Below are 57,671 nucleotides of genomic sequence, written 5' to 3' on the forward strand. Positions count from 1 at the left end.
CCGCGTGCACTTTCATCAAACGTCCACACTTATCGACTGTTAATTTTTAAAGAACTTTGTTCGGTACTGCTTGCTGATGGAGCGTTATGTTCATCAGCGAAGAGGCAAGATTATGAGGCGTTTCGAACATCTCGTCAACCACTTCTTTTTGCCCCGCTTCATTCTGCAACACGCTGTTTTGTGCACACCGTTTTGCGGGGAGGCGAACTATAGCAAAGGGTTCGACTGCTGACAAGGGCGACAGCGTAAAATGTCGCTTTTACCGATCCAAAAGTACGTCATGTCCATCCTGCTCACCACCCTCAACGCCCGCTACACCCACGCCTCGCTGGGATTGCGCTATCTATTAGCGAACATGGGAGAGCTGCAGGAGCAGACGCGCTTGCAGGAATTCGTCATCGGCGCCAAGACCACCGAGATCGTCGAGCGCATCCTGGCGCACGCGCCAAAGATCGTCGGTTTCGGTATCTATATATGGAACGTCGAGGAATCGACCAAAGTCATCGCCATGCTCAAGCGCGTGGCGCCGCATGTGATGGTGGTGCTGGGCGGGCCGGAAGTATCCTACGAGTCGAACGAACAGGAAATCGTCAAGCTGGCCGACTACCTGATCACCGGCTGGGGCGACGTCACCTTCCCCAAGCTATGCGGCGAGATCCTCAACGGCCCGAAGCCGCTGATGAAGGTGCACGCCGGCGTGCAGCCGCCGATGGCCGAAATCAAGCTGCCCTACTCCCTATATACAGACGACGACATCAAAAACCGCACGATCTATGTTGAAGCCTCGCGCGGCTGCCCGTTCAAGTGCGAATTCTGCCTGTCGGCGCTGGACAAGACGGCGTGGCCGTTCGCGCTGGAGAGCTTCCTCGCGGAGATGGAATCGCTGCATGCGCGCGGCGCGAGGCTGTTCAAGTTCGTCGACCGCACCTTCAACCTGAATATCAAGACCAGTTTGAAGATCATGCAGTTCTTTCTCGATAAGCTGGAGGCCAACCCGGACGATCCGGTCTACGCCCACTTCGAACTGGTGCCGGACCACCTGCCGGACGCCCTGAAAGAGGGCATCAGCAAGTTCCCGCCCGGCGCGCTGCAGTTCGAAATCGGCATCCAGAGCTTCAACCCGGCGGTGCAGGCCTTGGTCAGTCGCAAACAGGACAACCAGAAGGCCGCCGACAACATCCGCTGGCTGACCGACCACTCCAACGCCCACATGCACGTGGACCTGATCGCCGGTCTGCCCGGCGAGACGGTGGAGAGCTTCGCCGAAGGCTTCAACAAGCTGTGGGCGCTCGATCCGCACGAGATCCAGTTCGGCATCCTCAAGCGCCTGCGCGGCACGCCGATCATCCGCCACACGCAGGAATTCGGGCTGGTATTCGAGCCGTATGCGCCGTACACCATCCTGGCCAACCGCGACATCGACTTCCCGACCATGCAGCGGCTGGTGCGTTTCGCCCGCTACTGGGACCTGGTGGCCAATTCGGGACGCTTCGGCAATACGCTGCCGGTGCTGCTGGGGGATTCGGCGTTCGAACACTTCATGACCTTCTCGGACTGGCTGTACGCGAACACCGACGCCACCCACCGTATCGCGCTGGAGCGACTGGTGGCGATGGTGTCGCGCTATTTGCAGGAGCGCGGCATGGACAAGGCGGACGCCGACGCCCTGCTGGCCAGCGATTACGCCGGGTCCAAGCCTAAACCTGCCGAGACGCCGGCGCCCAAGCGCCAGGCCCGGAGACTGGCCGCTTGATACCGCCACCTCCGCCATTTGCCAGAGGGCGGCAGCGCACCGCCGCCGCGAACTCCTATGGCGGCCAGGGCCAAACTCCCTTAAACTGACGTAATGCCTACAGCCCAAGAGCCCACCCTCACCCTCAATCCTGGTGCCGCCAACGGCCCGTCGGTCGCGGCGGGCGGCACCTGGCAAGTGCACGCGCTGGCGCAGGGCAAGGCGATGGCCACCATCACCGGGCTGCTGAAATCCCTCAAGGCCGACAAAGTAAGCTGGGACCTGTCGGCGATCGACAGCATGGACCACATCGGCGCCCAGCTGTTCTGGAACGCCTGGGGCAAAACCCGCCCGCCGGACCTGCACCTGGCGCCGGGACAGGAGGAATTCTTCAACCGTCTCGAAACCACCGGCAAAATCGAACTGCCGCGCCCACGCCAGCAGCGCCTGACGTGGGTGATGAAGCTCGGCTTCGCGATGCTGCTGTTCTTCGAGCACATGGCCGGCTTCATCACGCTGATCGGCCAACTGACCCTGGACCTGTGGCGCTTCGTCCGCGCGCCGCAACGCGGTCCGTGGAAGGAAATCTCGGCCAACATCTTCCACGCCGGCTTCCAGGCGCTGGGCATCACGGCGCTGGTCGGGTTCCTGATCGGCGTGGTGCTGTCGTTCCTGTCGGCGCAGCAGCTGCGCGCCTTCGGCGGCGACATCTATCTGGTCAACCTGCTCGGCATGAGCATCATCCGCGAACTGGGGCCGCTGCTGGCCGCGATCCTGGTGGCCGGCCGCTCGGGCTCCTCGATCACCGCGCAATTGGGCGTGATGCGGGTGACCGAGGAACTCGACGCCATGCTGGTGATGGGGATTTCGCACGGCTTCCGCCTGGTGATGCCGAAGGTGCTGGCCCTTGCGATCTCGATGCCGCTGCTGGTGATCTGGACCGATTCGATGGCGCTGATCGGCGGCATGCTGTCGGCGCAGGTGGAACTTGGCCTGTCGCCGCAGTACTTCATCTCCAAGCTGCCGGACGCGGTGCCGCTGGCGAACTACATGATCGGCCTTGGCAAGGGCATGGTGTTCGGCGTGCTGATCGCGCTGGTGTCGTGCCACTTCGGCCTGCGCATCAAGCCGAATACGGAAAGCCTGGGACGCGGCACCACCACCTCGGTGGTCACGGCCATCACCGTGGTCATCCTGGCCGACGCGGTGTTCGCCATCCTGTTTAACGGCGTGGGGTTCTGATGGCCGATCTCGCACTCGTTCCCGACAACGCCTGCGGTCCGGGCACCGGCGAGCTGACGCTCGACGGCAGCGTGCCGATCGTCGACATCACCGGCCTGTGGACCAAGTACGGCCGCACCGTCGTGCACCAGGACTTGAACCTGGAAATCGAACAGGGCGAGATCATGTCCATCGTCGGCGGCTCCGGCACCGGCAAGACCACCCTGCTGCGCCAGATGCTGGGCCTCGAACGCCCCGCGCGCGGCTGCGTGCGCGTGTTCGGCGAAGACATCAGCGAAATCGGTCCGGCGCAGCTCCAGCAGTTGCGCAACCATTGGGGTATGCTGTTTCAGCAGGGCGCGCTGTATTCGGCGCTGACGGTGTTCGAGAACATCGCCCAGCCGATGCGCGAACTGCAGGTGCTGCCCGAAGACCTGGTGCGCGACGCCGTTCTGCTGAAAATGAATATGGTCGGCCTGGGACCGGAACACGCGATCAAGATGCCGTCCGACCTGTCCGGCGGCATGGTCAAGCGCGTGGCGCTGGCGCGCGCGCTGGCGCTGGAACCGAAATTGCTGTTCCTCGACGAGCCGACCGCCGGCCTCGATCCCGATCTGTCGGAAGCGTTTGTATCCCTGATCAAATCGCTGCACCGGGAGCTGGGGCTGACCGTCGTCATGGTCACGCACGATCTGGACACGCTGTTCGCGCTGTCGACGCGCATCGCCGTGCTGGCGGAAAAACACGTGATCGCCCTCGGCCCGCTGCAGGACGTGCTGAAGGTCGACCACCCGTTCATCAAGGAGTTCTTCCTGGGCGACCGGGGACGCCGCGCGCTGGAAGCGCTGGACGAAAAGGCGCTGGACGAAAAAACCAATAAGGATCACTGATGGAAAACAGATCACACGCACTCACCACCGGCTTTTTCACGATCACCCTGCTGATCGCGGCGATCCTGTTCGGCATCTGGTTCAACCGCGACCGCGTCGAACGGGCGCCGTACGTGATCGCCACCACGCAATCGGTACCGGGCCTGAACCCGCAGGCGCCGGTGCGCTACCGGGGCCTGGAAGTGGGCAAGGTCGGCGGCATCGCCTTCAATCCCAAGATGGCCGGCCAGATCCTCGTCACGCTCAACATCAACACCGACGCGCCGATCACCAAGACCACCTACGCCACCCTGGGCTACCAGGGCGTGACCGGCATCGCCTTCATCCAGCTCGACGACGAGCAAACCGGTTCGCCGCTGCTGGCCACCAGCAGCGAGGCGCCGGCCGTCATCCCGCTGCGCCAGGGCTTCCTCGACCAAGTGGAGAAACGCGGCAAGGAGATCCTGTCGCAGACCGAGGAAGTGACCAAGCGCCTCAACACCCTGCTCAGCCCCGAGAACCAGAAGATCATGCTGGCGGCGTTCGCCGACGTCAGCGAGACCGCCAACAAATACCGCGACCTGCCGGCCAAGCTGGAACCGACCATCGTCAAGCTGCCGGCGCTGGCCAACGAGGTGCAAAAGACGCTGGTTTCCGTCAATGCGCTGGCGACCGACGTCAATCGCCTGACCACTGGCTTGCAAGCGCCGGACGGCCCGATCGCGCGCGTCAGCGGCACCGTCGACCGCATCGGCCTGTCGGTCGAATCGGTGGCCGGCGGCCTGGAACTGGACACGCTGCCGCAAGTGAACTCGCTGGCCGACGACACCCGCTCGTCGATGCGCGCGCTGCGCAAGACCATGAACAAGATTAACGATCGTCCGCAAAGCCTGATCTTCGGCGCCCCCGGCACCCCGCCCGGCCCGGGGGAAGAAGGCTTTACCGCTCCGACAAAATAAGGATCAACGATGACCACGACCCTGCGCCGCCGCGCGCCCATCATCGCCGCCATCATCGCCGCCGTTATGCTGAGCGCCTGCGCCAGCAAAGGCCCGACCAACGCCCACTACGACTTCGGCCCGCTGCCGCCGCCAACCCAGGCGGCCGGCGCCAACGGCATCGGCGCCATCATCGTCGCCGACGCCACCGGCCCGGCGTCGCTCGATTCGGAGCGCATGCAATACCGCCTGCTGTACGCCGACGCGCGCCAGTCGCGCCCCTACGCCTACAACCAGTGGACCAGCACCCCGCTGCAGCTGATCACGCAGCGCATGAAGGCGCGCATCGCGCAGGCCGGCGTGAAGGTGTTGTCGACCACCGACTCCGCCGCCGCCATCAACCTGCTGCGCCTTGAGGTCGACGACTTCGCCCAGAACTTCGAGACGGCCACGCAAAGCAGCGGCAATATCAGCCTGCGCGCCTCGGTGTTCCGCAACCACCGCCTGGTGGACCAGAAGACCTTTGCCCGCAGCGCCCCGGCGCCGAGCGCGGACGCCGCCGGCGGCGCGCGCGCCCTGGCCGACGCCTCCGACGCGCTGGCCGCCGACGTGCTGGTGTGGCTGGCGGCGCTGCCGCCACAAGGACAATGACGCAACCGGCGGCATCGGCGCCGCCCGTTCCGGCGCCCGTCCGCAAAGGCTCACCGCTCTCGCGCGCGGCGCTGCTGGCCTATCTGCTGCTGATCATCTACGCCAGCTGGTTCCCGTTCTCCGGTTGGCAGAACCAGGGCCTGTCGCCGCTGATCTTCCTCGAAACCTCCAGCATGCCGCGCTACTGGACCAAGTTCGACGCCATCATCAACGTGGTCGGCTACGTGCCTTTGGGCGCGCTGATCGTCTACTCGCTGTACCCGCGCCTGCGCGGCATCTTCGCCTTCATCCTCGCCACCTTGTGCGGGCTGCTGGTGTCCGGCACGATGGAGGCGGTGCAAACCTACCTGCCCAGCCGCGTTTCGTCCAACCTGGACTTCTACACCAACGCCGCCGGCTGCGCGATCGGCGCCCTGGTCGGTGCGCTGACGGTTCGACGGCTGCTCGATGAAAGCCCGCTGCAGCGGCTGCGGCGCGCCTGGTTCGCGCCGCACGCCAGCCAGGGCCTGGTGCTGCTGGCGCTTTGGCCGCTGGCGCAGATCTATCCGCAAAGCTTCCTGTTCGGCCTGGGCCAGCTGCTGCCCATCCTGTCGGACTGGATGTCGCAGCTGCTCGACATGGACATCGACCTGGCCAGCTATGTGCGGCCGGACATGGTGCTGACGGTCGAACAATACTGGCTGTCGGAGACCATCATCACCGCCTGCGGCATGGTGGGCGCGGCGCTGACCTTGCTGTGCCTGCTGCGCAAGCCGGCGCCGCGCGCGCTGCTGGTGGCGGCCATGATAGCTTCGGCCATCGTCGTCAAGGCGCTGGCGACGGCGCTGCTGTTTTCGCCGGAGAACGCCTTCGCCTGGGTGACGCCGGGCGCCGAGGGCGGCTTCCTGATCGGCGCCATCATGCTCGCCGGCTTGATGTTCGCGCCGCACGTGGCGCAGCGGCGCCTGGGCGCGGTGACCTTGCTGTTAAGCCTGGTGATCATCAACACCACGCCCGCCAACCCGTATTTCGTGGCCACTTTGCAAACATGGGTGCAGGGCAAGTTCCTCAACTTCAATGGCGCGGCGCAATTCCTGTCGCTGCTGTGGCCGTTCTTCGCGGTCTGGTTCCTGTGGCTGCCCTCGCACAAGCTCAACAAGGAGCCCAAAGAGCCAAACACCGCGTCCGGCCAAGGGCGGGTATCATAGCGCCTCAAGCATTGGCCTCGCCGGCTGACAACTTTTTCCGAGAGAGATAGCCATGAGCGACACTCCGTATTTCAAACACCACGTCTTCTTCTGCATGAACAAGCGTGACGACGGCCGCAACAGCTGCGGCGACCACGGCGCGGAAACCGCCCAAAAGCACGCCAAGAAACGCTGCAAGCAACTCGACATCAACGGCCACGGCAAAGTCCGCATCAACCAGGCCGGCTGCCTGGACCGCTGCGAGGAAGGCCCGGTGCTGGTGGTCTATCCGGAAGGCGTCTGGTACACCTACGTCGACACCAGCGACATCGATGAAATCATCGACAGCCACTTGGTACAGGGCAAGATTGTTGACCGTCTTAAAATCTAAAGAGCTATGAACAAGAACGAAAAATTCACCCTGGCCGGTAACGCCGGCCTGATGGAAGGCCAGATCGACTATCCGAAGAACGACACGCCGGTCGGCGTCGCCCTCGTGGCCCATCCGCATCCGCTGTACGGCGGCACGATGGACAACAAGGTCGCCGTCACCTTGGCGCGCACCTTCGCCAGCCTCGGCTATGTGGTGGCGCGCATCAACTTCCGTGGCGTCGGCGCCTCCGAGGGCGTGCACGACCACGGCCACGGCGAGACCGACGACATGGCCATCCTGCACGCCTGGATGACGGAGAAATTTCCGGGCCAGCCGGTGGCGCTGGGCGGTTTCTCGTTCGGCACCTTCGTGCAGTCGAAGCTGGCGCAACGCCTGGTCGCCGCCGGCACGCCGGCCGAGCGCCTGGTGCTGGTCGGCAGCGCCGCCAAGAAATGGGACATGGCCGACATTCCGGCCGACACCATCCTGATCCACGGCGAAAACGACGACACCATCCCGCTGATCGACGTGCTCGACTGGCTGCGTCCGCAGGAGATCCCGGTGATCGTCATCCCGGGCGCCGACCACTTCTTCCATCGCAAGTTGCAACACATCAAAAGCTGGGTAACCCAGCTGTGGCGCCGTCCCGGCGATGTCGCCGGCACTGAAACGGACACCTCCGCAGCGGATTAACGCACTATAATCCCCGCTGTTTTTTTACGCACTTTTTTAACCTTACCACCGAACAACTAGCCCATGAAAAAATTGATCGCGGCACTGGCCACCAGTGTGATGTTGATGTCCGCCGCTGTGGCCCAAACCCTGCCGCCCCCTACCATCGCCGCCAAATCCTGGCTGTTGCTGGACGCCACCAGCGGCCAGGTGATCGCCTCGCAAGATCCCAATGCCCGCGTCGAGCCGGCCTCGCTGACCAAGATCATGACCGCCTACGTCGTCTTCGGCGCGCTGCGCGACAAGAAGGTCACCCTGAACCAGATGGTCAACGTCTCGACCAAGGCGTGGAAGGTCGACGCCAGCAGCTCGAAGATGTTCATCGACCCGGCCACGCCGGTCAGCATCGACGACCTGCTGCACGGTCTGATGATTCAATCCGGCAATGACGCCGCCGTCGCGCTGGCCGAAGCCGTCGCCGGCGACGAATCGGCCTTCGTCGTCATGATGAACAAGGAAGCCGAGCGCATGGGCTTGAAGTCGACCCGCTTCGCCAATCCGCACGGCCTGCCGAGCCCGGACAACTACTCGACGGCGCAAGATCTGTCGGTGCTGGCCAAGCGCGTGATACTGGACTTCCCGCAGTTCTACAAGATCGACTCGGTCAAGAGCTTCACCTACAACAAGATCACGCAGCCGAACCGCAACCGCCTGCTGTGGCTGGACCCGACCGTCGACGGCATGAAGACCGGCCACACCGAAGCGGCCGGCTATTGCATGATCGCCTCGGCGCGCCGTCCGAACGGCGCCAGCGAGCGCCGCCTGATCTCGGTGGTGCTGGGCACCAATTCCGACAACACCCGCACGCAGGAAAGCCAGAAGCTGCTGAACTGGGGCTTCCAGAACTTCGACACGGTCAAACTGTACTCCAAGGGCCAAGCCATCGCGACGCCGGAAATCTGGAAGGGCTCGCAGGGTTCGGTCAAGATCGGCTTCACCAGCGATGTGATGGTGACGGTGCCGAAGGGTGTCGCCGCCAAGATGAAGCCTGTGCTGGAGCGTAAGGACCCGCTGGTCGCGCCGTTGCCGCTCAATACCCGTGTCGGCTCGCTGAAGATGATGGTGGACGGTAAGCCGTTGCTGGAACTGCCGGTGGTGGCGCTGGAGAACGTGGAAGAAGCGTCGATCTTCGGCCGCGCCTGGGATTCGATCCGTCTCTGGATGAATTAAGTTAATCCACGTAGGGCGGATTAGGCGGAACGCCGTAATCCGCCAATGCATGCGCCGTCGAAACGCCCGCATTGGCGGATTACGCTACGCTAATCCGCCCTACGTGTCTCCCGTGTAGCGCATCGATTCCTGGGCCCAGTTGAAGGCGGCTCTGCCGCACGCCGCCACCCCATCCGCCTCCATCCCCAGCGTCCGCGCGATCTCCAGCGCCCGCTCGACCTTGTCCCGCTCCAGCAGCAGCACCATCATCAAGTACGGCCCGTAGACGCCCTCGCTGCCCAGCAGCACATCGCGGATGTCGTCCGACAGATGCATCTTGCCGACCAGATTGGCCATCGGCACGCCCAGCAACACATCAAACAGCGACAACAACCCCACCAGGAACAATTCGTCCCGTTTGGCCAACGGCAGCGGACTGCACGTCTCCAGGAAGCGCGCGCGTGTCAACGCCACTTCCAGCAAGGAGGCGTCGCGCTCCCGGTTGGCGCCGCCGCCAAGACGGAACATCGATACCGTCAGTCCGCGATACAGCTGATTGCGTCCCAGCACCATGAACGCCTGCTGCAGGCTGGTGACCTTGGTGGTTTGGCCGTTGCTCGGTGCATTGGCCCATTGCAGCACCTGGAACGTCATGCCGGGATCGCGCTTCGCCACCTCGATCATGGCGGGCAGTTCGGCGTCCGTGCGCAGCAGGTTCAGCAGCTCGATCGACGTCATACGGCTTTGATCGACCTTGGCGTCCGGATCGACCTGGTCGCTAGTGGTGAGGTAGTGGCCGAGGAAATAGTCACAGCCCCACGACAGGCACATGCGCTGCTCGTCCCACGACTCGACGCCGTCCACCGCCAGCATCATGTCCGGATAGCGCATGCGCAATTGCTTGGCCAGCGTCTGGAAGTCGGCCAACGCATGTTCATTCAAGTACAGCATCGCCAAGTCGCACAGCGCCAGCAACAGCACGTCGTCGGCGTCCAGGGACACGCCGCGCAAGGCGACCTTGCAGCCGGACTGGCGCAACGCCGCCATGCGCTCGGCGATCTGCGTCACGGTCAGCTCGCTCGACTTGCGGTCCAGCATAAATATGGTGTGCGGCGCGATCAGCGGCAGGTGGTATCGGGCTACCACGGCATCCATGCTGAGCTGCACCAGCGCCAGGCGGCTCTGCGCGAATTCCGGCAGGCGCGCGGCGGCCAACGTGTCGATCGCCAACGGCTCGGCCAATGGCAGGCCGCTGCCGCCCAAGGGAACGGAGAACCGGTAGCCGCAAAGGCGGTTGCGCGTATCGACGATCTCACTGCGCACGACGATGGCATCCGGATCGCCGGCGGGAGGCTTGACCGGTGCCGGCACCGGCGGTGGCGCCATGACGGGCATGCCGACGGCAGGTGTGGCAGGCTGCGCCCTCGGCCTCAGGAAAGACAAAAATCCCACGTCATACCCCTCTGCGGAAGCGTTTTTCTACAACGATCATACCGTGGAATTTATGGCGCACAACTTGGCATGGCGAAAAAACCCGGGTCTCCGCCACGCAATCTTTGTAACTGAAATACAGGCTTCTCGTATAATCTGCGCACTCCCGCCACCTGTGAAAGCATGCTCATGAGCTACGTCCCGCCGACCGACCTGTCCTGCCCTTCCATCGTCACCAGCAAGGGCGGTCCGACCTTGTCGCGCATCGTCGCCGGCATGTGGCGCATGAACGAATGGAAGCTGGCGCCCCAGCAACGTGTGGCGTTCATCGAGCAATGCCTGGACATGGGCGTGACCAGCTTCGACCACGCAGACATCTACGGCGGCTACGGCGTGGAAGCGGTGTTCGGCGAGGCACTGGCGCTGCAACCGTCGCTGCGCGCGCGCATGCAGCTGGTGAGCAAGTGCGGCATCAAGCTGATCAACGCAGCCCGTCCGGACCATACGATCCAGCACTATGACACCAGCGCCAGCCACATCATCGCGTCGGCGGAACACTCGCTGCGCCAGCTGGGCACCGATCACCTGGATCTGCTGCTGATCCACCGTCCCGATCCGCTGATGGATTTCGACGAGGTCGCCGACGCTTTCGGGCGTCTGCGCCAGGAGGGCAAGGTGCGGCATTTCGGCGTATCCAATTTCAGCCGCCACCAATTCGAGAGCCTGAACCGCCGCATCGCGCTGGCGACCAACCAGGTGGAGTTCTCGCCGCTGTGCGTGGCGCCGATGTTCGACGAGACCTTCGACGGGTTGCAGGATTTGGGCGTGGCGCCGATGATCTGGTCGCCGCTGGCCGGGGGGCGCCTGTTCAGCAAAGACGATGCGGCCGGCGTGCGGGTGAGCGCCGTGATCCAGAAGATCGCCGACGAGGTGCGCCGTCCGTTCGGCAGCGTGGTGTTCGCCTGGATTATGCAGTTGCCGAGCCGGCCGATTCCGCTGACCGGATCGGGGCGGATTCAGGCGGTGGCGGAGGCGGTGGAGGCGACGCAGTTCACGTTGAGCCGCAGCCAGTGGTTTGAGATCCTGCGCGCCGCGCGCGGGCATGAAGTGGCGTGAGCTGCGCCTGTTTCCACTAAACTTTGCTCAAATCTAAAACACGTAGGGCGGATTAGCGCAGCGTAATCCGCCAATGCATGCATCTCGACAGCTCACGCATTGGCGGATTACGGCGTTCCGCCTAATCCGCCCTACGTGAATCAGATTTTTCGGCGATCACAGGCCGTGGTAGCGCATCACGTACCGCGCTCAAATCTCGTCATACACGACCGGCGGCGCGATCCCTTTCCAGCCGCTCTTCCAAGCCAGGTTCAGCGCTAGCGTGAAGGCGATATACACCACGAAGAACAGCACGAAGTAAGCGGCCTGCAACCAGGCCAGCAATCCCAGATTCACCACCAACAGCGCCAGCGCGCCCCAGCTCTTCTTCTGCTTGGAACTCGGGAAGCGCACCGTCGACACCATCAGCGTGCCCACCACGAACAGCAGCAGCACGACCAGGATCGCGTGCCAGGTGGTGGCCGCGGGGTCCGGCCAGGCCACCACCACCGACGCCACGCAAGCGGCCCCCGCCGTGATCGGCATGCCGACGAAATAGCGCGGGTCGGTCCGGCCGACGCTGACATTGAAACGCGCCAGCCGCAGCGCCCCGCAAGCGACAAAGAAGAAGCTGGCGATGCCGCCGGCCCGCAGCAAGGTCGGATGGTCGACGCCCAGTTGCACAAACCCATAGCAATACAGCAGCAGCCCCGGCGCGCAGCCGAAGTTCATCACGTCGGCGATGGAGTCGAGCTGCATGCCGAACTCGGACGCGGTGTTGGTGGCGCGCGCGACAAAGCCGTCGAGCGCGTCGAACACGCCGGCCAGCACCAGCAGGATGGCCGCCAGCCGGTAGTCCTCGGCGGACCCGACAAGGGCGTTGTCGACCGAGATGACGATGCTGCCGAAGCCGCAGGCGATCGACATCAACGTCACCATGCTGGGCAACGCGAACTTGGCGCGCCGAACGCGCGCTTGATTGATAGGTTTCAAATGACGACTTCCAGGTTAAGCATGCCTCGCCAACGGGCGGCTGGCTGAACGGTTAGCTTACCATTTTACGCAAGCCGTCCCGTACGAAGCGGCCCGGCTAGCAGATTGCGTGCCGCGACCGCGCAATCTGGCTTAGAATCGCGGTAGCCAGTCCGGGCGAAAGGCCCATACGCACAGGAGTTTTCAACATGGCAAACCATAAGCACCGGCAACTTCCCTTCCCCCCGTTGCCGGCGGCAATGCTGCTGATCGCCGCGCTGCTGGCGGGCTGCGGCGGCGGAGGCGGCGGAAACAGCAACGAGACTGCGCCAACGACCTCGACCACCCCGAACACCCCGACGCCGCAGGAACCCGGCGCGCCCACGCTGACCGGCAACACCGCCCTGGACGGCTTCAACTGGCTCAATTACCGGCGCGCCCAGCTGGGTTTGTCGGTGCTGACGCGTAACAGCCAGGTCGATACGGCCGCGCTGGGGCATTCCAACTATCTGCGCCTGAACAACACCGTCAGCCACGATCAAACCGTGGGCGCGCCGGGATTCACCGGCGCCACCCTGACCAACCGCCTCAGCGCGGTCGGCTATGCGCTGACGGGCGGCTACGCAATCGGCGAAGTCATCTCCGCCACGACGGACACCTCCGGCTTCTACCAGGCGGAGGAACTGATCACCGCGATCTATCACCGCTTCGTGATGTTCGAACCCGTCTTCAAGGAAGTCGGCACCGGCGCCACCACCGTCCCCGGCGGCTACACCTATTTCACCGCCGACCTGACGGCGACCAACGGCCTGGGCGCCGGCATCGGCGCGGGCAGGCTGGTCAATTACCCGGTCAACAACCAGACCAACATCCCGATCAATTTCTTCAGCGATACCGAATCCCCCGATCCCGTGGCGAACCAGAACGAGGTGGGCTACCCGATCAGCGTCCACTCCGACAGCGGCCGGGGCGGCGCCGGCGTGGTGGTGCGCAGCTTCACCATCGCGCCGCGCGGCGGCGCGGCGCTGAATACGCTTCTGCTCAGCAGAGCAACCGATTCGCGCACCGCGCCCGAGGTGGCCGCGATCATCCCACTGGCGCCGCTTCGCCGGGGCACGGTCTACGACGTCAGCTTCGACGGCACGGTGAACGGCGTGGCGGCGCCGCGCACATGGTCGTTCACGACCCGGCAGTGACCCGCCGCGAGGGCGGCCCATGCGTTGTTGCGGCCGGTAAGGTCTGCTATGGTACGGCTTCGATATAGCTCCGTACGGCTTCCGACCAACCACCGATCCGCGATAACGCACCGCCCATGACATTTTCCAGCATGCCTGCCTCACCGGTTCACGCCGAGGGCCATATCCTGCAAGTGGAAACCGGCTTGCAGCAGTTAATGGGCGACCGCGCCCTCTATCTGCAGATCCTGCGCCGCTTCCGGCAACGCTATCAGGACAGCGCCAACCAGGCGCGCAACGAGTTGACGGCCGGCGACGCCACCGGCGCGCAACGCATCATCCATACCCTCAAGGGCGCAGCCGGCATGATCGGCGCCCAGCAGGTGTATCTATTGGCGGCCAATCTGGAACAAGCCTGCGCGGGACCGGCGGCACTGTGCATGGGGCCGCTGGCGCAGCTGGAGCATGCGCTGCGCTGCCTGATGGGCGCGATCGACGCCGAATTGCACGCGGCCGACGAGCAACCGCCGGCGGAGCCGACCGCCGCCGGCCAGCATCCACCGGAGACGCGCATGCTGGTGCAGCATCTGGCCAGGCTGCTGGAAGAAGGCGACGGCGCGGCGATCGATGTGCTGGAACACTCGGCGACGGTGCTCGCGGCAAGCTTGGGAGTGGCGGTGTTTCAGGAGGTGACCGAGGCGGCGCATCAGTTCGACTTCGAGGCGGCGCTGGCGGTGCTGCAGGCGGCGAAGGGCTAAGTCCTCAGCGCGTATATTCTTTCTCTTCGTCGAAGGCGTCGGCGCATTCCTTGTCGCAGAAACGTTTGACGTTGTCGAGCGGCTTCTCGCAGTACCAGCACGAGCCCTTGGGCGGCAGCATCTGCCGCGTGCGGGCCGGCGAGACGGGCGCCGCCATCGCCGGGGGCGCCGTGCCAGCGCCGTCGTCCGGTACGCTTTCTTGTGTCGGTTCCACGATCCCCTCCGTTCCAGGCAGTGCCCAAGTCAACGTTGCAAGGTTACTTCAGCGGAATATCTCAAGCATGAGAATTCTCAAGGCCGTGCCGGTTTCGAAGCATGTGTTGGAAACCGAACACTCATCTGCGACGAATCAATCATAGCAGGTTCGGAGAACCGGCCACAGCCGCCGGATCGGCAAAAAATGCGCCCAAACGACACTTCTCCAGCGCCGCGCATCGCGCTCCCCGAGGGCGCTCATAGGGGATAAATATTTTTTAATTGAAAAGTCGAAAATGATAGTAAGTCGCTGCGAAATTGTGGCTTCAGGGCATCCTCGGCGGCCCCACAGCGGGCCGGGCGGCTTATAATCATTGCACCATTATCATTCCCGCCTGGAAAGTTCGAATGCCTGAAACTGTTCATGCTTCCCCGCCTGCCACGGCGGGCCACACCCACTTGTCCACCCGCGCGCTGGCGCTCGCCGACCTCGGCCTGATCGTGCTCGACGCCGGGCAGCGCATCGTCCTGTGGAACCAGTGGATGGCCAGCCACTCGGGTCAATCTTCGCACCGGGTGCTCGGCAGCGACCTGTTCGACGTGTTTCCGGAGTTGCGCGGCCAGCGGCTGGAGCAGGCCGTGCACAGCGCGATGCAGAGCAAGACGCCGCAGCAGCTGTCGCCGGGGCTGAACCGCTCGCCCTTCCCCCTGTTCCCGACCGGCACCTGGGGCGGCGAGCGCATCGAGCAGGCAGTGTCGGTAACGCCGTTCACCGAAGGCAAGGAACGGTTTTGCCTGATCCAGGTGAGCGACATCAGCAGCACCGTCGGGCGCGAGCGGCAGTTGCGCGGCCAGGCCGAGGCGCTGCGCGCGCAATCGTACGTGGACGGCCTGACCGGCATCGCCAACCGGCGCCACTTCGACGTCGCGCTCGACCGCGAGCTGCGGCGCGCCCAGCGCAACGGCGGCCAGCTGTCGCTGCTGCTGATGGATATCGACTCGTTCAAGGCCTATAACGACCACTTCGGCCACCAGCAGGGCGACGCCTGCCTGACCCTGGTCGCGGAAGCGTTCGCCGCCATGCTGCAGCGGCCGGCCGATTTGGCCGCGCGCTACGGCGGCGAGGAATTCGGCGCCGTGCTGCCCGACACCGGACCGGAGCAGGCAGCGCAGGTTGCCGAGGCCATCCGCGCGCGCATCGCCGCACTGGAGGTCACGCACGCGCCCGCCGCGATGCGTCCGTATGTGACAATGAGCATCGGCGTGGCCAGCTTCGTCAAGGACCGGCTGTACACCGCCGAAACCATGCTGGCCGCCGCCGACAGCTGCCTGTACGCCGCCAAACACGCCGGACGCGATTGCGTCATCGTTCACAAACTGGAAGAAACCAACGCATGAAAATTCGCCCTGCCTTCACTTTCGCATCGATTCTGTCCGCCGCCGTTGCCACCACCCTGGTGGCCTTTACCTCCCCGGCCGCCTTCGCCGCGCCGACCGCCTGCACCGGCGCCGCGCCGTCCGGCGAACTGACCGCGCAGCGCATCGTCGCCGCCAATCCCACGCGGTCGGAGCCGGGGTTGTATGAAGGTCCGGTATGGATCAAGGACGCGCTGTATTTCTCGGACTTCACGTTCGGGCCGGGCTTCCCGTCGCGCATCCAGAAGCTCGACGCCGGCGGCAAGGTCACCACCCTGATCGCCGACAGCGGCAGCAACGGCCTGGCGGTCGACGCGCAGGGCAACATCCTGGCGGCCACGCACAAATACAAAAGCGTCTCGCGCTACACGATGGATGGCAAGCGCAGCGATGTGGTGGCCAAGTACAACGGCAACGTCTTCAACTCGCCGAACGACATGGCGCTGGCCGCCGATGGCACCTTGTACTTCAGCGACCCGGCCTTCCAGCGCGACGCCGCACCGGGCGGGCAGGACAAGACGCGCGTGTACCGCGTCGCGGTTGATGGCACGGTCACGGTGGTGGACGACACGCTCACCAATCCGAACGGCGTATCGCTGTCGCCGGCAGGGGACGTACTGTATGTGAACGGTATGGTTGGCGAAAAAGGCGTACTGCGCGCGTATCCTATCGCCGGCGGCAAGCCTGGCAAGGGACGCGACCTGGTCAATGGCCTGGGCGTCCCGGACGGCATGGCGGTCGACTGCCATGGCAACGTCTACGTCACCGAGCACACGGACCAGCGCATCCGCGTATTCACGCCGCAGGGCAAGCACATCGCCACGATCAAGGTGGATGCGAATGTCACCAATGCGGCGTTCGGCGGTTCGGATGGCAAGACCTTGTTCATCACCGGTGCCGGGTCGGTGTGGAAGATCGCGTTGAACGTCAGCGGCTTGCCGTACTAAGCGCGCGGGAAATCCGAACCGCAATGCGGGCCGGGATCTGAAACAGGAACCTGGCCCGCGATCCAAATCAAAATCCGCTCCTCAGCTCGAACTGAAATCCAGACAACGATCCGAACCGCATCTCTGCGGCCACAATCCCAACCAAAATCTAAAACACGTAGGTCGGATTAGCGCAGCGTAATCCGACAGGCTCCGTCGGCGGCCCAAGACTAAGCACGTATAGCAATGTCGGTCCCAAAGGAACTACCCGGGACACCCTAAAGCGTGCTTCGCATCCATTATGGAATTTTTCTGTCGCTTTAGCGTATCTGGTGCGTAAGCCGCACAAGCAAGCGCGGCGCAAAGCACAGGCAGTGGAAGTCCCTCGACGAAAGTCAAAATACCCGCATCCAAGTCGTCCGCAAATTTCCGTGCGTCATAATCATCCTCGATCTCGCGCAAGTCGAGCCAGGTATCAAGCGGCAACTGGCCTCCTGGCGTAATCACACCAAGAAAAAAACTAGGATACGGCGGATTGTGATTGCAGGGCGGAATCATCGGGCGGCCATGCGCACGGCTTGTAGAAGACGATAGACAACATCGCCGTCACTGCGGACCGCTAAAACCAATAAGAACTTTGGCAGTAACTCACCCGTGTCAGGGTCGGGATAGAACTGGGCATGGCGCCAAATTTCACCGACCGCTGGCATTGAAAATTACCTTTCGGCCGAAGCCCGACGTGCAATCCCCTTCGACTCGTTCGCATACTCAAGAATAGCTTCGCGATGTGGGTCGTCAGCTGAGATTGCAAGTTCGTACGGTATGACCGTTCTGGCGCCCGCCCCCTCATTCCAAACCCGATCCCATGCTCCATTTTGAGCATGAGTAACATCGATCATGGTGGGCGAACGAGTGGTTTTAAATCGTGCGGCAAGCTCTTCCATGATAGAAATTTGCCTAGGCGTGAAATCCTCATCGACAAAATCCACGCCCTCGCGTGGTTTGACCGTTTCGCGCGTGTAATCAATAACCTTTTCCGGCACGATATCGACGACGGCACTCAGATCCTCGCCCAACATTTCCCATTCCTGCATGAGATCTACGGGAACTGGTCCAAACTTCCATGCTTCGTACTCAAATCCCGTCACACTTTTGCCGGTTAGCTTGAAGTGCTCGAAGTCGAGCAGATACAGCAATTTAAAGAGTTTGATTTTGCTGCACGCTTCCGTATTCTTCGCAAAGAATAGGATGGCGTTCCTTATGCGGGATCTGGCAAGTTCGGGTTTCATCGCCCGATATTAGCATGGTTGGGAGGCGCCACATTGGCCGCGCCGCCGATTCGGAATTTACCGATCAAAGGCCGAGCCCGTGTAGCAATGGTGGACCTGACCCCGGAGTTTATTTGCCGATACAGAAGCGGCTGAAGATCACCCCCAGCAAATCATCCGAAGAGAACGCGCCCGTGATGCTCGACAGCTGCGCCTGCGCCAGACGCAACTCCTCCGCGAACAAATCCAGCGACTGATCGTTTTGCGCCGCGTGCTCCCCTGCACGCTCCAGATGCGCGCCGGCGTTCTTCAAAGCGATCAGGTGCCGCTCGCGCGCGAGGTACAGCGATTCGCCTGTCTGCTGCCAGCCGGCGATGCGCAGCAGTTCCTTGCGCAGCAGGTCGATGCCGATGTTCTCGTGCGCCGACAGATACACATGCGTCGCATCCGGCATCGCATCTACACTCGGCTTGTGGCCCGACAAATCGATCTTGTTCCAGATGCGCAGCACCGGCACGCCAGCCGGGAAGGCGGCGACGATGTTTTCATCCGCGCGCGACGGCCCGTGGTCGGCGTCCAGCAAATGCAGAATCACGTCCGCCTTGCCGACCTCGCCCCAGGTGCGCTCGATACCGATGCGCTCGACCACGTCCACCGTCTCGTCCGCATGGCGGATGCCGGCCGTGTCGATGATGTTGAGCGGTATGCCTTCGATCTGGATCATTTCGGTGACCTTGTCGCGCGTGGTGCCGGCGATCGGCGTGACGATGGCGACGTCGGAACCGGCCAGCGCGTTGAGCAGCGACGATTTGCCGACGTTCGGCTGGCCCACCAGCACCACGCTCAAGCCCTCGCGCAACAGCGCTCCCTGCGCCGCCTGCTTGAACACCTGGTCCAGCGCGCTGACGATGCCGGCCAGCTGTCCGCGCGCATCCGATTTCTCCAGGAAGTCGATCTCCTCCTCCGGGAAATCCAACGTCGCCTCGACCAGCATGCGCAACCCGGTCACGCCCTCGACCAATTTGTTGACCGTCTTGGAAAACACGCCCGACAGCGATTGCGACGCCGACTTGGCCGCCGCCTCCGTCGACGCGTCGATCAGATCGGCCACCGCCTCCGCCTGCGCCAGATCGAGCTTGTCGTTCAGATAGGCGCGGCGAGTGAATTCGCCCGGCTCGGCCAGACGCAGGCCCAGCTCGGCGCCCGCTTCCAGCACGCGCGCCAGCAGCAGTTGCAGCACGATCGGTCCGCCATGCCCCTGCAACTCCAGCACATCCTCCCCTGTGTACGAGTTCGGTCCCTTGAACCAGATCGCGATGCCCTGGTCGATGATGCCGCCGTCGGCCTGCGTGAACGGGATGTAGGTGGCGTTGCGCGGCTTCAACGCGGTGGCGCCGAACAGCGCGGCGATCAGCGGTTGCAAATTCTTGCCGGAGGCGCGCACGACGCCGATGCCGCCGCGTCCCGGTGCGGTGGCGATGGCGGCGATAGGGGAGGAGTCGATATTCATGGGCTAATTGTAGAGGATATAAAAAAAGCCCGCGATCAACACGGGCTTCCTGGCAACACTAAACGCTAAGGATTACGCCTTGGCGGGCTCCGGCGTCGCATACTTCTTGGTGATCACATACTGTTGACCGATCGACAGCACGTTGTTGACCACCCAGTACAGCACCAGGCCGGACGGGAAGAAGAAGAACATGACCGAGAACGCCAGCGGCATGAACAGCATGATCTTCGCTTGCATCGGGTCGGCCGGCGCCGGGTTCAGCTTGGTGGTGATGTACATCGAGATCGCGTACAGCACCGGCAGGATGAACCATGGGTCCGGCGCGGCCAGGTTGGTGATCCAGCCGATCCACGGCGCGCCGCGGATTTCCACCGACGCTTGCAGCACCCAGTACAGCGCGATGAAGACCGGCATCTGCACCAGGATCGGCAGACAGCCGCCCAGCGGATTGATCTTCTCGGTTTTGTACAATTCCATCGTGGCCTGGTTCATCTTGGCCGGGTCGCCCTTGTAGCGCTCGCGGATGGCTTGCATCTTCGGCGTGACCAGCTTGACCTTGGCCATGCTCTTGTAACCGGCGGCCGACAGCGGGAAGAACAGCAGCTTGATCAGGATCGTGAAGACGATGATGGTCCAGCCCCAGTTGCCCAGCACCTGGTGGATATGCACCATGACCCAGAAGATCGGCTTGGCGATCACGGTCAACATGCCGTAGTCCTTGACCAGTTCCAGGCCAGGGGTAACTTTTTCCAGCAGCTTTTCTTCCTGCGGGCCGGAATACAGCTTGGCGGTGTTCGACACGGTGGCGCCCGGCGCCAGGGTGCCCAGCGGCTGGATGGTGCCGATCGCGTACTGGTTGGTCGTCACTTTCTTGGTGAAGATCGTGCGCGGGGTCTTATCCTGCGGCACGAAGGCCGAGACGAAGAAGTGCTGCGAGATCGCGACCCAGCCATTGTCGGCCTTGGTCGGATGCTCCTGGATCAGGTCCTTGCCCGACTTGGCGGCGGACTCGGCGTCCTTCTCCAGCGTTTCGAACTTCAGCTTGTGATACTTGTCGGCCGCCGTGTACAAGGTCGGGCCGGTGTAGCTGCTGTTGAAGAACGAGTCGCCGGCCGGCTTGTTGCCGTCGTGGACCAGCTGCAGGTACAGCTCGGGCTTGACCGGCGCGGTGCCGACGTTGGTGACGTCGTGGCGCACGTCGATGACGTAGTCGCCGCGCTTGAAGGTGAAGGTCTTGGTCAGCCTGACGCCGCCCTGCTCCGATTCCAGCACCAGTTGCACTTGGTTGGCGCCGTCGAGCGTGCGCGGACCTGGCTTGGCGACGAAGCCGGTGGTGTGGTTCGGCAGGCCGGGCGCGCCGATCAGGCCGGTCTGGCCCAGATAGGTTTTGCCGGTGGCGCTGTCGATGTCGAACAGCACCTGGTTCTTGTGGGTGTCGACGCCGTCCTTGTAGTTGAGCAGCTCCAGGCGGCGGATGGTGCCGCCCAGGGTGTCGATGTCGACCTTGAACAGGTCGGTCGTTACGGTGATGCGCTCACTCTTGAACGGCGCGTCCGCGCCGGTCGCGGCGGTCGCGCCCGGCAATGCGGCGGCGCCGGCGGTCGCCTCGGCCGTGGCGGCGGTCGGCAGTTCCGATTTCTTCGCCTCGGGCGCCTTGGCGGTTTGGGCCGGGGCCGGGGCGAACATGGAAGGCTGGCCGGTCGAGACCATCCAGTTGTTCCATAGAACTACCAGCGACACGGCAAACACGATCCACAGGATGGTACGTTTATTGATATCCATTAGGGTATTTATCAGGAGTGGTTGCAACCGCAAGCGGTCGTTGAAGAGGAATTCTTGGCATCCGGCGCGTCCTTCGGAGGCACCGGATCGAAACCGCCGTCGTTGAACGGATGGCAGCGGCACACGCGTTTGGCGGCCAGCCAGCTGCCCTTGCCCGCCCCATGCACCTGCAACGCTTCCAGCGCGTAGTTCGAGCAGCTCGGATAGAAGCGGCAACGCGGCCCCAACAGCGGACTGATGGTCAGCTGGTAGGCGCGCAGCAGGAAGCGGAGCAACTTGGTCATGACGGCGTAAGTGGAGGCGTGGCGGCCGAAGGCAAGGCCGCCGGCGGCGCCGATGCCACTGCGGGCGAAGCCGCCAGCGCGGCCTGCCGGCCGGACAACTTGGCCTGCGCGGCGAACAGGCGCGCCAATTCCACCCGCAGCGTCCGTTTGAGCGTCGCAGTGGTGGCGGGACCGTCCTTGCTGTTGACCGGCTTGGCCAGGCGCACCACGCAATCGATGGCGGGCAGGCCGGTCACGCGGAACAGCTCGCGGGTGACGCGCTTGATCGTGTTGCGCGTGACGGCCCGGGGCGCGAAGCGCTTGGCCACCACGACGCCCAGCCGCGCATGCGGCAATTCGTTCAGACGGGTGTAGAGCACGAAGTGCGCGCTTTTTTGCGTGGGGCGCAAACGAAAAACGGATGAAAATTCATCCGTTTTAACGATACGCCGAACGCGCGCGAAGTCGTGGGAACCTTCGCCTGTCGAGCCGCTTGAAATACAGCTTTCCACGCGATCAGCTAACAAGCAGGTGGCTTATACAGCCAGACGCTTGCGGCCTTTTGCGCGACGTGCGTTGAGCACATCACGGCCACCACGGGTAGCCATACGAGCGCGGAAGCCGTGGGTGCGTTTACGACGCACGACGGAAGGTTGGTAAGTACGTTTCATGTTGGTCTCGCTAAAAGCAGAAAAAAATACAAAATCGGGCCAGCGCCCGTCAATTTTTGGTGCCAATGACACTTCGCGCACCCATGCCAACGCTACCGGCACAGCTGGGTCCATCTCATCGCCCGCTAATCCACGCTTACTCCATATTGACGTTCAAGTGAATAAACACGGAATACGGGCGGGGAACCCTGAATTATCAGCATTTCGGCCCTGCTTGTCAACAACAGATCCCGTTTGGCGGCGATTCCGGCCCCACCGAAAGTATGAAAATAAGCGGCGTGCCTGTGGATAACTTTAGCGAGCGAGAGTAGAATAGCGCGTTACGTGTGGCGAACCCGAGGCGCAACAGCCCCGGTCCACACCCTCATCAGCAGTAGAGAATAGATAAGATTCATGGAAAATTTCTGGCAGACCTGCTCCGCACAGTTGGAGTTGGAACTGACGCCGCAACAATTTAGCGCGTGGATAAAACCGCTCATCCCACTCGATTACGAGGCGGGCAAGTTGCGTGTGGCCGCACCGAACCGCTTCAAGCTGGACTGGGTCAAGTCGCAGTTCGCCAGCCGCATCACGGCGCTGGCCAGCCAGTACTGGGAAGCGCCGACCGAGGTGCAGTTCGTGCTCGACCCGCGCCTGTCGATGCCGCGCAAGCCGGCCGCCGTGGTGCCCGCGCCGGACTACAACGACGGCAACCCGAACAACCACCCGCGCAATTCCGATCCGGTGCCGTCGGTGCCCGAGCTGCCGGCCTCGGCCGCGCCGCGCCGCGAGCAAAGCCGCATCAACACCGATCTGACCTTCGACAGCTTCGTGACCGGTAAGGCCAACCAGCTGGCGCGCGCCGCCGCCATCCAGGTCGCCAACAACCCGGGCGTGTCGTACAACCCGCTGTTCTTCTACGGCGGCGTCGGCCTGGGTAAGACCCACTTGATCCACGCCATCGGCAACCAGGTGATGGCCGACCAGCCGGGCGCCAAGATCCGCTACATCCACGCCGAGCAGTACGTGCGCGACGTGGTGACCGCCTACCAGCGCAAGGGCTTCGACGACTTCAAGCATTACTATCACTCGCTCGACATGCTGCTGATCGATGATATTCAATTCTTCGGAGGCAAAAGCCGCACGCAGGAAGAGTTCTTCTACGCGTTCGAAGCGCTGATCGCCGCCAAGAAACAGATCATCATCACCTCGGACACGTATCCGAAGGAAATCACCGGCATGGACGACCGCCTGATCTCGCGCTTCGACTCGGGCCTCACGGTCGCGATCGAACCGCCGGAGCTGGAAATGCGCGTCGCCATTCTGTTGAAGAAGGCCAAACAGGAAGGGGTTACGTTCTCGGACGACGTCGCCTTCTTCGTCGCCAAGCATCTGCGCTCGAACGTGCGCGAGCTCGAAGGCGCGCTGCGCAAGATCCTGGCGTACTCGCGCTTCCACGGCAAGGACATCACGATCGACATCGTCAAGGAAGCGCTGAAGGACTTGCTGTCGGTGCAGAACCGCCAGATCTCGGTGGAAAACATCCAGAAGACCGTGGCCGACTTCTTCAACATCAAGGTCGCCGACATGTACTCCAAGCGCCGCCCGGCCAACATCGCCCGGCCGCGCCAGATCGCCATGTACCTGGCCAAGGAACTGACGCAAAAGAGCCTGCCGGAGATCGGCGAACTGTTCGGCGGAAGGGATCACACGACGGTGCTGCACGCGGTGCGCAAGATCGCTTTGGACCGCACCAAGAACCCGGAATGCAACCACGAACTGCACGTGCTGGAACAAACACTGAAGGGCTAGCGGGACGCTAGTTTTGCCATTATGATTGGTTGAACTGCAGAGCTGCACATAAGTTAATCTTGAAATATCGTTAATCTTTACTACTGAGGATAATCTATGCAATTGGTCAAAACCACCCGAGATACCCTTCTCCGGCCACTGCAGATCGTGAGTGGTATTGTCGAGCGTCGGCACACTATGCCGATTCTGGCCAATATCCTCATCCGCAAAGACGGCGAGAACGTATCCTTCCTGTCGACCGACACCGAAGTCCAGATCACCACGAACGCCGCGATCGGTTCCGGCGCCGAAGTGACCGGCACCACCGTCGCCGCGCGCAAGCTGCTCGACATCCTGCGCGCGCTGCCGGAATCGGGCGACGTGACGATGACCCTGCTGAACAAGCGCCTGACCGTCCAAACGGGCAAATCGCGCTTCGCGCTGCAAACCCTGGCCGCCGAGGAATTCCCGACCGTCCAGCAAGCCGACAGCTACAGCGCCAGCGTCACCCTGCCGCAGAAAACGTTGAAGCACCTGTTCAACATGGTGCACTTCTCGATGGCGCAGCAGGACATCCGCTACTACCTGAACGGCCTGCTGCTGGTCCTCGACGGCAAGAACGTCATCGCCGTGGCCACCGACGGCCACCGCCTGGCGTTCTGCCAGGTCGAGACCGAGCAATCGTTCGAGCGCCAGGAAGTGATCATTCCGCGCAAGACCATCATCGAACTGCAGCGCCTGCTGGAAGAAAACGACGAGACCGTTCAACTGGACATCGCCGCCAACCAGGTCAAGCTCACCTTCGCCGACATCGAGCTGATCTCGAAGCTGGTCGAGGGCAAGTTCCCTGATTACACGCGCGTGATCCCGAAGGGCTACAAGAACGAATTCACGATCGGCCGCGACGAGCTGCTGCGTTCGCTGCAACGCGCCGCCATCATGACCAGCGACAAGTTCAAGGGCGTGCGTTGCATCATCACGCCGGGCAGCATGAAGATCAGCTCGACCAACGCCGACCAGGAAGAAGCGGTCGAGGAACTGGAGATCGACTACGGCGGCGACAGCGTCGACATCGGCTTCAACGTCACCTATTTGCTCGACGTGCTCAACAACCTCAAGTGCGACCAGATCAACGTCGCCCTGGGCGATTCGAACTCGTCGGCGTTGATCTCGATTCCGGATAACACCGATTTCAAATATGTCGTTATGCCGATGCGGATCTAAGAGGTGGCGGATTACGCCTTCGGCTAATCCGCCCTACGTGTTTCCGGACAACGCCGCCGCCGCGAGCCGCCAGATGTATTAAAACCTGCGGCGGCCACAGCGGCCGAGACACCCGGAACATGATCGGTACGGCTTGCGGCGGATGCCGCGGCCAAACGACCATGGATCCACGTAGGGCGGATTAGCGCGAAGCGCGTAATCCGCCAAACCAGCAGGCCCCAATCAACACCAGCAACAGATAAACAGAGAAAGCAGTCCATGTCCGCCATCCCAGCAGAGAATCCAGCCCCAGTGGTACCAACCGAAGAATACGGCGCAGCATCGATCCAGATCCTCGAAGGTCTGGAAGCAGTACGCAAACGTCCCGGCATGTACATCGGCGACACCTCGGACGGCACGGGCCTGCACCACCTGGTGTTCGAAGTGCTGGACAACTCGATCGACGAATCGCTGGCCGGGCACTGCACGGAAATCCACGTCACCATCCACTCCGACAACTCGATCTCGATCACCGACAACGGCCGCGGCGTACCCACCGGCCTGAAGATGGACGACAAGCACGATCCGAAGCGCTCCGCCGCCGAGATCGTCATGACCGAACTGCACGCCGGCGGCAAGTTCGACCAGAACTCGTACAAGGTCTCCGGCGGCCTGCACGGCGTCGGCGTCTCCTGCGTCAACGCCCTGTCGAAAACGCTCAAGCTGACCATCCGCCGCGACGGCAAGGTCCACTTCATGGAATTCGCCCGCGGCGTGCCGGTCAACCGCGAACTGGAAATGAAGGACGGCTTCGCCGTCTCCCCGATCAAGGTCATCGGCGAAACCGACAAGCGCGGCACCGACGTCCACTTCTGGGCCGACGAAACCATCTTCGGCAACGTCGAATTCCACTACGAAATCCTGGCCAAGCGCATCCGCGAACTGTCGTTCCTGAATAACGGCGTCAACATCAAGCTGACCGACCAGCGCAACGGCAAGGAAGAAATCTTCGCCTTCGAAGGCGGCACGCGCGGCTTCGTCGAATACATCAACAAAGCCAAGACGGTGCTGCACCCGACCGTGTTCCAGGCCACCGGCGAACGCATGTCGGACCAGAACACCAACATCTCGGTCGACGTCTCGATGCAATGGAACGACGCCTACAACGAACAGGTGCTGTGCTTCACCAACAACATCCCGCAGCGCGACGGCGGCACCCACCTGACCGGCCTGCGCGCCGCGATGACCCGCGTCATCAACAAATACATCGACGAGCAGGAATTCGCCAAGAAAGCCAAGGTAGAAATCTCCGGCGACGACATGCGCGAAGGCCTGACCTGCGTGCTGTCGGTCAAGGTGCCCGAGCCGAAATTCTCGTCGCAGACCAAGGACAAGCTGGTGTCGTCGGAAGTGCGCGGCCCGGTCGAAGAGATCGTCGCCAAGACCCTGGCCGACTACCTGCAGGAAAAACCGAACGACGCCAAAATCATCTGCGGCAAGATCGTCGAAGCGGCGCGCGCGCGCGAAGCGGCCCGCAAGGCCCGCGACCTGACCCGCCGCAAAGGCATCATGGACGGCCTGGGCCTGTCGGCCAAGCTGGCCGACTGCCAGGAAAAAGACCCGGCCCTGTGCGAACTGTACATCGTCGAGGGTGACTCCGCAGGCGGCTCCGCCAAGCAGGGCCGCGACCGCAAGTTCCAGGCGATTCTGCCGCTGCGCGGTAAGGTCTTGAACGTGGAAAAGGCGCGCTTTGAAAAGATGCTCTCGTCGGAGCAGATCACCACGCTGATCGCCACGCTCGGCACCTCGATCGGCCCGGACGAATTCAACGTCGAAAAGCTGCGCTACCACCGCATCATCATCATGACCGATGCGGACGTCGACGGCGCCCACATCCGCACGCTGCTGCTGACCCTGTTCTACCGCCAGATGCCGCAACTGGTCGAGCGCGGCCACATCTACATCGCGCAACCGCCGCTGTACAAGGTCAAGGCCGGCCGCGACGAGCGTTATCTGAAGGATGACGCCGAGGAAGCGACCTACATGATGAACGTCGCGCTCAACACGGCCGTGCTGACGCCGCGCGAAGGCGCCGACCCGATCGTCGGCGAACCGCTGGCCGAGCTGGTGCGCCAGTTCAACCTGGCCAACGTCATCATGACGCGCCTGACGCGCGTGATCGACCGCGCCGCGCTGACCGCCATCATGACTGGCGTGACCTTGGATCTGAGCACGCAGGAGCTGGCGGAGACGTCGGCTGCCGCGCTGTCGAAGGAGATCAACGATATCGCCGTCAAGGTCACGGTGATTTCGGACGAGCTGTCGGAGAAGCACGCGCTGCGCATCGAGCGTATGCATCACGGTAACGTGAAGGTCAGCTCGATCGACGCCGACTTCGTGCAGGGCGCGGACTACAACGTGCTGGCCAGCGCGGCCGCCACGTTCAAGGGCTTGATCGGCGAAGGCGCGGTCGTCAGCCGTGGCGAAGGCGAGCGGACCAAGGAATCGGCCGTGGTCGACTTCCACCACGCGATGCAGTGGCTGCGCGATGAGGCGGAACGGGTTGTGTCGAAGCAGCGCTACAAAGGTCTGGGTGAGATGAATCCGGATCAGCTGTGGGAGACCACCATGGATCCGACCGTGCGGCGCTTGCTGAAGGTGCAGATCGAGGACGCGATTGCTGCGGATCAGATCTTCACTACGCTGATGGGGGATGATGTTGAGCCGCGTAGGGCGTTTATTGAGAATAATGCGCTGCGGGCGGGGAATATTGACGTTTAATTATAGTGTAGTAGTACCCATAATCTGAGATTTTTGGATGCATACCTAGAGTTTTTGATGTGGGGATGCGTTTCTATAGCTTAGGTTAATAGTTAAGCGTATTGTCGGATAGCAAAGGCAGTCAGATTAGTGTCAGCAAATGAAAAATCGGTGACGCAGAAATTTAAAATATTCGGCAGACATTGAACTAAAAGCCGCCCGGCATGACCGGGCGTTCTTAATGTGGCGAACGGATCGACTTCGACCATTAGAGGGAGTCAGAACGTGTGTCGGGGGTCAGTAAGCGCAAAACTAGTTTGATCCGATTCGGTGGTATCGGGTTTATCGCAGTAATCAACGGGATGGGCCTACAGACGACACGAAGTCGTCTGCAGGCCAGTTTGTTAGTTAAAGAAACTCTTTAGCTTAACTGCGGACCGTCGAATTGCACTTTTTTCGCCTGCCCCCAACCATTTAGTCTTTTGAACCTCGAGACTTTTTCGGCCTCGGCTTGATCAAATCAGTTTTTGGTAAGGCATTGCCCTGATCAAGCAACCGCTGCAAATCGAGAAGGCGAAAAATAAACGAGGTGCAAGCCTCTGATGGCGGGGCCTTCAGGTATGTGGCATAAGCCGTGCCATGCTTTATACAATTTTGAAGGCAGCAGCCTAAGACTCAGCTAAACTCAAGATTTATGCCTCAAAGGTATAAACGTCCGCACTGATACTGCGAAGGTTTGTTCAGCCTTACTGTTTAGTAACTTTCGCTGAATTGTCATTCACCTTTAGATATCGCACGGTGACGCCACCGTCGCGAAGAATTCTTAGCGCAGCCCTTTGTGAGGGTAGCCATCTCTGCTCACCGGCAAACCCGCCAGCGAAAACTGCTCTTTTGATTCCGGCGAACACAATAGCTCTGGCGCAGTCGCTACATGGAAATCGTGTGCAATAAATGGTAGCGCCAGAGACGTCAGAATTTGTACGAAGTGCCTTAAAAATTGCGGCACGTTCTGCATGTTCGATTAAGTGATACCGATCGGCCTCACTAATAACTTCGCCGGAACGATCCATGTGGGCCTTCAGCTCAGGGGGCAGGACGTTCGCCGAACGAGTAATTTCGACCCCATCCTTAGTTATTACTGCTCCCACTGCTGACTGAAGTACAATCTTTCCTTTGGGATCATCCGTGCGCAGACGCTCCGTAAAGGCTTCTGACATGTAAAAATTGTCGGCTGCAGTCTGGGAGACGAGTGATCGATTTTTCACTTTGTGGAGAGGAGAAGTGGTGCTTATAAAACAACAAATAAAGACTGCTAACATTGTACAGCAGCCGCAAACAAAAGGAGAGCGAGCTTCAACTTATGATGCTACGGTTGGATTCATTTTCAAGCGAGGCGAGGACATGGGCTCGACCTATGAGCTCCAGCCCCGTGGTGTTGTTTGGGTTGTGTCGCAAGAAGAGTTTCATATGCCGAAAGATGCCACCGCGCTTGCGACCGTGAAGACCACACTTGCTCACAAAGGTGTCTTTGCGTTGAATGTTGGGGTGGTAGACCCCGGTTGGAACGGCCCAATTGCGACTGCACTGGTGAACTTCAGTACCAAGCCGTTCACGGTCAACGTAGGCGATGCATTCTTGAGACTTGTGTTCCTTGACCACGGCGATACAGGTGTCAGTAAAACTATAAAAACAAGAGACGCCTATTCACTCCAGGCCGCCCAGAGCTCGCTAGCTTTTGCGGAATCGTTCCTCAGCATCGATTCGGTTGCTGAAGAAGTAACGAAGAAAATGTTGAGTGGTTCGAACAAGATACTTTGGTTTACCATCGCTTTCACAATTATCGGTTTACTACTTAGCGCGCTGTCTATATTCGGTCCTATCGCTTGGTCTGTCTGGACAAATTCAGGCGATGCAAAGACTGAAATTGTTAAGCTTCAGAACCGGGTAGATCAACTCGAATCGGATGGCAAGGAACGAGATGAGGCAGACAAACAAGTCGTGCGTGACCGCGAGCGGCTAAAAGTTTTGGAAGTTCTCCAAGAAAGTAATCTTCAGATACCCCATGGGGATGCGAAGGACGCGAAAGCTGGGCCGCGCTAGTGCGCGCACTGCGAAGAGGTTCCATTCGCTGGTGAAGACACAGCGTCCGTCTATCTCCGCAAAACCACGCCTGATACCACCGATGGAGGGGAACAGAGCGATGACATCGAATCATAAGGTGGGGGCGACGCTGGTTTTTTTCCGCCGCTGAGTTCCACAGAGCAAACTGCATAATATTAGATTTCACGTATTTTTATAGTCATGCAACATGCTATGCTTAGTGGCAATTGCTGTGGCGGTCGGAACTTGGCGCTGGGCAATCTTCGGCATACGACTACACAAGAGTTATACAGCGGTGTGGTTTCTTACGACAACAGCACATGCTTCGGTGAGACCGAATGAAAGGGTTTAGTATGGATTACATCTCATGGTCGCAAGCAGTAGCTACGAAGCTAGTACACAGTGGCTTTGAGTCTGCGCTTGTACATAAAGTGTTTGATGAGGCTGGGCCAGCGATAAGATCAGAGTTTGAGAAAGGTGAATTAAATTCGGCTGGCGCGCATTTCGTTACGGTACTAAGGAAATATGACCTTGATCTCGAGATTGCTTGGGAACGTGGTCAAGGACGCTTAGTTCAAGACCTTGGTCGCGCCTACCACTTTACCAAAGAAGAGGCGAACGAACGCCTGACTCGTGGTTTCAACAAAAAGGTCCTCATCTTGGGATGGTTTCGTGGATAGGATGTCGATCTGACGCGATCCGCCAATTTTTAATTCTTGCGGCTTTGCCACCAAACTCTCCGGGCGAGAAGTGCCGATTTCGTAAGTGATAGCTGCAGTAATTCGAACGCGCCCCAGGAACGGTAAATGACAAAGCTGACGCGGTCCTTGTTAGGATCAATTCTGGAACAGGAGTTTTGATCACTGCCACGCTTAAAGCGTACCTTGGGGATGGGGGCATGCCGGAAGCAAGCTGGCTGAGCTAGGACTTCGGCTATTACTCGCCTTCCAGCGAGTGGTAGGCGCGTTGCGGCATGACAGTCTGCCCGGAAGTGTGGACGCGCTTAAAGGATATGGTGGCCAATGCAAACCGTGGCGACAGCATTGAACCACTCCGCTGTCAACTGCTCCACCGGCACCTAGTGCGACGGACTATGGATTGCCCATGTCACCTGACTGGCACCACCGGCCCGGGGTCGGGCGGCGCTCGCCGTGTGCGGCGTTATGGTGCAGGCGATCTCCGTGATGATGGAACAACGCAGTGAGCCCGATGCAAATGCCCCACGCATGCCGGCCCGCGCCTTATACAGAAGAATCGCGCGCCGGAGCGGCAAGCCGGCGCGTGGAAACGCGACGACACGATCTGTCTCAGCGCTGCCGCATAGTTGGGGCGTTATAGCTTTGCCGCAGCCGGTTCGATTATTTCCTTGCCGCCCTGAAGACTTATATAATCTGCATTTCTTTAAGTTAATACTTTCGAAAGTGGTCGGGCACCGGTCGTGCCGCCTTCCTTACCTTCGTCATTTTTTCAAAAGGTTTTCGTGTCCGACTTTCTAATCAACCCCCAGTACGACCCTTACCGGAATCACATTGACAGGATGCGCCGCGATGGGTTCGACTGGCACGCCGTCGCTGAAGGCGGCGCAGCCCATGATGATCTAGACAGCATGTTCACGATTTCGGTCCAGTTCTTCCAGTGGCCGAGTCTGGGCGACTCACCCGCCATACGCCGCCAAGTCTGGCAGGACATCGTGTACGCAAAGCGGAAGGCCGAAGAAATGGCCGAATCTGTCAACCGCCCCCTTGTCGTGGTTGGCGCCGGCGAAACCGAGCCGGAGATCCAGGTCCCCACCGAAAAGCATTCGTCGTGGCAGCTCTACAAAAGTCATCTGCTTGGCCAGCACTGGAAGGACAAGGCGGTCGCCAGCATCGAGACCTCGTCCCTGAAGATTCTCAGGCATCTGCGCAAGAATACCCAAGGACAGCAGGCAGTCCGTGGCCTCGTCGTCGGACACGTGCAGTCGGGTAAAACCGCCAGCATGGCAGGTCTGATGGCGATGGCAGCCGACCATGGCTGGAACATGTTCATTGTGCTAAGCGGCACGCTGGAAAACCTGCGCAAGCAGACGAAAAAACGTCTGCTTGGCGACCTCAACCATATTGGCAACCTGCACTGGCATGCCATCGAACGTCCGTCAGCCGAAAGCGCGGAAGGCGAGCGTGCCCAAGACTACCATTTCAGCCCCGGCCACCGGGGACGCTATTTTTCTGTCTGCCTGAAAAACTCCTCGCGTCTCGCCGGACTGAGTGGCTGGATCACGGCTAATGCGCTCAGCCTCGAGCAGATGCGGATTCTGATCATCGATGACGAGGCTGACCAAGGTGGCATCAACACCGCCCCGATCTCGGCTCAGGAGCGGACACGCATCAACCAGCTGATCGTCGACCTGACCAAGGTAACTGCCTGCAGCGTGAACTATGTGGCATACACCGCGACACCGGCCGCGAATTTCCTCAACGAGGGCCCGGGGAGCGGGCTGTATCCGGAAGACTTCATTGTCGCATTGCCCCAGTCCGACGAGCATTTCGGACCTGTCCAAATCTTCGGACTACCGGAGGCTGAAAAGGAAGCTCTTGGTATCATCAGGCGGATCACTAAAGCCGACCAAGAGGCCGTGGCAGCATTGCATGATGAAGGCAGTGCCACGGTACCCGAATCCCTCGAGGAAGCCGTGCTCTGGTTCCTCTGCTGCACGGCTGCCATGCGATATTCAGGCTTTGCCAAACCTGTCACCATGCTCATCCACACAAGTCAGCGCCAAGGGCACCACGAGAACGTGGCCATGGCAGTAAAGTCCTTGCTGGCGCGGCTACAGACTCCGTTCAGCAAGCTCAGGAAAAAGTGCGAGCAGGTGTGGGAACGCGTGAAGACAGATCTCGACCTGCCGGCATTTGGCCAGCGCTTTCCATCATACGGCCGCTTGGACTCAGTTCCGGATTACCCCCCCTTTGCCGACTTCGCAGAAGGGTTGCGTGAACTCGTCTCGGAAGTCTCGTCGATCCGCCTTGACCAGGACGGTGCATTTACTTACGGGCGGGGTATCCATCTATGCGTTGACAACTGTGCCAACAACGGCGTGAACGACGAAAACGAGGTACGCCGGCTATTCTATCCCGCAACGGGTGAGCCCGACAGCCCAGATTTCGCCAGCGCCTTCATCGTCATCGGCGGCAGTACCCTTGCACGGGGTCTTACACTGGAAAACCTTGTCAGTACGTATTTTTTCCGCGCATCGGCGCAGGCAGATTCCCTCATGCAGATGGGGCGCTGGTTTGGCTACCGCAAGGGCTATGAGCTGCTGCCACGGATCTGGATGCCGCAAGGAACGCGCGAGAAATTCGATTTCATGACACTGGCAGAGGAGGACCTGCGTGACGACCTGAAGCGATTCATGGATTTAGGATGCAGACCCGCGGAATACGGTCCGCGCGTCCGCGTCCATCCGCGCGCCTCGTGGCTGCGCCCGACAGCTGCAAGCCGCATGCAGGCGAAGACCGGAGCAAAGTATGACTTCTCCGGTGTGAACCGGCAGACGACGGTCTTCGATGACAGCCCTGATGCGAAAACCATCCATACGGCCAACCTGGAGCATACCGAAGGTTTCCTGCAAAAGCTTGGCAAAGAAAAGGCTGAAAAGGGGCGCCAGTATTCCGTGGTCTGGCGTGGCGTGCGTTACGCTGACATCAGAAATTTCCTGGCCGGGTTCTTGTTCCATGAAAGTGCCCAGTTCTTCTCAGATCTGGCGCCGTTCCTCGAATGGTACGCGGCAAACCAGAACAAAACCGGCTATGGTGCATGGAACGTGGTCGTCGCCGGTAATGCACCAGACGGGGAAAGTCGCTGGGACCTTCCCGGCGGCGCCGTCGGCCGGGTCGACCGTACCCGGCTTGCGGCCAGGAGCAAGAAGGGAGTCTCGGTCTCGGTCGGCGCGCTGCGCAACCCGGCCGACCTCCTAGCGGACAGCCGCGCAGACGGCCAAGACTCAGCAAAGCCGACGAAGGATACCATTGCGAAACTGCGCGCCGAAGGCGGGGTCGGCAAGGTGCCGCAGCTCCTTCTGTACCTGATCGACAGGAACAGCACTCCGTCGCCGGACCAGAAGGACCGTGCGCCACTCAATGTGCCGGCGCACATCGTCGGCATGAACATATGGCTGCCTGAGAGCGGGCGCGAGTCGGGACAGTTTGCCACGCACCTGACCGTAAAAATTCCGGCCACCCTAGCGGATACTAGCGACGGAGCTGCGGAAACGCCGGAGTAAGGACCACCCATGAATTACTTCACGCCCTCACTCGGGCCCATGCAGGGATCCGGCGCGGCCCTACTGCGCTCGATGCAAAACGTGGCCATGATGCCACTGGACCTGCTGGTCCGTGAAGCGGTCCAGAACAGCCTCGATGCCGCCCTCGGAAAGGCAGGCAGTGACGTGCGAATCGACTTTACGGTTAGGGAGCACGCCACCGCGCCGGTTGCTGCACTGCTCGGGAAATACATTCGCGGGGAAGCTCTGCGCCGGAAATTCCCGAAGGGAGGACGGATGCTTGAGATCCGCGACTCTCGTACCGAAGGACTGTCGGGACCGACGTCGATGGACCTGCTCCGTTCCGGGGACAGCCACGGCAACCTGCTTAAGCTGGTCTACGAGATTGGCCATACCCGCAACGACGAAGGTGCCGGGGGCTCGTGGGGGCTTGGCAAGACCTGCTACTTCCGTATGGGTGCTGGACTCGTGTTTTATTACAGCCGTACACTGGCAGACGGTGGGCCGGCAGAACGGCTAATCGCCTGTATGGTCGAGGATGAAACCAGCCGGGACAGACTGCAGACCGACAGCGCGACCGGAATCGGCTGGTGGGGCGAAACAGGCCCGAAAGGAGGCCCTGCTGCGGTCACCGACAGTGCCACGATCCGGCGTATTCTTGCCACGCTGGGCATAAGCCCGTTCGGTCGTGACGAGACCGGCACTGCGGTCGTTATTCCCTTCCTCCGCAACGACCTCGTGACGCTGCCGTCCGTTGACGACGACGCCGCGCCCCCGTCGGGCAGCCTGCCGGCGTGGTGGTTCAAGAACTACGAGAGCTATATCGAGGTCGCCCTGCAGCGCTGGTTTTGCGTACGGCTCGACAATCCAATGTTCCGCACCGGTCCGTGGCTGCACGCCAGCGTCAACGGAAAAAAGATTAGGCGCGAGGACATGCTTCCCGTTTTCCAAGTCACCCAGTCGTTATACAACTGGATCGGCAGAAGGGTACGCATGCCGGGTGACTACCTAGGGAGAAAGAAGGTACCACACGAAAACGTGCTGCTCGCACCGGTCATGCTCAACAATGTCTTCGAATCGGCTGGCCCGGCCGGCTACCTAGCTGCCGTCCAGCTCAGTGCCCGTCAGCTCGGCATCGGGTCTCCAGATAACATTCCCGATCCCTACCTCTGCCTGTTCGGCCAGGCGGAGAAGTCGGCACCGTTCCGACCGCTCGTCACTTTCATGCGCAGCCCGGGCATGTCGATCCGGTGGGATGACGGTGCTTCAGGCCGTGGATGGGCCCGCGGCCTGAAAAGGGCGGCAGACGGGAAATACCTTGTGGCGCTGTTCGTGCCCGAACCCGGGCGGCGGCTTGCGGCCGCACTGCGGGGGAAGCTGGGCGAGCCAGAAGCGACCGTGGAATCCTACCTGCGCAGCTGCGAACTTTCCGACCACCATCAATGGGCCGATCTTTCCGGCTACAGTATTGCGGACAGGATCCGCAGCGGGGTCTCTAAGCGCCTGCGCGACTATGTCGATCTATCGGTGAATGGGGCAAGCGAGGGAGTCTCGATCGGGCTTGCCAGACGCCTCGCCAACCTGATGCTCCCGCAGCGCGGACTGGGCCCTGACGGGCGTTACGGACGTGCATCGCCACGCGCACCAAGTGACCAAGGCGGGCTTACCGGAGCGCCCGGAAAGGGAACCGTAGGCGGGGGGCCTAGCGCCGGTGGCACGGGGTCAGGTGGCGCACGTAGTGCAGCAAAGGGCCCCCGTTTCATGTTCTCGGTGGACGGTGCTCCGGCGTACGGCCGTGATCGCATCACGCTCTGTTGGCGTCTCGACTGGGGCACGGGAAGCGACGCGCGCGAGATTACCGTGTTGGTAGACTCGGAACGTGGACCGGTTTCCGAGCAGCTGTGGCATGAGAGCGGACTCGGAGATTTTCCGTTTCTGCTAACCGATGTCACGCTTGAACAACTGGCGCCCTTCGCCGGTGCCCGCGTTCCCCTCAGGATCGAGCCCAATGGGGGGCGCCTCAGGCTCGTTCCTGACAAGCGCTCGAAACAGCAGCCCGATGCGCTGGCACTGCGGGGCAGCTTCAGCATCGTGTTCCCGGGGCGTACCGGAGATCTGTGTCCGCTGATCGAGGCGGCAGTTGTCACGAAAGGATCACTTTGAGTAGGACTGTAATTTTTCCATTTCGCACCCTTGCGGCAGGTTTCCCGAATGGCCTTAGTGTGCCAACCACACCCGAATTCAGCTCGACTGGGCCGGATCCCGGTGCGCACGGTGAGGACAGTGAATTTGCGCTGGGACACAATAGTGACTGGGATGCCAGCCTGCATGACCTGACCGTACAGTGGACGCTGAAGCCAAGCGGCTTGAAGGCGCTGTTTGGGGCTGGCGGGATTGCCGGCGAACGTGCAGCGCTATTGCTGACGGCCGAATGGACATCCCCCGAATCCGGTTACCGCCAGCTTGGGGAAGGCGTGGTGCTGCGTCTGCCCGACTGTTCCGAGCGGTCAGCGCCACTGACAGTATCGCTGACACTCGGAGGCGGTACGCTGCGCGGCTCGGGCAATCTGTCGCTGCAGGTATATCTCGAGAGACGGGGTCCCGGTTCGGCGCGCGCCGGGTTGGCGAGCGCGAAAGGCTCCCGCCTCGGCACGCTGTGGGGACCGGTCACGGTGGTGATTGATGCCGACAGCTCACTGTTCCCGGTCGTGGAGGAAGACTTGGGCGTCGGACGGCCGCTGTGGGAGTTCCGCGGAAACTGGACGGATGCACTCAGCGATCCGTTCTCCTCAGACTATCTTGCGCTGGTGATGAACACCAGCCATCCGGACATTGCGGCGCTGCGTGACGCGCAGGCTCCGGCTGCGAGAGTTACCCCGCTCATGAAACAGGTCCTTGCGTGCTGGCTGGCGCAGCTGGTCGAACAGATTGTTGAGGAGCACGGCGACGGTTTCAACCGCATTACCGGCGACGAGCATTGCATTTCAGAGCCCGGCAGTATTGCCCACACGCTGGCCCGGCTAGTGAGTGCGGGCGGCATCGATACCGAATCGCCGCTGACGCGGCTGCAGTCGGCCCAGCTGTGGCTCGACCGCCTTACACGTACCCATGAGGCACCGGCATGAAATGGATGGAAACCGACCGCGTGAATGCACGGCGCCGTTTCGCCGCGATGGATAAGGCGGGCCGGTTTGAACCCGGCATGCTGACGCCCGACTATGTGCGGATCAGGCAGGCCCTGCTGTCCGCCCTCCCCACGCTGTCTGGCACGAAGACGGCGAGGGGCACCTACGACGTGGAGGTGGGACTGGCGCTGTACGCAGTACTCGCATCCTGCGGTTTTGGTCTGCGACAGGCATCTGCGGACGGGTTCTGGTGCCACCTGTCGCTGGAAGTCCTGCCTGATGTGGTCGCCGCACGTTGGGCAGAGCACCAGCCAGCGCGGTTCTGGGCCATACGCAGCCGGATATGGCTGCGTGCCGTGTGGTGGTTCATACACCTGTCATGGCAGGGAAGCGAACATGAGACGCGCCAGATTCTGACTGGCGTCACGACCGACGACATGGTCCAGCTGGTCGAACGTCCCGGCCGCCACGGTTTCCGTATCGGGCTGTACCGTACAATCATGCGCGTCAGCAGCGTCCGCAGGGCCCAGCGGGCCGGCACTGAACGGTTCCGCGAGCTGATGACACTCAACACGGTGAAAGTCGTCATGATGGAACCGGAACTGCACGAGAAGGGGCTCGATGGCTACGTCGCCAGCCTGTACGATGCACTGGCCGCCGGCGACAGGACCGCAAAGCGCAGGGCAAGCACTGCTAAGTAACAAGGAACGGATATGACGGAACTGCTGCACGAAATAAGAACGGGCATGGCCAACCTGGACAGGCGTGGCTCGACGCTGCAGCGCCATATTTTTAGGATGTCAAACTGCTATCATTGTGTCTGATTCTCATAGTGATACCTTTATGTTTCTGATCTTCACTGGCACTGGCGGCAGCACTGGTTTAACATACAGTATAATGTCAGACTAAAGATTCCTTGCGTGCAGTCATCGTAGGTCACGATGACTGCACGTAATGATCTAACGCTGCGCGCATATTTCAGAGAAAAAGACATGATTTCCATTAGTGATGAGTTGGCGCTGCTGAATCAAGCGCTCGAAAGCTATGACCACAAGTACATTGCCGAGCATTTGAATCAGATCTCGCCAAATACGTGGACACGCGAATCACTGAAGCGTTGGGTGGGAGGCAAAGACGAGCTCCGCCTAAGTGAGGCAGAGTTCATTCATCTAAAAGCTCTACTTCCCCAAGCGCCTCGACGCAAAACTCATGACTTTGACTTCATTGATCTCTTCGCAGGCATAGGTGGAATCCGCAAGGGCTTTGAAGAGGCCGGAGGGCGATGTGTTTTCACCAGCGAGTGGAATCCTTATGCTGTGCGCACTTACAAAGCCAATCACTACAGCGATCCATCAACCCACAAGTTCAACTCGGATATCCGAGAAGTAACGTTGAGCGCAAATCCGAGTGTCTCCGAGGATGAAGCGTATCAATTCATCAAGGCCAACGTTCCGGACCATGATGTGTTGTTAGCCGGTTTCCCATGCCAACCGTTCTCAATTGCAGGAGTATCTAAGAAGAACTCCCTCGGTCGCAAGCACGGCTTTGAATGCGATACTCAGGGGACGCTTTTCTTTGATGTGGCGCGAATAATCGCGGCAAAACAGCCGGTCGCATTCGTGCTTGAGAACGTAAAAAATCTTAAAAGTCACGACAAAGGCAACACCTTCCGAGTGATCATGAAGGCGTTGGATGAGCTTGGCTACTGGGTTGCTGACACTGAGACCAGCGACAATGTCGACTACAAAATAATCGATGGCAAGCATTTCGTCCCCCAACACCGCGAGCGTATTGTTCTGGTCGGTTTCCGCAAGGACCTCAATGTCCATAAGGGTTTCAGCCTCAAAGACGTCGCGACACTCTATCCCAAGCGTAAGCCAACGTTAGGCGATATCCTTGAAAAACAAGTTGAACCAAATTACATACTTACGCCCAAACTGTGGCAGTACCTGTTCAACTACTCGATCAAACATAAGGCTAAGGGCAACGGTTTTGGCTACGGACTGGTGAAGGAACATGAGGTAACTCGCACCTTATCTGCCCGCTACTACAAGGATGGCTCTGAGATTCTGATCGATAGAGGTTTCGATCCCAAGCTAGCCTTCGAGCACAAGAAAAATGTGGAGAACCGTCCACGAAGACTCACTCCTCGTGAGTGCGCACGACTTATGGGCTATGACGCACCAGGTGAGTATGGCTTCCGTATCCCTGTATCCGACACACAAGCTTACAAGCAGTTCGGCAACTCAGTTGTGGTTCCTGTATTTGCTGCTGTCGCCAAGCTGATGAAGGATCGAATCATCCAAGCAAAGCGACTAGCTGCTCAACAACCCCGAGACGGCAACAAGCTCGCTGCGTAATAGTAATAATGACTGACGTTCATAGCCCGGAAAGCCGCAGTAAGAACATGCGCGCGATCCGGAGCAAGAACACAAATCCAGAACTCATTCTTCGAAAACTACTCTTCGCCCGTGGCCTGCGTTTTCGTCTACATGTCAACAGCCTTCCCGGCAAACCAGATATCGTCCTGCCCAAGTACCGCGTCGCCATTCTTGTGCATGGATGCTTTTGGCACGGTCACAACTGCTATCTGTTCAAACTCCCTGTCGCCCGGCGGGAGTTTTGGCAAGCCAAAATTTTGCAAAATAAACAGCGAGACAAGCGCGATAACGAAGCACTCCTCTTAGCGGGATGGCGCGTTTTGTGTGTATGGGAATGTGCACTTAAAGGACGCCTGAAGTGGGACGCAAATGAGCTCACAGATCGCATCGCGAGCTGGATTTACTGTGTCTCTGCCGCCGACAATCATACAGAGGTGCAACATCGGCCAGACCAGCACTCTCGCGTCGCCCCAGAAAGATCCGCACCCGGCAACGGCGAGTAACCTCCTAGTAAAAATTTCTTAATACATTGATTTATAACGATATTTATACGATAGAGATGATAATCGTCTTATTTTTCTGAAAAATATTCCCCCTCGCATCATTTCCTTGTGCTATCTTACTAACTTGCACAGGAGAAAAGATGACTATTCAGCCCACCGCCTTACCCTCAGAATTTGAGCATTGCTTCAACGGAGTACCCGAGCTCGCGACGCTGCTCGCCAGCATTGGAGCGGATGTGGCTTTCCTCAAAGTTCTGCCAAAAAACGCGAACGATAAAAATCAAATCTATATCGCATCAGACTTCGGTGTGATCTTTGACTTGTTTGACGTGACTTTATCGGAACGAGGGGAAAGTACTAGCGAGACCAAAGGTCGGTCTGTTCCAGGTAAGCGGATTCCCGAAGCAGTTTTCAATGATTTCGCATGGCTGCGACGCGACCGTTCAGAGATCAAGGCGCGGCGAGTCAAAGCGATTATTTACACGCAATATCCGGAAGCACGACTGTCGGGGCTCCAAGCGATCGACGGATCAATGCCACCGTCACTTTCCGTCAGTTTTACGAAAGTGAGCCCTGACGCGAAGCGGCTGCTCGTCCTCGCTCGCCTGCCGCGAGGTAAATGCGTTGGCTTTGTTTGCGTAGAGATGTCCCCCGGCTTTGAGGCAGAGATCAAAGCGTTGCCGGGATTCGAACGAGCTCCAGCCTGCAAACGTTTGGTCATCGAGCAGAATCGTAGTTCCAAACTTGAAGCACGACTTGCAACCGTTGTTGGTAAAAAACTTCGCGGTTGCCGGCTTGACGCTTTCGGGCAAACTCTGCCGTTTTCCGGTACCCAAGTTTGCGGTTACACCTTGGAACATGCGCTCGGCATCGTTCCAAATTCCAATAAGGACGGAGACTTGTTTGGCATCGAGCTCAAGACTCACACAAAGCCGAAAGTCACCCTGTTCACGCCAGAGCCAGACGGCGGAATTTACGCCAAGAACTTCACCAAGTTCATGAAGACGTATGGATATCTCGACTCTGATGGAGATTACAGACTGACCGGCCTGCACCGCGCGAACGAAGTGTGTTCCAAATCCGGACTCACCTTGAGGGTTAGGGAGAGCAGAGCAGATTCCGAGGGAAAATTGCGTGCTTTCCCTTACAACCCAGATACACCGCTGACGCCGAAGCTTGACAGCATAGATGTAGCCTTGATCGATGGTGATGGCGAGGTTGCAGCGTCCTGGAGTCTGGAACGCTTGATGAACTGCTGGGGCGCAAAACACAACGAAGTCGTTTATCTCACAGCGTCTAAGGAAAATAACCCTGATCCAACCGAACACGATCAGGGATACGAACACATCATCACTTATGAGAACAAGGTGATGTGGTGCCGCGACACTACTGCAGAGAAATTACTGTGGGCGATCAATACCGGAGTTATCTACCTAGACCCAGCCCCCAAACTGCACGGATCGGATCCAGCAAAGAACAAGCGGCGCGCCCAGTGGCGCGTCAACGACATCACCAAGGCAGCGAAGGTTTTGTATGAGCACGTTGAGTTTCGACAGATCGCAGTTACAGGAAATGTGCTCGAATTCCGAGGGCAGCCTGGACTGCAAAAGCTGCCTCAGCCGCAGGGCTTGCTTTTTCCAAATGCAACAGAAGGCGCGGCAGACGTAGCTGCGGAAATCTAATTTACCGAGGAGGACAACATGAAACTCGACTGCATGAAACCGTCTAAAGAATGGGAAGCGCCGTTTTTTAAAGTACTCGCCAAAAATGACACCGGAGAGAGTAAAGGTCATCAGGCGGGTGTGCTGATACCCAAATCTCTGAGGCAATACTTTCCACAGTTGAACGGAACGACCTCTTCAAGACAGCCTACGATTGATCAGCGAGTCTATGCTGAGCTGTACGACGGAGAAAAGTTCCTGAGTTCTGTCAACACGCGATACCAGTACCAGTCTTGGAGCGATACCAGATCGCACGAAGCCAGGCTCACTGATCAACTCGGCCCGATTCACAGCATTGCCCAAGGTGGAGATGTGCTGGTTATGCAAAGAAATGGCCTCAGACAAAATCGCTTCAGACTGACGTTGATCAGGAAATCAAGCAGCCATTTTGAACTGGTATTACCCGTGATTGGACGCCGCCGCTGGGGCGCCCTTTAATCAACGCGATGACCTGCTGAGTAGCGACATACCACCAACGCGGGAGATGTTAGACTTCGCCGGCTGACACCGGCGAATTCAAAAGCGGTAACAACCTGCTTCTTAAATGATGCGGGTTCATCATATTTCGCTGCTGCTTTCTCTGTAGAGAGCGAGGCCCGGCACTGTTCCGACGAGGGCTTCCGCTGTAGCATAAAAAACGTTTCCCAATGACCGTAAACATGGAGCTATTTCGACGATCGCACCCGTCTTATATGCCCCAGCTGATGCGCAATTAATTCGACCGGCCAGCGCGTCCATTTTGGTCTCATATTCGTGCAAATACAATTCTGACATCGAACCACCCTCTTGCACGTAAACATATGATTGCGCTGATTTTTCTTTTAAGAATGCGGCACCATTTTGATCAATGGTGATACGCAGTTGCCCACTTGGCAAGCGCTCGTATTGGATTGCCGCTTTCGACGTCATGACATAGAGAGCAACGGCCATCGCATCTTCCTGATTTAAAAACAACTTGGGAATATAGGTCTTGGTCATCCGTGCCTCCATGTATGAGCCGCGCAGGCAAGTAGATGCGAAGCCGCGCTATCGCAGGCAACTTCGGTTGAGGTGTCTAATATTGCCGAGGCAGCTAAGCCGACATCAGATACTCTATTGCCTTGCAGGGTAAATTAGTTAGACCTCCGTTTAACCTGAAATATCTTTTGCTCGCAAAAAGAATTACCGAGCTGCCGAAATGCCTTCGCCTTTTCATCGCTGACGCTGGCCTCAGCGTCGTTAGCATATTGGCGTTGCCAGACGCGCTAGCCCTTGAGGTTGAAGAAGAAGCGCTCGGCGCCCGTCCGCGCGTTCATCTTCGAGAACGTGCAGGGCCTCACGTGCGCCGCCTTCGCCTACTACTTCGACTCATCCTGCTGCGGCTGGAGTATCCGTCGCTAACCGCCAAGCCGAAGGAGCAATGGGGCGAGCACCTGACCCGCTTGCGCAAGTGGAAGAACAAGCCGGGCGCCGTCAGCGAGTACCGGGTCACGTTCAAGCTGGTGAACGCGGCCAACTACGGCGTGCCGCAGAAGCGCATGCGCGTGTTCTTTGTCGGCTTCCGCGCGGACCAGGGCAAGCTGTGGGTGCCGCCCGCCGAGACGCACAGCGCCGACGCGCTGTTGTTGTCGCAATGGGCATCCGGGGAATATTGGGAGCGGCACAAGGTGGCGACACGCCACCGGCCGCCCCGGCCCGAGGGCGTCGAGAAGAAGATCCGCACGCTCGTCGACGCCGATTACGGCGCCAACCTGTTGGCGTGGAAAACCGTGCGCGATGCCATTTGCGACGTGCCCGATCCGGAGCGTTACCTCAACAAGGTGCAGGCGCATCGTTTCCAGCCGGGCGCGCGCGCCTATGTCGGCCACACCGGCAGTCCGCTGGACGAGCCGGCGAAGGCGTTGAAGGCGGGCGACCACGGCGTGCCGGGCGGCGAGAACATGCTGCGGCGCACGGATGGCTCGGTGCGCTATTTCACCGTGCGCGAGTCGGCCCGCATCCAGACGTTCCCGGACACGTTCCTGTTCGAGGGTACCTGGTCGGAGGTCATGCGCCAGCTCGGCAACGCCTGCCGGTGCGGCTGGCGTCGGTGATCGCCGAGAGCGTTTGTGGTTTGCTTAGAGAGTAGTGCTATCGTCCGGTGGCATATCGGACGAGTGCGGACGGCTGGAAGCACATCTTCAGTTGGAGCTGACTATGGCGCCGCACAAATTAGCCACGCCAATCACTAAACTGATGAAATTAGTTTGGCACCACACGCTGCTTTGTCACCTTCATATGCAACGGGCTTGCCGAGGTGCTTACGTTCACTGCCAGAAGTCTTGATCGGATAATTGCCTTTACATTGGGGGCATGCCGTCATGTCACCTTCCAAGGCAACAGGTTTCCCAAGCACTTTAAATGTCGGATTCGCTGATATGACTTTACCTCCATGGGAGGTCTGGTCACCCAATCGAACTACACCGAGTCCCTTACTATTTTTCATTTCAGCCCCCTCAAATAGAATGCGGCAAAGCGCGAGCTGTCGTCGATACCCTTCTAGGTAAGCAACGGCTGATTGTCACCTCGAAACACTCGACGATACCGCCAATAGCCAGTCGGTTCCGTGAGCTTCTTTCTAAATCCGGCCATTGAATCATGTACAAACCTGTCGAAAAAGTTGTCCAACTCTGCAACGGTCGGTTTGGCGGTCGTCACGCGATGCCAGACTTCCCAAGCATCACGATCATGCGCGGCCATCTCTGTCGGCTGATAGGCACCATCTAGCCAACACGAGTGGTTGTTGGCACGGGCTTCTTTGACGAACGCCATCGATCTTTCCAGATCGCCGAACAGTCCCAGCCTGGCTCCATCCTGCTTAAACGACGCGTGTCCCGCCATCAAATACCCCAGATCCTCGCCTTTAGCATTGCGGACATGGTCCAGGGAGGCGTATGCCTCTCGCGTTTTCCAACGCCAGATCAGATAGGGCAGCATCCAGTCACTCAAACGCTGCTTTCCTTGCGGCGACAACTGAATGAACTTCTTAAAGGCGGCTTCCATGGCAGGCGATATTTCAAACAGTTTAGACTCCCCAACTGCACCTCGCTTGGACATCGGTGTGCCAGCAGCCACAGCACATTCAAACATGTGATTCAGTGGTATTTGCGACAGTTTGCGGGAATCCCCGTCTTCGAGCGAGTGCCCCATTGCCACGCCAAGATCGCCTGGAGCGTAGCCGCCGCCCACATCGCTATGGCTACCCGGATAGGCAAATTCGTGGCAATTTTCCGGCATCACATCACCAACAGCCACCTGATCAAGCGGGAAGTTCTTTCGAATTTCGTGCATCGCTACCATGTGAATACAGTTCTTAACCTCGGGCAAAATTAGCATGTGCTCAGGAATAGCCCAGTCAGTGTGTCCCCCTGTCCTATTAAATATGGCATTTGTCGCCCCATCCCAGACGCCGACGGATGCGACGGTATCCATCAAACCCAAGAAACGGAAGCGGAGGGGGATGCCTGCAATCTTTCCGCCTCGAGTTACTTGCTGGATCCAATGACAGAACACCCGTGCCGTGGCTGCCCCTCGGGAAAATCCAAATATGTCCAACATTATTTCTTTGACCGTAGGTCCGGACCGCAGCGTTAGCTTTTGCCGCAGTTCTGAAATTTGCTGCAAGAAAAAGTCACGTTTGTGAGATTGATCGGTTCCGTTTAAAGAATCGGAAAGTCCGAAAGTTTCTAATAGACGACGATTTGAGCGGGATGGCCGCCCGGGACAGCAAATGGCATTGATTGCTTCACGAGAGGCCCATCGTTCCTTAAAAATAATGTAGTGAAGATTGTGGATGACTGAACACATGACTATCAACAAACGCCCCTCCCCTCCAGTGCCAAAGGCCCCTCCAAAAGTAGACTCACCAGCCTCCCCAATTCGAATAAATTTCGTTCCTAGACCTGGTATGTAAATCTTTGCCGTCCCTCGTGCATTTTCCTCAGCATACGAGTCGAACAGTCTCGCAATGTTAGAAAGCGCTAGCTTCTCCTCATCTGCTTCAGCGTTATTACCCGTCCCATCGAAAAATACACCTATTTGTACGAGAGTTTCGCACTTGCTCGCGTCACATCTGGTCGCTTCGCTCGCCCTCACCACATTCACAGGGGCCTCACTCGTCACTCCCAACATTTCACACTTTGACATGGCTACCTCACGAGGACAAAGGGCAACACCTACCTGCTTGTTTGCTTGAGCACTTTCGTCCCCTGTGTCGCGACTTCGGCGGCACGAGAATCGTTGTGCCGAATGGCATGCTGCGAGCTTTGGACTGGATCAGCGCTGGAGACAAGCCGAACTTTACCGTTCGGAAAAAAATGAGCATAGAGATCACCGACCTCACCATATTTTTCAATAGGCACGGTCGCTTCGTAGTTCTCAAAGCCCATACTTCGGTAGTTACCAGCATCAATTTCAGACATCACTGCGTTTGACCAATCGTTCACAGACCAGCGTACCTTTGCAGTCATCCCTGGCTGCCATTTACGGGGAAGCTCTGCGCAACAAACAAAACTGCCCCCGCCACCGTCTCTCCCAACGTTGAAGCCGAAATAGCCGTTGATGTAGAACTTAGAAATGTTAAAGTTGGGACCCATGTGATGGACTCCAACAATCATCACTCCGATGGGTTCTTTGCTATCATCGTCAGCAACTCTCATGCCCCCGCAAGCCGAGAAAAGGATCATGCTGGCAAGCGCAAGCGACATGGGCCTTAATAAGCAGTTCGTTTTCATGTAATCTCCACAGTGGATTTGTAACGTGCCTTCAGTACTCTGAACGCACCTCATCTATATTGGTTTTTCACCATTCGCTGAACGTCGATGCGAACGAGATTAAGATCTGACTGAGAAAGCGCCTGCGGAAGGGTAGGAACACGCAGCAAACGCCCTTCAGTATCAAATACGCCGCGAGCGAACAACAGCAAATCCATTCCGTCGATATGCCCAGCCGCATGCCACATTCGGCGCGCCTGATCGGCAAACTCATACGCCTGTAGTGTCGCGTACTCGGAAACCAGCCCTGGTCGCATTCGCCGTAAATTGACAAGCATCTGATCCACCGCCATTGCATTTTTTAGTGCGGCTATCTGGCCGTTACTCATCGTCAAAGGGCATTTCGCCAACGTCGACGACGTCGGGCGGGGCAAAAGCTGAACAAGCCCGTCACGCCCGTGAACTTTCCATGCGTTGAGAGGAAAAGTCATTGCTGACCATTGCTCGGAGGTCATTGCTGCGGCAAGCGCAGGAAGCACGGCGCCGTCGGCGAAACGCAATGTGAGTTCTTTTCCTTCATCTGTGCGCACATGAATGAACTGCCTCAAGTGGAAAAGCAGGTCTTCCAGCGAAAGCTCCGTCTCAATGAATGAAACGCACAGCTTCTGGGCCGCGTTCATCAGCTCCATCATTTCGGAAACACGGCCGCACTCGATCGCTCGGGAGATATCGATGACGACCGGGCTGACGTGTGTTGCGCCCTTTTTATAGACCGCCGCAATCCAAGCTTGGCGCGTCTTCGGCTTGATCCAGGGCTTCTTCGCGCGGATATCGATCAACGCGGTATCGATCAACATGTATGAGTTCATTGAGTTCACTTTGAAAGTGCAAATGGACTATGTGCATCAGCAGCGATCAGCAGGCATGGGACACAAATCTTGTGCGGCACAATCTCACCGGGGAATTCCATGTTGCGGGCCTGCCCCTTGAATGTCTGATGATCAGCCGCATACATCTCATGTTTGCCAGAGGTGTACCCTTTGATGCCAGAGGCGCTCAGCTCAAGTTCGCTGCCACCACCGTTGATGCGCACGCCTTTTTTCGCCTTGATCGTGATCCAGTCCGTACTGCTAATAATTTCAAGCACCTTCTTAGCGAGTACTTCCAACTGGGCGTCTTGTGCGTGAACCTTCACCGGCCCACTGGCGGCAGTGACTTTCACGCCACCTTCATTCGCGAACAAACTCATTCCTTTGACGGACCGCATGGAGGCGGTCTCTCCGGAAGCCAGGTAGGTCGCTCCAGCGCTGGTGATATCGATAGTCGTCGCTGCACCGATTGCGATGTTTTGCGTGCTCGTCGATATCAATCCAGCGGGTCCGCAAACCGCGACGATGGGTGAACCGCTGTCGCCCATCGACTTCAATTTTTCGATCAAACTTTCCAGTTCCTTGCCTCGCGCTTTGTCGCCGGCATGCTGTTCGGCGCGATCACTGAGTTGACTAATCAGTTTCTGTAGCTGTTCCGCGATCCGGACAAGTTCCGCACGCTCAAGGTGCTGTCCCTTGCTTGCGCTTCCTCGCTCCGCAGTGATTAACACACCTTGCTCGCCACGCACAGCCACCTTTAGATCACTCCGCAATTCGGCCCCTTCACCGCGTGGCTCTCCGCTGCCGTGCGCGCGCGGTGTCACCAGCCAGCCGAGATTCAGCTGGCTTTCACCGTGGTCGCTCGACAGCTGGGCACTGATCTCGCCGCTCGTATCATCCAGCCTTAGCTGGTTGGCTCGGCCCCCTTTTATTTCCCGGCTTTTGATACCGGAGAGATAGCGATTGCCAGGCAAGTCGCCTTGGTCGCTCAACGCCGGCGGCTGCGCCTGCTGGTTATATAGCTGCCCCACGATCACCGGCTTGTCCGGATCGCCGCCCAGGAAGTTGATCAGCACCTCCGTCCCTACGCGCGGAAGGCCGATGGTTCCGCACTGATCCACGCTACCCGGCCCATTCCCTGCCCAGTTCGACGCCACGCGCACCCAGGCCGAGTCGCTGTCGTCATTGGACGCCCCCGAGCCTTCCGCATGCGTGTGATCCGCCACCCGCGTGCCGGGAAAGCGAATCTTCACCCTCCCCATCTGATCGCAATACACCTCCTCGCCCTTCGGCCCGACGACGATGGCGCTTTGCATCAGCGCCTGCGGCAGGTCGGTGCGCGCGTCGTACGCCGGCACGATCTTCACGCCGCGCCGCACCGCCGTGAACTGGATGTGCATGCGCAGCGCGCCCGACGCCATCCTGTCCACAACCTCCTTTTGCGTCTGCGGCTCGTGCGCGCCCTGCGTCCAGCGGCTGCGCGAGAACAGGCGCTCCACGCGCTCGGCCAGGGTCTTGGGCAGGTTGTTCTGCGCGTTCACCTGCAAGGCCGTGACGACGAAATCGCGTTCCTCGCGCGGATGCCGGTCCACCTCCGGATGCCCGCTCAAGGTGAAGTACTCGCCGGCGCACAGATCGCGCACGCTGCCTTCGCCGTGGAAGCACTTCGATTCGAAATCGTGGCGCGTCATGTGCAGTTTGCCGAGGCGGCACAAGTCGTCGACGTCGTCGCCGGCGTGCGGCATCATCACCTGGTAGTCGTCCAGGCTGGCGGCCAGCTCGTTGCCGCTCACGCCCTGATCGACGCCGCTGCTGGCCTGCGCCATCATGTAGTCCGGCCCCTGCGAGTAGCGGTAGTCCCAGCTGTGCCGCGTCACCACGCCCGGTTGCAGGCTGCGCACCGCGCCCCAGGAGGTGATCGTGTCGCGCTGCTCGGTGCCGGCGTCGCGGTGGTAGCGAATGGTGCCGGCGACGTTCTGGCGCAGGCTGTCGGCGCTGTTGAACAGCACCAGCGTGTGCGTCGGCACCTCGCCACTGGTCTCGGCGCGCACGTACCAGCCGATGCCGCTGCGCTTGAGCAGGCGGCGGATGAAGGCGGCGTCCGATTCGTTGTGCTGCATGGTGAATTCGCGCTTGGGATACTCCTGCAGACGGAACGCCTCGTCCACGTCGTCCGTGAAGCAGACGCCGAGCGTGGAGCTCTTGTGCCGCCATTCCAGCAGGATCTGCCGCACGATCTCCACCTCATCCATCTGGCGAAACACGCGGGTGTTGATGCGCTTTTCCAGGATCGCCAGGGCGTCGCGCAGCACCAGCTGGTAGCTGGCCAGGCCGCCGTCGCTGTCGCCGGAGCTGGCTTCGGTGACGATGCCGCAGACGCTGCGCAAGTCTCCCTGGTCGGTGACGAATTGCAGCGCGGCCGGCACGGCGATCAGTTGCTTCAATGGCAGCGTGGCGTTGGACGATACGCACAGGATGCGGTAGTCGATGCCGCCGCAGAGCGTCTCGGTGCCGAACACGCGCTGCGGCAGCAGCATGTCGTCATTCATGCCGCCCGGCAGATCGAGCTTGAGCCGGATCGGCCGGTTGAAGGTGACCAGCTCCTTGGGCATGCTCATGAAGCTGAAAAAGTCGTTATCGCGTTCCACGTTTGCTCCTCTGGTATGCGGCGGATGTGGCGGACAGTCAGGCCAGCGGCAAGGCGCCGCTGCGCGGTGCGCATCGCAGCACTTCCTTGCCGCTGGCTTGGGAAACGATCACCAGCTGGGTGTAGCTGTTCAAGTGGACGGTCAGGCTAAACAGGTGATCCAGCACCTGGGCGAAGACGTGGACGCCGGTGTCGGCATACGCCGCTTCGTCCAGGGTGACCGTCACTTCGATCCCGCGCAGATAGGCGCTGTCGCTGGGCGTCCGCATCCAGGCAGTGGCCGGGCGGTGCGACAGGCCGGTGATGCCTTCGATCTGGTGCTGGGCGGTGGCGTTGTCGCGCTGCGCGTACAACCGCAGCGTCGCGGCCAGCGCGGGCAGGCCTTCCTGCGTGAGCGTGCGGTGGTTCGGTGCCAGATGCGCGATCAGTCCCCATTGGCTGTTGCCGTGCGACGCCTGCGGGTGCGACATGGTCGGCCGGCGCAGCATGCGGACCGGGAAGTTGCCGGTGGATTTGATCGCGCGCAGGTCGCCGTCGGTCCGTCCGTATTGCAGGTTTTGCGGCAGGTTGCGGTTGGTGCAGGTGACTTGTACCGATGCCGTGCCGTCCTCCATACGCAGCGGCGATAGTTCCTGGTCGACTAGCGTCAGCGATACGCCGTGATCAGTGCCGCCGCCAAGATCGTCACGCTGTTCAAGCCAGTAGTGGCCTTTCCCGCTGGTCGATCCCTGGCGCAGTGAATAGTACGGCGCGAAGTCCTGGATGCTGCTGCCCTGCTGCTGCTTTCTCACCAGCTGCACCGCGTCGACGCTGTAGATCTCGCAGTCGCCGGGCGGCACCGCGTCCAGCACCACCGGGTAGCTGCGGCGCGCGGCGGCCGCGCGGATCAACATGGGCTTGGCCGCTTTTTCGAACAGGTTGATGATAGGTGTGCAGCCGAGAACCAGATTCGCTTCGGTCAGTGTGCGCAGCACGCGCGCTGCTTGTGTGGCGGGACGGACATCGGCCAGCGCCAGGCGCAGCGTCAGCTTGGTGCAATCGGCTGGAATGGCGGCGATCAACGCGCCAAGGTCGATGTCGAAAAAGTCGAATTTTTCCGGGAAGGCGAAGTACTCGCTGAGCAGGCGATACGCGCGGTGTTCGGAAGTGGCGGGCGGCAGCAGCGCTTCGTCGTCGGCAAAGCCCACCGGCGCGATAGGCGGCTTGGCTAGCATGCGCCACTGGCCGCCGGCCTCCACGCAGGCGCAGGCGGTGCGCATGAATAGCCCGTCGCGCAAGGTGGCGCGCAGCGTGGCGTCGGCGTCGATGAAGACGCGCATGGTGTCCAGGCCCTGGAGCGCCAGGCCGCGCGCGACGCCGGTGCTTTCGATCGTGATGCAGATCGCGGCGCTGGCGTCGGGCGGCAGCGCGATCGTCGACGGCACCTGGATGTGCGGTTCGAACCACACCGCGCCGATGGCGACCGGGGCGACCGTGGCGTCGTAGACGGTGCGGAAGCCGCAGCTGACGGTGTTGGGCGCCAGCGATTTCATGGCGGCGCCGCGCGGCAGCACGGTGACGCTGCTGACCGAGTTTTTAGGCGCGTCGCTGTAGTCGATGCGGGCGATCGAGCACGATGGCATCGGACGCAGGTGGTGCGGGTACAGCATGCCGAGCAGCGCTTCGGTGAAGCCGGAGTGGCCGTCGTCCAGCCGCTTGGCGCAACGGGCGTTGAGGAAGGCGCAGGACTGGATCAGGCGTTCGACGTGGGGGTCGGCGCAGGTTTCGCCGCGTATCCGCAGGCTGCCGGCCAGCTGGGGATACCGGCCGGCGAACTCGGCGCCCATGCGGCGCAGTTGGCTCAGTTCCCGTTCGAAGTACGGCAGTAGTTTTTCCATCGCGGCATCCATCGCAGAGTGCGCAGCTTCGATGCCTGAGGGCAACGAACGGACTGCGCAGGATGTCGATCATGTCATGGCGGGAGGGGGGTGTTTTTGAGGTGACGCAAGGTGCCGGAGTCAACAGCGGAAACGCAACACGCTCGTGTGGAACATTCCGGTGAACGATCCTGTTCGCTCACCGACTTGCCCCATATCAAGCCCGGTCGGGCGGGTTTTCTGCCCAGGTACAGCTGAGCACGATTCAATTCATACTTGTAAAGTTGCAAATTCTAAGGTGTAATCTTGCTTGGATTGCATCACGTCAGTCGCTGTTTCCCCAGCGCCATGCATCGGAGTGTGACTCACATGTCAGAAACGATTCCATCACAGCCAGGCGAGTCCGACCCGCTCGCTTTGCTCGCCGGTTTCTCGCAAAGCACGCGGCTGCTCAAACTGACGACGCCCCTCGGCGCCGACGTGCTGCTGGCCGAGTGCGTGCGCGGCGAGGAAGGCATCGGCACCGGCTTCAGCTTCAAGATCGCAGCGCTGTCGACCGACGCGGCCATTTCGCTCAAGTCGCTGATCGGCCAGCCGGTGCTGCTGGAGCTGATGACGGCCGCCAGCCGCGACCAGTTGCGCCCGTTCCACGGCCACGTCACCGCCATCGACATGGCCGGCGCCAACGGCGGCTTCGCCCGCTACAACCTCACCGTCGAACCCTGGACCGCCTTCCTCGCGCGCGGACGCGACAGCCGCATCTTCCAGGACATGACGGTGTTCGACATCCTCGACACCATTTTTAAGGCCTACCAAGGCCAGGGCAAGCTGGCGCCGGCGTGGCGCTTCGACATCCTCGACCGCGCCGTTTATCCCAAGCGCAGCATCACGACGCAGTATCAGGAAAGCGACCTCGCCTTCGCCCGGCGCCTGATGCACGAGGAAGGCCTGTTCCATTATTTCGAGCACAGCGGCGACGCCGCCAGCCCCGGCCTGGGCAGCCACACCATGGTCATCGCCGACCACAACGGCAGCTTCAAGCCCAACGCCCAAGCCAGCATCGCCTTCAGCCAGCCCGGCGCGACCATGCGGGAGGACACGCTGGACCGCTGGCGCACAGAGCTGCGCCTGCAAACCAACGCCATTGAACTGAGCAGCTGGGACTACCGCTCGCTCGATACCCGCCCGGTTGGCGCCGCCAGCGCGGACGGCGGCGACGGCACCCCGCTGGTCAGCCGCGACGCGCCCGGCGCCTACGCCTATCAGTCACGCGAGCAAGGCCAGCGCATCGCCGACAATCAGTTGCAGGCGTTCGAAGCCAGCAAGGAAATCCATGTCGGCGCCGGCACCGTGCGCACGCTCGCGCCGGGAACCACCTTCGCCCTCACCGGCCAGGCCCAGTTCGATCTGGCCGGCAGCGACGACGAACGCAGCTTCCTGGTCGTGCGTACCGTCCACCTGATGCACAATAATCTCAGCGCGGACCTGAAGTCGAGCCTGATGCAGCGGCTTGGCGAAGGTCTGCTGGATACGCTGATCGGCAAGGAGGAGAAGACCAGCCTGCACGCGGTGGGCAAGGCCATGGGCGAGCGGCCTTTGTACCGCGTCCGCATCGACGCGATCCGCAGCAACATTCCTTACCGCTCCAGCGGCACGGACGCGCACGGCCAGCTGCTCCATCCGCGCCCGACCATCCACGGCCAGCAAACCGCCATCGTGGTCGGCCCGCCCGGCGCGCCGATCCACACCGACCGAGATCATCGCGTGAAAGTGCAGTTCCACTGGCAGCGCGGCGCGCAAAGCCACAGCCGCCTGACGCATCCGATGCCCGACGGCCACACCGGCGCGCCCGGCGACGACCAGGCCGGCACTTGGGTGCGCGTGGCCACGCCGATGGCGCCGGTGGCCGGCGCCAACTGGGGCAGCAGCGCCCTGCCCCGCATCGGGCAGGAAGTACTGATCGATTTCCTGGAAGGGAACATCGACCGTCCTGTGGTGTTGGGAACCGTCTATAACGGACGCGGCCAGGCCGACGCCCAGCACAACCAGGTGGCCGGCGGCGCCGGCGTGGCGACCGGCAACGCGCCGGCATGGTTCCCCGGCCAGGCCGGCGGACATGCGCATCCGGCGGCGCTGTCGGGCATCAAGACCCAGGCCATTCAATCAAGCCAGGCCGGCAGCGGCGCTTACAACCAGCTGGTGTTCGATGACAGTCCCGGCCAGTCGCGCCTGGGGCTGCAGCGCCACGCCACCGCGCACCAGGGCACGGCCGAGCTAAACCTCGGCCACCTGCTGCACCAGAGCGACAACCAGCGCCTGAACGCGGCGGGCTTCGGCGCCGAGCTCAAGACCGAGCACAGCATCGCCGTGCGCGCCGGCAAGGGCTTACTGCTGTCGACCGACGCGCGCGGCAGCGCCACCGGCAGCCAGATGGATTCGAAAGAGGCCAGCACCCAACTGGAGGAAAGCGTGCAGCTGCAAACCGATCTCGACGAGATGGCGCAGAAGCACAGCACGCTGACGGTCGGCGGCAAGGCGCCCGCGCCGGAGCCGGCCAAGCCGCTGCCCGCCATCGCCCAGCTCAAGCGCAGCATAGACGTGCTGGGCGCGGTGGAATCGGACGTGACGGCCTACAGCGAACCGCATCTGCAATTGAGTTCGCCTGCCGGCATCGCGGCGAACACGCCGGCCAACGCGGTACTTGGCGCCGCCGGCACCAGCCTGACCGCCGGCCACGATATCAATCTCGCGTCGCAGCGCAACAGCTATGCGAGCGTGAAGGAAGGTATCAAGTTCTTCACCTACGGCAAGGTGACCAGCGCGCAGAAACCCAATCAGGAAATCGGCATCCGGCTGCACGCGGCCAGCGGCAAAGTCAGCAGCCAGAGCCAGGCCGACGAGACCAGGCTCACGGCCGACAAGGCGCTTACGGTCACCAGCACCGCCAAGGGCATCACCGTCGCCGGCAAGCAGCATGTGCGGTTGACCGCGCAAGGCGCCCATCTCAAGCTTGAGGGCGGCAATATCGAACTGCACGGGCCGGGCAAGATCGAGTTCAAGGCCAGCATGAAGGAGTTGACGGGGCCGATGAGCGCGTCCCCGACGCTGCCGGCCTTGCCGCAGGCGGCCAATCTTGATAACTCGATCGAGATCCTGTTCCATTACGACGACTTGGCGCCCATTCCCGGCGCCGCCTACAAGGTCACCTTCGAAAATGGCACCGTGCGCGAAGGCAAGCTCGATGACAAGGGACACGCCCTGCTGACCGGCACGCCGCCGGGAGAGTATGTGGTCGAGTATGGCGACGATCCGCGTCCGTGGAAGCCGCCCGAGGAAGAAACGCCGGAGTATAAAAAGCCGGACTTCAAGGCCGCGATGGACGCGGAGATGGAACGCGAGCGAAAATTGCGCGAGCAAAGTCAGGGGTGGGTATGAGTCTCGTCGACGATTGCATGAAATTCCTCGAAGACCTGATCATGGGCGACTTCAACGAGGACCAGATGGTGTCGGCCCAGATCATCGGCGGCCTGATCTCGTTAATCCCCGTGGTCGACCAGGTGATGGACGTGCGCGATGTTTCGGGCAGCCTGTACCGGATCAACAAGCAAGGCGGCTTCGCCAAGGCGACGATCGATCAAAAGATTTATCTGGGCTTCGCCGCCTTTGGCGTGGTGCCGGAGGTGGGTAGCGCGTTCAAGACCGTATTCAAGCCGCTGTACAAGGAACGCAAGGCGCTCAAGGGCGCGGTCAACAGCGGCGTGGCGATGATCGAGCGCATGCTGTCGAAGAAAAAAGGCGGCGCGCTGGCGTGGGTGAAGGCGCTCGATTGGGCCGGCAACACCCAGGCGGCGATCGTGCAGGCGAACATGGCGCTGGAGAGCTGCATCGCGCTGCTCGACTATATCGCGCAGGGACATTGGTGGTGCCCGGACCATCTGGAACAATTGGCGCGCGATGTTTCGCCGGGCATTAAGAGAATGCGCGGGCAGTTGGCCGGGCCGATACGGGAGGCGTCGGGGTATATCAAGGCGTTCATCACCGATCTGTTGGGGGAGCATGCGGCGGCGGTGGTGATGACGGTGGCCAGCAATGCTGGAAGTATTCCGCGTGGTGGGCATCATGGGGCGGGGGCGAGGGGGGCAAGCGCTAATAGCCATTTGCGGGTGGCTGACAAGCCGCGACTGAATGGACGCACGACCACCGGTAAAATCGCCAATGTGGTGCAGCGCACGGCCTTTCAGGCTTACCAAGGATTGGAGAACGCCGCTAAAGGATTGCTGGGCGAGCACATCGTCGACCACCATGTTATCGAGCACAAAGGCTGGGGACTTAGCTGGAACCGGCATGACATGATTGGCGGCCTTGGCAAAAAACCCGCCGGTTGGCAAAGCGAGTTTAAAAAGCTTAACGATGACGAGATTCCACTTTATCTCTGCACACCGAGCGTACATGTACTGACTCACGGCATAGACTCTCTATGGCTGACAAATCGCCCGCCCCCCCACCAATTTGCCGTTGTTGAGGCAAAGGCCAGCATGAGCCCAGCCGCGAAGTTATTGCCTATGCTGGGTGAAGCAAAGGCTGCCGGTGGTGCCCCCGCAGGCGCGACAGGTCGACGGCAAAAAAAAGGTTCAGGTCCGCGGACGACAGGCCAGGGCGGTGCTTCTAAGTCGGGTATGGTCATGCAGATGAGTCGGATATGGATTCATGATCGTATCCAGAAAGACTTTTCGAAATATCGCGTACGCATGTTAAAAAATGGTACCAACTACTCGAGGCATGTTTTTTTGGTTTCGCCGCTTCAAGCTAGCGAACATATTATCGCTATGGAAAAGATTATCAGTGAGGGATTAATTAGCAAACCGGTGGCAGCGCAAAAGTATGCCTCCGATCATAGTCGTCACGACGTTCAGCGCGAATTCGGCGAAAGCGATCTGGATGCGGCCGAAGCGGAGTATAAAATCAGTGGCAAGCCGCCTCGTTCAGGACCAGGAAAAAAACGTAAAAAATAGGTACCGAATATCATGGAAAAATCCAATTTCATTAGTAGAAGGCGTCAAAATTATCTTGACGAAGAAAGCTACATCAATACAGTCAAGCAAATTGAGACCGAGAACGCGATTCCAACCGTCCCAGGCCTCTCGCAAGAAGATTTATGCACCAATTTTTCTTTAAATGCCCAAGACCACTGGATAATTTTCCAGCTAAAATTTACTGCCGGCGAAAGCCTCACAGAGCTGGCGAGCTCTCTGGATGAAATTGTTCTCGCATATGAACAGTACGTCGAAGCCATTGATGAACTACCAGATGACAAATATCATCCGCCCTTCATCATGAACGACATGATTGACACCTATGTCGATTATTTAAATCTTCTTTGTGCCGCAATTTTATTGCGTCGTGAGGACTTGATAGCGAGAATATGCGCGCTTAACGAAGGAACCGACTTCGA

Annotated in this window: 48 protein-coding genes (1 of these 48 running past the window's edge); 31 read left to right on the forward strand and 17 right to left on the reverse strand. The window is 60.2% G+C overall.

Annotated features, from left to right (window positions below):
* Positions 1 to 280: 280 nt before the first annotated feature.
* The 9 genes from AC07P1_RS31620 to AC07P1_RS31660 all read left to right on the forward strand — a co-directional run bounded on the left by AC07P1_RS31620 (position 281) and on the right by AC07P1_RS31660 (position 8,852).
* Positions 281 to 1,753 carry a B12-binding domain-containing radical SAM protein gene (locus AC07P1_RS31620; protein ID WP_494699567.1) on the forward strand — a complete coding sequence of 491 codons (1,473 nt, stop codon included), beginning with the start codon at positions 281 to 283 and terminating at the stop codon, positions 1,751 to 1,753.
* Positions 1,754 to 1,846: 93 nt separating this feature from the next.
* Positions 1,847 to 2,974 carry an MlaE family ABC transporter permease gene (locus AC07P1_RS31625; protein WP_494699568.1) on the forward strand — a complete coding sequence of 376 codons (1,128 nt, stop codon included), beginning with the start codon at positions 1,847 to 1,849 and terminating at the stop codon, positions 2,972 to 2,974.
* Positions 2,974 to 3,843 (forward strand): ABC transporter ATP-binding protein, encoded by an 870-nt coding sequence (locus AC07P1_RS31630; protein WP_494699569.1) that lies wholly within the window; start codon positions 2,974 to 2,976, stop codon positions 3,841 to 3,843. Before AC07P1_RS31625 ends, AC07P1_RS31630 begins: the two co-directional genes overlap by 1 nt.
* Complete coding sequence (locus AC07P1_RS31635; RefSeq protein ID WP_494699570.1) at positions 3,843 to 4,781, forward strand: MlaD family protein; 939 nt, start codon at positions 3,843 to 3,845, stop codon at positions 4,779 to 4,781. The genes AC07P1_RS31630 and AC07P1_RS31635 overlap by 1 nt, the downstream gene beginning before the upstream one ends.
* A 9-nt stretch (positions 4,782 to 4,790) precedes the next feature.
* Entirely contained in the window at positions 4,791 to 5,411 is a 621-nt protein-coding gene (locus AC07P1_RS31640; protein ID WP_494699571.1) for an ABC-type transport auxiliary lipoprotein family protein, read from the forward strand.
* Complete coding sequence (locus AC07P1_RS31645; RefSeq protein ID WP_494699572.1) at positions 5,408 to 6,598, forward strand: VanZ family protein; 1,191 nt, start codon at positions 5,408 to 5,410, stop codon at positions 6,596 to 6,598. The genes AC07P1_RS31640 and AC07P1_RS31645 overlap by 4 nt, the downstream gene beginning before the upstream one ends.
* 52 nt (positions 6,599 to 6,650) lie before the next feature.
* A complete protein-coding gene (locus tag AC07P1_RS31650; protein ID WP_363506590.1) occupies positions 6,651 to 6,968 on the forward strand; it encodes a (2Fe-2S) ferredoxin domain-containing protein in 318 nt (105 codons plus the stop codon).
* Positions 6,969 to 6,974: 6 nt separating this feature from the next.
* Positions 6,975 to 7,643, forward strand: coding sequence for an alpha/beta hydrolase (locus tag AC07P1_RS31655; RefSeq protein WP_494699573.1), 669 nt, complete (start codon positions 6,975 to 6,977; stop codon positions 7,641 to 7,643).
* 63 nt (positions 7,644 to 7,706) lie between these two features.
* Entirely contained in the window at positions 7,707 to 8,852 is a 1,146-nt protein-coding gene (locus AC07P1_RS31660) for a serine hydrolase (protein WP_315223101.1), read from the forward strand.
* Between the two features lie 99 nt (positions 8,853 to 8,951).
* Here the strand turns inward: AC07P1_RS31660 and AC07P1_RS31665 are convergent, their stop codons facing one another.
* Positions 8,952 to 10,217 (reverse strand): EAL and HDOD domain-containing protein, encoded by a 1,266-nt coding sequence (locus tag AC07P1_RS31665; protein ID WP_494699574.1) that lies wholly within the window; start codon positions 10,215 to 10,217, stop codon positions 8,952 to 8,954.
* A gap of 234 nt (positions 10,218 to 10,451) precedes the next feature.
* Here AC07P1_RS31665 and AC07P1_RS31670 point away from each other — a divergent pair, with 234 nt between their 5' ends.
* Positions 10,452 to 11,378: an aldo/keto reductase gene (locus AC07P1_RS31670; protein ID WP_494699575.1), complete on the forward strand. Its 927-nt coding sequence runs from the start codon at positions 10,452 to 10,454 to the stop codon at positions 11,376 to 11,378.
* Between the two features lie 189 nt (positions 11,379 to 11,567).
* Here the strand turns inward: AC07P1_RS31670 and pssA are convergent, their stop codons facing one another.
* Positions 11,568 to 12,350: a CDP-diacylglycerol--serine O-phosphatidyltransferase gene (gene pssA / locus AC07P1_RS31675; RefSeq protein WP_494699576.1), complete on the reverse strand. Its 783-nt coding sequence runs from the start codon at positions 12,348 to 12,350 to the stop codon at positions 11,568 to 11,570.
* Between the two features lie 188 nt (positions 12,351 to 12,538).
* On the opposite strand from pssA, the gene AC07P1_RS31680 reads away from it, so the two are divergent.
* Together AC07P1_RS31680 and AC07P1_RS31685 are read left to right on the forward strand one after the other, a co-directional pair.
* Entirely contained in the window at positions 12,539 to 13,525 is a 987-nt protein-coding gene (locus tag AC07P1_RS31680; protein ID WP_494699577.1) for a CAP domain-containing protein, read from the forward strand.
* Between the two features lie 116 nt (positions 13,526 to 13,641).
* Positions 13,642 to 14,262, forward strand: coding sequence for an Hpt domain-containing protein (locus AC07P1_RS31685; RefSeq protein ID WP_494699578.1), 621 nt, complete (start codon positions 13,642 to 13,644; stop codon positions 14,260 to 14,262).
* 4 nt (positions 14,263 to 14,266) lie between these two features.
* Here AC07P1_RS31685 and AC07P1_RS31690 read toward each other — a convergent pair whose 3' ends face one another.
* Positions 14,267 to 14,476, reverse strand: a complete 210-nt coding sequence (locus AC07P1_RS31690; protein WP_315222755.1) for a hypothetical protein — start codon at positions 14,474 to 14,476, stop codon at positions 14,267 to 14,269.
* Between the two features lie 389 nt (positions 14,477 to 14,865).
* Here AC07P1_RS31690 and AC07P1_RS31695 point away from each other — a divergent pair, with 389 nt between their 5' ends.
* Together AC07P1_RS31695 and AC07P1_RS31700 are read left to right on the forward strand one after the other, a co-directional pair.
* A complete protein-coding gene (locus AC07P1_RS31695; protein WP_494699579.1) occupies positions 14,866 to 15,855 on the forward strand; it encodes a diguanylate cyclase in 990 nt (329 codons plus the stop codon).
* On the forward strand, positions 15,852 to 16,820 hold the full coding sequence (locus AC07P1_RS31700) for an SMP-30/gluconolactonase/LRE family protein (RefSeq protein ID WP_494699580.1): 969 nt from the start codon (positions 15,852 to 15,854) through the stop codon (positions 16,818 to 16,820). The genes AC07P1_RS31695 and AC07P1_RS31700 overlap by 4 nt, the downstream gene beginning before the upstream one ends.
* A 695-nt stretch (positions 16,821 to 17,515) precedes the next feature.
* On the opposite strand, the gene AC07P1_RS31705 is transcribed toward AC07P1_RS31700, so the two are convergent.
* The 6 genes from AC07P1_RS31705 to rpmH all read right to left on the reverse strand — a co-directional run bounded on the left by AC07P1_RS31705 (position 17,516) and on the right by rpmH (position 22,293).
* Positions 17,516 to 18,088, reverse strand: coding sequence for a Panacea domain-containing protein (locus AC07P1_RS31705; protein ID WP_494699581.1), 573 nt, complete (start codon positions 18,086 to 18,088; stop codon positions 17,516 to 17,518).
* A 109-nt stretch (positions 18,089 to 18,197) separates the two neighbouring features.
* A complete protein-coding gene (gene mnmE / locus AC07P1_RS31710) occupies positions 18,198 to 19,577 on the reverse strand; it encodes a tRNA uridine-5-carboxymethylaminomethyl(34) synthesis GTPase MnmE (RefSeq protein WP_494699582.1) in 1,380 nt (459 codons plus the stop codon).
* A gap of 72 nt (positions 19,578 to 19,649) precedes the next feature.
* Positions 19,650 to 21,359, reverse strand: a complete 1,710-nt coding sequence (gene yidC / locus AC07P1_RS31715; RefSeq protein WP_494699583.1) for a membrane protein insertase YidC — start codon at positions 21,357 to 21,359, stop codon at positions 19,650 to 19,652.
* An 11-nt stretch (positions 21,360 to 21,370) separates the two neighbouring features.
* Positions 21,371 to 21,643, reverse strand: a complete 273-nt coding sequence (gene yidD / locus AC07P1_RS31720) for a membrane protein insertion efficiency factor YidD (RefSeq protein WP_363506704.1) — start codon at positions 21,641 to 21,643, stop codon at positions 21,371 to 21,373.
* Positions 21,640 to 22,122: a ribonuclease P protein component gene (gene rnpA / locus AC07P1_RS31725; protein WP_494699606.1), complete on the reverse strand. Its 483-nt coding sequence runs from the start codon at positions 22,120 to 22,122 to the stop codon at positions 21,640 to 21,642. Before rnpA ends, yidD begins: the two co-directional genes overlap by 4 nt.
* Positions 22,123 to 22,158: 36 nt before the next feature.
* On the reverse strand, positions 22,159 to 22,293 hold the full coding sequence (gene rpmH / locus AC07P1_RS31730; protein WP_010401996.1) for a 50S ribosomal protein L34: 135 nt from the start codon (positions 22,291 to 22,293) through the stop codon (positions 22,159 to 22,161).
* Between the two features lie 393 nt (positions 22,294 to 22,686).
* On the opposite strand from rpmH, the gene dnaA reads away from it, so the two are divergent.
* The 3 genes from dnaA to gyrB all read left to right on the forward strand — a co-directional run bounded on the left by dnaA (position 22,687) and on the right by gyrB (position 28,047).
* The gene (gene dnaA, locus AC07P1_RS31735) at positions 22,687 to 24,084 is read left to right on the forward strand and encodes a chromosomal replication initiator protein DnaA (protein ID WP_090328089.1); all 1,398 of its coding nucleotides are present in this window, start codon (positions 22,687 to 22,689) and stop codon (positions 24,082 to 24,084) included.
* Between the two features lie 96 nt (positions 24,085 to 24,180).
* Positions 24,181 to 25,287, forward strand: a complete 1,107-nt coding sequence (dnaN, locus tag AC07P1_RS31740; RefSeq protein ID WP_315222734.1) for a DNA polymerase III subunit beta — start codon at positions 24,181 to 24,183, stop codon at positions 25,285 to 25,287.
* Between the two features lie 258 nt (positions 25,288 to 25,545).
* Positions 25,546 to 28,047 carry a DNA topoisomerase (ATP-hydrolyzing) subunit B gene (gyrB, locus tag AC07P1_RS31745; protein ID WP_363506709.1) on the forward strand — a complete coding sequence of 834 codons (2,502 nt, stop codon included), beginning with the start codon at positions 25,546 to 25,548 and terminating at the stop codon, positions 28,045 to 28,047.
* A gap of 725 nt (positions 28,048 to 28,772) precedes the next feature.
* Here gyrB and AC07P1_RS31750 read toward each other — a convergent pair.
* Complete coding sequence (locus AC07P1_RS31750; protein ID WP_494699584.1) at positions 28,773 to 29,243, reverse strand: deoxycytidylate deaminase; 471 nt, start codon at positions 29,241 to 29,243, stop codon at positions 28,773 to 28,775.
* A 67-nt stretch (positions 29,244 to 29,310) separates the two neighbouring features.
* Here AC07P1_RS31750 and AC07P1_RS31755 point away from each other — a divergent pair, with 67 nt between their 5' ends.
* From AC07P1_RS31755 to AC07P1_RS31800, 10 genes are all read left to right on the forward strand, one after another.
* Positions 29,311 to 30,126, forward strand: coding sequence for a dCTP deaminase domain-containing protein (locus AC07P1_RS31755; RefSeq protein ID WP_494699585.1), 816 nt, complete (start codon positions 29,311 to 29,313; stop codon positions 30,124 to 30,126).
* A gap of 353 nt (positions 30,127 to 30,479) precedes the next feature.
* Positions 30,480 to 30,806 (forward strand): hypothetical protein, encoded by a 327-nt coding sequence (locus AC07P1_RS31760; protein ID WP_494699586.1) that lies wholly within the window; start codon positions 30,480 to 30,482, stop codon positions 30,804 to 30,806.
* 800 nt (positions 30,807 to 31,606) lie between these two features.
* Positions 31,607 to 34,387 carry a Z1 domain-containing protein gene (locus AC07P1_RS31765; protein WP_494699587.1) on the forward strand — a complete coding sequence of 927 codons (2,781 nt, stop codon included), beginning with the start codon at positions 31,607 to 31,609 and terminating at the stop codon, positions 34,385 to 34,387.
* Between the two features lie 9 nt (positions 34,388 to 34,396).
* Complete coding sequence (locus AC07P1_RS31770) at positions 34,397 to 36,550, forward strand: hypothetical protein (RefSeq protein ID WP_494699588.1); 2,154 nt, start codon at positions 34,397 to 34,399, stop codon at positions 36,548 to 36,550.
* A 59-nt stretch (positions 36,551 to 36,609) separates the two neighbouring features.
* Positions 36,610 to 37,512 (forward strand): hypothetical protein, encoded by a 903-nt coding sequence (locus AC07P1_RS31775; RefSeq protein WP_494699589.1) that lies wholly within the window; start codon positions 36,610 to 36,612, stop codon positions 37,510 to 37,512.
* Positions 37,509 to 38,213: a DUF6339 family protein gene (locus AC07P1_RS31780; protein ID WP_494699590.1), complete on the forward strand. Its 705-nt coding sequence runs from the start codon at positions 37,509 to 37,511 to the stop codon at positions 38,211 to 38,213. The genes AC07P1_RS31775 and AC07P1_RS31780 overlap by 4 nt, the downstream gene beginning before the upstream one ends.
* A 291-nt stretch (positions 38,214 to 38,504) precedes the next feature.
* Entirely contained in the window at positions 38,505 to 39,872 is a 1,368-nt protein-coding gene (gene dcm / locus AC07P1_RS31785) for a DNA (cytosine-5-)-methyltransferase (RefSeq protein WP_494699607.1), read from the forward strand.
* A gap of 8 nt (positions 39,873 to 39,880) precedes the next feature.
* Positions 39,881 to 40,396, forward strand: coding sequence for a very short patch repair endonuclease (locus tag AC07P1_RS31790; RefSeq protein ID WP_494699591.1), 516 nt, complete (start codon positions 39,881 to 39,883; stop codon positions 40,394 to 40,396).
* Positions 40,397 to 40,536: 140 nt separating this feature from the next.
* Positions 40,537 to 42,078: an MvaI/BcnI family restriction endonuclease gene (locus AC07P1_RS31795; protein WP_494699592.1), complete on the forward strand. Its 1,542-nt coding sequence runs from the start codon at positions 40,537 to 40,539 to the stop codon at positions 42,076 to 42,078.
* Positions 42,079 to 42,096: 18 nt separating this feature from the next.
* Positions 42,097 to 42,555, forward strand: a complete 459-nt coding sequence (locus tag AC07P1_RS31800; protein ID WP_494699593.1) for an EcoRII N-terminal effector-binding domain-containing protein — start codon at positions 42,097 to 42,099, stop codon at positions 42,553 to 42,555.
* Positions 42,556 to 42,675: 120 nt separating this feature from the next.
* Here the strand turns inward: AC07P1_RS31800 and AC07P1_RS31805 are convergent, their stop codons facing one another.
* Positions 42,676 to 43,095: a hypothetical protein gene (locus AC07P1_RS31805; RefSeq protein ID WP_494699594.1), complete on the reverse strand. Its 420-nt coding sequence runs from the start codon at positions 43,093 to 43,095 to the stop codon at positions 42,676 to 42,678.
* Positions 43,096 to 43,436: 341 nt separating this feature from the next.
* Between AC07P1_RS31805 and AC07P1_RS31810 the strand changes: the two genes are divergently transcribed.
* Positions 43,437 to 44,189: a DNA cytosine methyltransferase gene (locus tag AC07P1_RS31810; protein ID WP_494699595.1), complete on the forward strand. Its 753-nt coding sequence runs from the start codon at positions 43,437 to 43,439 to the stop codon at positions 44,187 to 44,189.
* A gap of 134 nt (positions 44,190 to 44,323) precedes the next feature.
* Here the strand turns inward: AC07P1_RS31810 and AC07P1_RS31815 are convergent, their stop codons facing one another.
* The 6 genes from AC07P1_RS31815 to tssF all read right to left on the reverse strand — a co-directional run bounded on the left by AC07P1_RS31815 (position 44,324) and on the right by tssF (position 52,240).
* Positions 44,324 to 44,581, reverse strand: a complete 258-nt coding sequence (locus AC07P1_RS31815) for a PAAR domain-containing protein (RefSeq protein ID WP_494699596.1) — start codon at positions 44,579 to 44,581, stop codon at positions 44,324 to 44,326.
* A gap of 53 nt (positions 44,582 to 44,634) precedes the next feature.
* Complete coding sequence (locus AC07P1_RS31820) at positions 44,635 to 45,942, reverse strand: T6SS phospholipase effector Tle1-like catalytic domain-containing protein (protein WP_494699597.1); 1,308 nt, start codon at positions 45,940 to 45,942, stop codon at positions 44,635 to 44,637.
* A 368-nt stretch (positions 45,943 to 46,310) separates the two neighbouring features.
* Positions 46,311 to 46,868, reverse strand: coding sequence for a DUF3304 domain-containing protein (locus AC07P1_RS31825; protein ID WP_494699598.1), 558 nt, complete (start codon positions 46,866 to 46,868; stop codon positions 46,311 to 46,313).
* Between the two features lie 50 nt (positions 46,869 to 46,918).
* Positions 46,919 to 47,704 carry a DUF4123 domain-containing protein gene (locus AC07P1_RS31830; protein ID WP_494699599.1) on the reverse strand — a complete coding sequence of 262 codons (786 nt, stop codon included), beginning with the start codon at positions 47,702 to 47,704 and terminating at the stop codon, positions 46,919 to 46,921.
* A 17-nt stretch (positions 47,705 to 47,721) separates the two neighbouring features.
* Positions 47,722 to 50,364, reverse strand: a complete 2,643-nt coding sequence (locus AC07P1_RS31835; RefSeq protein WP_494699600.1) for a type VI secretion system Vgr family protein — start codon at positions 50,362 to 50,364, stop codon at positions 47,722 to 47,724.
* Between the two features lie 37 nt (positions 50,365 to 50,401).
* Complete coding sequence (gene tssF / locus AC07P1_RS31840) at positions 50,402 to 52,240, reverse strand: type VI secretion system baseplate subunit TssF (RefSeq protein WP_494699601.1); 1,839 nt, start codon at positions 52,238 to 52,240, stop codon at positions 50,402 to 50,404.
* Positions 52,241 to 52,588: 348 nt separating this feature from the next.
* Here tssF and tssI point away from each other — a divergent pair, with 348 nt between their 5' ends.
* The 3 genes in view from tssI to AC07P1_RS31855 are tightly spaced (at most 12 nt apart) and all read left to right on the forward strand, a layout consistent with a single transcriptional unit that may run on beyond the window.
* On the forward strand, positions 52,589 to 55,654 hold the full coding sequence (gene tssI, locus AC07P1_RS31845) for a type VI secretion system tip protein TssI/VgrG (protein WP_494699602.1): 3,066 nt from the start codon (positions 52,589 to 52,591) through the stop codon (positions 55,652 to 55,654).
* Entirely contained in the window at positions 55,651 to 57,231 is a 1,581-nt protein-coding gene (locus AC07P1_RS31850; RefSeq protein ID WP_494699603.1) for a hypothetical protein, read from the forward strand. The genes tssI and AC07P1_RS31850 overlap by 4 nt, the downstream gene beginning before the upstream one ends.
* A gap of 12 nt (positions 57,232 to 57,243) precedes the next feature.
* Positions 57,244 to 57,671 carry the 5' portion of a PoNe immunity protein domain-containing protein gene (locus AC07P1_RS31855; protein WP_494699604.1) on the forward strand. 550 nt of this gene lie beyond the right edge of the window, so the window shows 428 of its 978 coding nt (coding positions 1-428); the start codon lies at positions 57,244 to 57,246; the stop codon falls past the right edge of the window.

The sequence above is a fragment of the Duganella sp. GW821-FHT07F09 genome (assembly GCF_059418705.1).

Bases quoted from the DNA above. Each gene is read 5' to 3' on its own strand.
- AC07P1_RS31620 (WP_494699567.1), top strand. From the start codon at position 281: ATGTCCATCCTGCTCACCACCCTCAACGCCCGCTACACCCACGCCTCG.
- AC07P1_RS31625 (WP_494699568.1), top strand. From the start codon at position 1,847: ATGCCTACAGCCCAAGAGCCCACCCTCACCCTCAATCCTGGTGCCGCC.
- AC07P1_RS31630 (WP_494699569.1), top strand. From the start codon at position 2,974: ATGGCCGATCTCGCACTCGTTCCCGACAACGCCTGCGGTCCGGGCACC.
- AC07P1_RS31635 (WP_494699570.1), top strand. From the start codon at position 3,843: ATGGAAAACAGATCACACGCACTCACCACCGGCTTTTTCACGATCACC.
- AC07P1_RS31640 (WP_494699571.1), top strand. From the start codon at position 4,791: ATGACCACGACCCTGCGCCGCCGCGCGCCCATCATCGCCGCCATCATC.
- AC07P1_RS31645 (WP_494699572.1), top strand. From the start codon at position 5,408: ATGACGCAACCGGCGGCATCGGCGCCGCCCGTTCCGGCGCCCGTCCGC.
- AC07P1_RS31650 (WP_363506590.1), top strand. From the start codon at position 6,651: ATGAGCGACACTCCGTATTTCAAACACCACGTCTTCTTCTGCATGAAC.
- AC07P1_RS31655 (WP_494699573.1), top strand. From the start codon at position 6,975: ATGAACAAGAACGAAAAATTCACCCTGGCCGGTAACGCCGGCCTGATG.
- AC07P1_RS31660 (WP_315223101.1), top strand. From the start codon at position 7,707: ATGAAAAAATTGATCGCGGCACTGGCCACCAGTGTGATGTTGATGTCC.
- AC07P1_RS31665 (WP_494699574.1), bottom strand. From the start codon at position 10,217: ATGGCGCCACCGCCGGTGCCGGCACCGGTCAAGCCTCCCGCCGGCGAT.
- AC07P1_RS31670 (WP_494699575.1), top strand. From the start codon at position 10,452: ATGAGCTACGTCCCGCCGACCGACCTGTCCTGCCCTTCCATCGTCACC.
- AC07P1_RS31680 (WP_494699577.1), top strand. From the start codon at position 12,539: ATGGCAAACCATAAGCACCGGCAACTTCCCTTCCCCCCGTTGCCGGCG.
- AC07P1_RS31685 (WP_494699578.1), top strand. From the start codon at position 13,642: ATGACATTTTCCAGCATGCCTGCCTCACCGGTTCACGCCGAGGGCCAT.
- AC07P1_RS31695 (WP_494699579.1), top strand. From the start codon at position 14,866: ATGCCTGAAACTGTTCATGCTTCCCCGCCTGCCACGGCGGGCCACACC.
- AC07P1_RS31700 (WP_494699580.1), top strand. From the start codon at position 15,852: ATGAAAATTCGCCCTGCCTTCACTTTCGCATCGATTCTGTCCGCCGCC.
- AC07P1_RS31705 (WP_494699581.1), bottom strand. From the start codon at position 18,088: ATGAAACCCGAACTTGCCAGATCCCGCATAAGGAACGCCATCCTATTC.
- mnmE (WP_494699582.1), bottom strand. From the start codon at position 19,577: ATGAATATCGACTCCTCCCCTATCGCCGCCATCGCCACCGCACCGGGA.
- yidC (WP_494699583.1), bottom strand. From the start codon at position 21,359: ATGGATATCAATAAACGTACCATCCTGTGGATCGTGTTTGCCGTGTCG.
- yidD (WP_363506704.1), bottom strand. From the start codon at position 21,643: ATGACCAAGTTGCTCCGCTTCCTGCTGCGCGCCTACCAGCTGACCATC.
- rpmH (WP_010401996.1), bottom strand. From the start codon at position 22,293: ATGAAACGTACTTACCAACCTTCCGTCGTGCGTCGTAAACGCACCCAC.
- dnaA (WP_090328089.1), top strand. From the start codon at position 22,687: ATGGAAAATTTCTGGCAGACCTGCTCCGCACAGTTGGAGTTGGAACTG.
- dnaN (WP_315222734.1), top strand. From the start codon at position 24,181: ATGCAATTGGTCAAAACCACCCGAGATACCCTTCTCCGGCCACTGCAG.
- gyrB (WP_363506709.1), top strand. From the start codon at position 25,546: ATGTCCGCCATCCCAGCAGAGAATCCAGCCCCAGTGGTACCAACCGAA.
- AC07P1_RS31750 (WP_494699584.1), bottom strand. From the start codon at position 29,243: ATGTCAGAAGCCTTTACGGAGCGTCTGCGCACGGATGATCCCAAAGGA.
- AC07P1_RS31760 (WP_494699586.1), top strand. From the start codon at position 30,480: ATGGATTACATCTCATGGTCGCAAGCAGTAGCTACGAAGCTAGTACAC.
- AC07P1_RS31770 (WP_494699588.1), top strand. From the start codon at position 34,397: ATGAATTACTTCACGCCCTCACTCGGGCCCATGCAGGGATCCGGCGCG.
- AC07P1_RS31780 (WP_494699590.1), top strand. From the start codon at position 37,509: ATGAAATGGATGGAAACCGACCGCGTGAATGCACGGCGCCGTTTCGCC.
- dcm (WP_494699607.1), top strand. From the start codon at position 38,505: ATGATTTCCATTAGTGATGAGTTGGCGCTGCTGAATCAAGCGCTCGAA.
- AC07P1_RS31790 (WP_494699591.1), top strand. From the start codon at position 39,881: ATGACTGACGTTCATAGCCCGGAAAGCCGCAGTAAGAACATGCGCGCG.
- AC07P1_RS31795 (WP_494699592.1), top strand. From the start codon at position 40,537: ATGACTATTCAGCCCACCGCCTTACCCTCAGAATTTGAGCATTGCTTC.
- AC07P1_RS31800 (WP_494699593.1), top strand. From the start codon at position 42,097: ATGAAACTCGACTGCATGAAACCGTCTAAAGAATGGGAAGCGCCGTTT.
- AC07P1_RS31805 (WP_494699594.1), bottom strand. From the start codon at position 43,095: ATGACCAAGACCTATATTCCCAAGTTGTTTTTAAATCAGGAAGATGCG.
- AC07P1_RS31815 (WP_494699596.1), bottom strand. From the start codon at position 44,581: ATGAAAAATAGTAAGGGACTCGGTGTAGTTCGATTGGGTGACCAGACC.
- AC07P1_RS31820 (WP_494699597.1), bottom strand. From the start codon at position 45,942: ATGTGTTCAGTCATCCACAATCTTCACTACATTATTTTTAAGGAACGA.
- AC07P1_RS31825 (WP_494699598.1), bottom strand. From the start codon at position 46,868: ATGAAAACGAACTGCTTATTAAGGCCCATGTCGCTTGCGCTTGCCAGC.
- AC07P1_RS31830 (WP_494699599.1), bottom strand. From the start codon at position 47,704: ATGTTGATCGATACCGCGTTGATCGATATCCGCGCGAAGAAGCCCTGG.
- tssF (WP_494699601.1), bottom strand. From the start codon at position 52,240: ATGGAAAAACTACTGCCGTACTTCGAACGGGAACTGAGCCAACTGCGC.
- tssI (WP_494699602.1), top strand. From the start codon at position 52,589: ATGTCAGAAACGATTCCATCACAGCCAGGCGAGTCCGACCCGCTCGCT.
- AC07P1_RS31850 (WP_494699603.1), top strand. From the start codon at position 55,651: ATGAGTCTCGTCGACGATTGCATGAAATTCCTCGAAGACCTGATCATG.